48 protein-coding genes and 1 pseudogene (2 of these 49 only partly in view) are annotated in these 56,569 nt (G+C 72.9%); 28 read left to right on the forward strand and 21 right to left on the reverse strand.

Annotated elements, in window-relative coordinates:
• Both MCBMB27_RS04425 and MCBMB27_RS04430 read right to left on the reverse strand, forming a co-directional pair.
• On the reverse strand, window positions 1-2,839 hold the 5' portion of the coding sequence (locus MCBMB27_RS04425) for a hybrid sensor histidine kinase/response regulator (protein ID WP_075379937.1). 23 nt of this gene lie to the left of the window's left edge; 2,839 of the gene's 2,862 nt are visible here — the first part of the coding sequence; its start codon is at window positions 2,837-2,839; the stop codon falls past the left edge of the window.
• A 153-nt stretch (window positions 2,840-2,992) separates the two neighbouring features.
• Entirely contained in the window at window positions 2,993-3,211 is a 219-nt protein-coding gene (locus tag MCBMB27_RS04430) for a hypothetical protein (protein WP_043356299.1), read from the reverse strand.
• 222 nt (window positions 3,212-3,433) lie between these two features.
• On the opposite strand from MCBMB27_RS04430, the gene MCBMB27_RS04435 reads away from it, so the two are divergent.
• The 3 genes from MCBMB27_RS04435 to MCBMB27_RS04445 are packed head-to-tail and all read left to right on the forward strand — an operon-like array spanning window position 3,434 to window position 7,195.
• Window positions 3,434-4,678: an MFS transporter gene (locus MCBMB27_RS04435; protein ID WP_075381871.1), complete on the forward strand. Its 1,245-nt coding sequence runs from the start codon at window positions 3,434-3,436 to the stop codon at window positions 4,676-4,678.
• A complete protein-coding gene (gene fhuF / locus MCBMB27_RS04440) occupies window positions 4,675-5,433 on the forward strand; it encodes a siderophore-iron reductase FhuF (RefSeq protein WP_075379938.1) in 759 nt (252 codons plus the stop codon). Before MCBMB27_RS04435 ends, fhuF begins: the two co-directional genes overlap by 4 nt.
• 13 nt (window positions 5,434-5,446) lie before the next feature.
• Window positions 5,447-7,195 carry an ABC transporter ATP-binding protein gene (locus MCBMB27_RS04445; protein ID WP_075379939.1) on the forward strand — a complete coding sequence of 583 codons (1,749 nt, stop codon included), beginning with the start codon at window positions 5,447-5,449 and terminating at the stop codon, window positions 7,193-7,195.
• A 38-nt stretch (window positions 7,196-7,233) separates the two neighbouring features.
• On the opposite strand, the gene MCBMB27_RS04450 is transcribed toward MCBMB27_RS04445, so the two are convergent.
• The gene (locus tag MCBMB27_RS04450; RefSeq protein ID WP_236952898.1) at window positions 7,234-8,298 is read right to left on the reverse strand and encodes a LacI family DNA-binding transcriptional regulator; all 1,065 of its coding nucleotides are present in this window, start codon (window positions 8,296-8,298) and stop codon (window positions 7,234-7,236) included.
• 580 nt (window positions 8,299-8,878) lie between these two features.
• A complete protein-coding gene (locus MCBMB27_RS04455; RefSeq protein WP_043382414.1) occupies window positions 8,879-9,085 on the reverse strand; it encodes a hypothetical protein in 207 nt (68 codons plus the stop codon).
• A 238-nt stretch (window positions 9,086-9,323) separates the two neighbouring features.
• Between MCBMB27_RS04455 and MCBMB27_RS04460 the strand changes: the two genes are divergently transcribed.
• Window positions 9,324-9,545, forward strand: coding sequence for a DUF6894 family protein (locus MCBMB27_RS04460; protein WP_043382412.1), 222 nt, complete (start codon window positions 9,324-9,326; stop codon window positions 9,543-9,545).
• 292 nt (window positions 9,546-9,837) lie between these two features.
• Here MCBMB27_RS04460 and MCBMB27_RS04465 read toward each other — a convergent pair whose 3' ends face one another.
• Complete coding sequence (locus MCBMB27_RS04465; protein WP_075379940.1) at window positions 9,838-10,701, reverse strand: SMP-30/gluconolactonase/LRE family protein; 864 nt, start codon at window positions 10,699-10,701, stop codon at window positions 9,838-9,840.
• 29 nt (window positions 10,702-10,730) lie between these two features.
• Window positions 10,731-12,056 (reverse strand): sugar MFS transporter, encoded by a 1,326-nt coding sequence (locus MCBMB27_RS04470; protein ID WP_075379941.1) that lies wholly within the window; start codon window positions 12,054-12,056, stop codon window positions 10,731-10,733.
• 160 nt (window positions 12,057-12,216) lie between these two features.
• On the opposite strand from MCBMB27_RS04470, the gene MCBMB27_RS04475 reads away from it, so the two are divergent.
• Together MCBMB27_RS04475 and MCBMB27_RS04480 are read left to right on the forward strand one after the other, a co-directional pair.
• On the forward strand, window positions 12,217-13,380 hold the full coding sequence (locus MCBMB27_RS04475; protein ID WP_075379942.1) for an aldose epimerase family protein: 1,164 nt from the start codon (window positions 12,217-12,219) through the stop codon (window positions 13,378-13,380).
• Window positions 13,377-15,176 carry an IlvD/Edd family dehydratase gene (locus MCBMB27_RS04480; RefSeq protein ID WP_053610133.1) on the forward strand — a complete coding sequence of 600 codons (1,800 nt, stop codon included), beginning with the start codon at window positions 13,377-13,379 and terminating at the stop codon, window positions 15,174-15,176. Before MCBMB27_RS04475 ends, MCBMB27_RS04480 begins: the two co-directional genes overlap by 4 nt.
• Window positions 15,177-15,216: 40 nt before the next feature.
• Here the strand turns inward: MCBMB27_RS04480 and MCBMB27_RS04485 are convergent, their stop codons facing one another.
• Window positions 15,217-15,957 (reverse strand): FadR/GntR family transcriptional regulator, encoded by a 741-nt coding sequence (locus MCBMB27_RS04485; protein ID WP_051976059.1) that lies wholly within the window; start codon window positions 15,955-15,957, stop codon window positions 15,217-15,219.
• A gap of 150 nt (window positions 15,958-16,107) precedes the next feature.
• On the opposite strand from MCBMB27_RS04485, the gene MCBMB27_RS04490 reads away from it, so the two are divergent.
• The 14 genes from MCBMB27_RS04490 to MCBMB27_RS04555 all read left to right on the forward strand — a co-directional run bounded on the left by MCBMB27_RS04490 (window position 16,108) and on the right by MCBMB27_RS04555 (window position 30,907).
• Window positions 16,108-17,715 (forward strand): aldehyde dehydrogenase (NADP(+)), encoded by a 1,608-nt coding sequence (locus MCBMB27_RS04490; RefSeq protein WP_075379943.1) that lies wholly within the window; start codon window positions 16,108-16,110, stop codon window positions 17,713-17,715.
• A gap of 72 nt (window positions 17,716-17,787) precedes the next feature.
• Window positions 17,788-18,768: an AraD1 family protein gene (gene araD1, locus MCBMB27_RS04495; RefSeq protein WP_075379944.1), complete on the forward strand. Its 981-nt coding sequence runs from the start codon at window positions 17,788-17,790 to the stop codon at window positions 18,766-18,768.
• A gap of 1 nt (window position 18,769) precedes the next feature.
• Window positions 18,770-19,696: a Gfo/Idh/MocA family protein gene (locus tag MCBMB27_RS04500; protein ID WP_075379945.1), complete on the forward strand. Its 927-nt coding sequence runs from the start codon at window positions 18,770-18,772 to the stop codon at window positions 19,694-19,696.
• Window positions 19,697-19,795: 99 nt separating this feature from the next.
• Entirely contained in the window at window positions 19,796-21,325 is a 1,530-nt protein-coding gene (locus MCBMB27_RS04505) for a carbohydrate porin (RefSeq protein WP_083683388.1), read from the forward strand.
• Between the two features lie 260 nt (window positions 21,326-21,585).
• Window positions 21,586-23,094 (forward strand): ATPase domain-containing protein, encoded by a 1,509-nt coding sequence (locus MCBMB27_RS04510; protein WP_075379946.1) that lies wholly within the window; start codon window positions 21,586-21,588, stop codon window positions 23,092-23,094.
• Window positions 23,081-24,121, forward strand: coding sequence for a sensor histidine kinase (locus MCBMB27_RS04515; RefSeq protein ID WP_075379947.1), 1,041 nt, complete (start codon window positions 23,081-23,083; stop codon window positions 24,119-24,121). Before MCBMB27_RS04510 ends, MCBMB27_RS04515 begins: the two co-directional genes overlap by 14 nt.
• Window positions 24,122-24,266: 145 nt before the next feature.
• Window positions 24,267-24,629, forward strand: a complete 363-nt coding sequence (locus MCBMB27_RS04520; protein WP_043382391.1) for a hypothetical protein — start codon at window positions 24,267-24,269, stop codon at window positions 24,627-24,629.
• 446 nt (window positions 24,630-25,075) lie between these two features.
• Complete coding sequence (gene msuE, locus MCBMB27_RS04525) at window positions 25,076-25,651, forward strand: FMN reductase (protein ID WP_043355222.1); 576 nt, start codon at window positions 25,076-25,078, stop codon at window positions 25,649-25,651.
• An 8-nt stretch (window positions 25,652-25,659) separates the two neighbouring features.
• Window positions 25,660-26,619: an aliphatic sulfonate ABC transporter substrate-binding protein gene (locus MCBMB27_RS04530; RefSeq protein WP_053610129.1), complete on the forward strand. Its 960-nt coding sequence runs from the start codon at window positions 25,660-25,662 to the stop codon at window positions 26,617-26,619.
• An 18-nt stretch (window positions 26,620-26,637) separates the two neighbouring features.
• Window positions 26,638-27,660 (forward strand): sulfonate ABC transporter substrate-binding protein, encoded by a 1,023-nt coding sequence (locus MCBMB27_RS04535; RefSeq protein ID WP_075379948.1) that lies wholly within the window; start codon window positions 26,638-26,640, stop codon window positions 27,658-27,660.
• Window positions 27,660-28,442: an aliphatic sulfonate ABC transporter permease SsuC gene (ssuC, locus tag MCBMB27_RS04540; RefSeq protein WP_043357563.1), complete on the forward strand. Its 783-nt coding sequence runs from the start codon at window positions 27,660-27,662 to the stop codon at window positions 28,440-28,442. Before MCBMB27_RS04535 ends, ssuC begins: the two co-directional genes overlap by 1 nt.
• Window positions 28,442-29,293: an ABC transporter ATP-binding protein gene (locus MCBMB27_RS04545; protein WP_043382382.1), complete on the forward strand. Its 852-nt coding sequence runs from the start codon at window positions 28,442-28,444 to the stop codon at window positions 29,291-29,293. Before ssuC ends, MCBMB27_RS04545 begins: the two co-directional genes overlap by 1 nt.
• Before the next feature lie 19 nt (window positions 29,294-29,312).
• Window positions 29,313-30,488, forward strand: coding sequence for an FMNH2-dependent alkanesulfonate monooxygenase (ssuD, locus tag MCBMB27_RS04550; RefSeq protein WP_043382379.1), 1,176 nt, complete (start codon window positions 29,313-29,315; stop codon window positions 30,486-30,488).
• Between the two features lie 149 nt (window positions 30,489-30,637).
• Window positions 30,638-30,907, forward strand: coding sequence for a hypothetical protein (locus MCBMB27_RS04555; protein WP_043357569.1), 270 nt, complete (start codon window positions 30,638-30,640; stop codon window positions 30,905-30,907).
• Window positions 30,908-30,911: 4 nt separating this feature from the next.
• Here MCBMB27_RS04555 and MCBMB27_RS29055 read toward each other — a convergent pair whose 3' ends face one another.
• Complete coding sequence (locus MCBMB27_RS29055) at window positions 30,912-32,339, reverse strand: hypothetical protein (protein WP_075379949.1); 1,428 nt, start codon at window positions 32,337-32,339, stop codon at window positions 30,912-30,914.
• Window positions 32,340-32,634: 295 nt separating this feature from the next.
• Here MCBMB27_RS29055 and MCBMB27_RS04565 point away from each other — a divergent pair, with 295 nt between their 5' ends.
• Window positions 32,635-34,890 carry an SLC26A/SulP transporter family protein gene (locus tag MCBMB27_RS04565; protein WP_075381873.1) on the forward strand — a complete coding sequence of 752 codons (2,256 nt, stop codon included), beginning with the start codon at window positions 32,635-32,637 and terminating at the stop codon, window positions 34,888-34,890.
• Window positions 34,891-34,924: 34 nt separating this feature from the next.
• Here the strand turns inward: MCBMB27_RS04565 and MCBMB27_RS04570 are convergent, their stop codons facing one another.
• Window positions 34,925-35,320, reverse strand: coding sequence for a DUF3307 domain-containing protein (locus MCBMB27_RS04570; RefSeq protein WP_043357581.1), 396 nt, complete (start codon window positions 35,318-35,320; stop codon window positions 34,925-34,927).
• 429 nt (window positions 35,321-35,749) lie between these two features.
• On the opposite strand from MCBMB27_RS04570, the pseudogene MCBMB27_RS30500 reads away from it, so the two are divergent.
• Window positions 35,750-36,181 (forward strand): annotated as a pseudogene (locus MCBMB27_RS30500) (sigma-70 family RNA polymerase sigma factor); the annotation flags it as partial.
• A 24-nt stretch (window positions 36,182-36,205) separates the two neighbouring features.
• Here the strand turns inward: MCBMB27_RS30500 and MCBMB27_RS30505 are convergent.
• Genes MCBMB27_RS30505 through MCBMB27_RS04590 form a run of 3 tightly spaced genes read right to left on the reverse strand, consistent with a single transcriptional unit; the run spans window position 36,206 to window position 39,982 of the window.
• Window positions 36,206-37,618, reverse strand: a complete 1,413-nt coding sequence (locus tag MCBMB27_RS30505; protein ID WP_043756515.1) for an MATE family efflux transporter — start codon at window positions 37,616-37,618, stop codon at window positions 36,206-36,208.
• Window positions 37,615-38,946, reverse strand: a complete 1,332-nt coding sequence (locus MCBMB27_RS04585; RefSeq protein ID WP_043382372.1) for a lysine N(6)-hydroxylase/L-ornithine N(5)-oxygenase family protein — start codon at window positions 38,944-38,946, stop codon at window positions 37,615-37,617. Before MCBMB27_RS04585 ends, MCBMB27_RS30505 begins: the two co-directional genes overlap by 4 nt.
• A 31-nt stretch (window positions 38,947-38,977) precedes the next feature.
• Entirely contained in the window at window positions 38,978-39,982 is a 1,005-nt protein-coding gene (locus MCBMB27_RS04590) for a GNAT family N-acetyltransferase (RefSeq protein WP_236952900.1), read from the reverse strand.
• A 185-nt stretch (window positions 39,983-40,167) separates the two neighbouring features.
• On the opposite strand from MCBMB27_RS04590, the gene MCBMB27_RS04595 reads away from it, so the two are divergent.
• Window positions 40,168-43,116 carry an amino acid adenylation domain-containing protein gene (locus MCBMB27_RS04595; protein WP_075379950.1) on the forward strand — a complete coding sequence of 983 codons (2,949 nt, stop codon included), beginning with the start codon at window positions 40,168-40,170 and terminating at the stop codon, window positions 43,114-43,116.
• A complete protein-coding gene (locus tag MCBMB27_RS04600; protein WP_043382476.1) occupies window positions 43,113-43,892 on the forward strand; it encodes a GNAT family N-acetyltransferase in 780 nt (259 codons plus the stop codon). The genes MCBMB27_RS04595 and MCBMB27_RS04600 overlap by 4 nt, the downstream gene beginning before the upstream one ends.
• Before the next feature lie 11 nt (window positions 43,893-43,903).
• Here MCBMB27_RS04600 and MCBMB27_RS04605 read toward each other — a convergent pair whose 3' ends face one another.
• Together MCBMB27_RS04605 and MCBMB27_RS04610 are read right to left on the reverse strand one after the other, a co-directional pair.
• Window positions 43,904-44,221: a hypothetical protein gene (locus MCBMB27_RS04605; RefSeq protein ID WP_075379951.1), complete on the reverse strand. Its 318-nt coding sequence runs from the start codon at window positions 44,219-44,221 to the stop codon at window positions 43,904-43,906.
• Window positions 44,218-44,997: an SGNH/GDSL hydrolase family protein gene (locus MCBMB27_RS04610; RefSeq protein ID WP_075379952.1), complete on the reverse strand. Its 780-nt coding sequence runs from the start codon at window positions 44,995-44,997 to the stop codon at window positions 44,218-44,220. Before MCBMB27_RS04610 ends, MCBMB27_RS04605 begins: the two co-directional genes overlap by 4 nt.
• Window positions 44,998-45,392: 395 nt before the next feature.
• On the opposite strand from MCBMB27_RS04610, the gene MCBMB27_RS04615 reads away from it, so the two are divergent.
• The gene (locus tag MCBMB27_RS04615; protein ID WP_236952901.1) at window positions 45,393-46,157 is read left to right on the forward strand and encodes a 3-hydroxyacyl-CoA dehydrogenase; all 765 of its coding nucleotides are present in this window, start codon (window positions 45,393-45,395) and stop codon (window positions 46,155-46,157) included.
• A gap of 4 nt (window positions 46,158-46,161) precedes the next feature.
• Here the strand turns inward: MCBMB27_RS04615 and MCBMB27_RS04620 are convergent, their stop codons facing one another.
• The gene (locus MCBMB27_RS04620; protein WP_053610153.1) at window positions 46,162-46,410 is read right to left on the reverse strand and encodes a hypothetical protein; all 249 of its coding nucleotides are present in this window, start codon (window positions 46,408-46,410) and stop codon (window positions 46,162-46,164) included.
• A gap of 210 nt (window positions 46,411-46,620) precedes the next feature.
• On the opposite strand from MCBMB27_RS04620, the gene MCBMB27_RS04625 reads away from it, so the two are divergent.
• Both MCBMB27_RS04625 and MCBMB27_RS04630 read left to right on the forward strand, forming a co-directional pair.
• Complete coding sequence (locus MCBMB27_RS04625; protein WP_075379953.1) at window positions 46,621-47,190, forward strand: PepSY domain-containing protein; 570 nt, start codon at window positions 46,621-46,623, stop codon at window positions 47,188-47,190.
• Window positions 47,191-47,428: 238 nt separating this feature from the next.
• Entirely contained in the window at window positions 47,429-49,702 is a 2,274-nt protein-coding gene (locus MCBMB27_RS04630; RefSeq protein ID WP_075379954.1) for a xanthine dehydrogenase family protein molybdopterin-binding subunit, read from the forward strand.
• A 62-nt stretch (window positions 49,703-49,764) separates the two neighbouring features.
• Here the strand turns inward: MCBMB27_RS04630 and MCBMB27_RS04635 are convergent, their stop codons facing one another.
• The 6 genes from MCBMB27_RS04635 to MCBMB27_RS04660 all read right to left on the reverse strand — a co-directional run bounded on the left by MCBMB27_RS04635 (window position 49,765) and on the right by MCBMB27_RS04660 (window position 56,191).
• Complete coding sequence (locus MCBMB27_RS04635; protein WP_053609750.1) at window positions 49,765-50,874, reverse strand: aldo/keto reductase; 1,110 nt, start codon at window positions 50,872-50,874, stop codon at window positions 49,765-49,767.
• Between the two features lie 97 nt (window positions 50,875-50,971).
• Window positions 50,972-51,652, reverse strand: a complete 681-nt coding sequence (larB, locus tag MCBMB27_RS04640) for a nickel pincer cofactor biosynthesis protein LarB (protein WP_043355532.1) — start codon at window positions 51,650-51,652, stop codon at window positions 50,972-50,974.
• The gene (gene larE / locus MCBMB27_RS04645) at window positions 51,649-52,470 is read right to left on the reverse strand and encodes an ATP-dependent sacrificial sulfur transferase LarE (RefSeq protein WP_075379955.1); all 822 of its coding nucleotides are present in this window, start codon (window positions 52,468-52,470) and stop codon (window positions 51,649-51,651) included. The genes larB and larE overlap by 4 nt, the downstream gene beginning before the upstream one ends.
• A complete protein-coding gene (larC, locus tag MCBMB27_RS04650; protein ID WP_075379956.1) occupies window positions 52,467-53,780 on the reverse strand; it encodes a nickel pincer cofactor biosynthesis protein LarC in 1,314 nt (437 codons plus the stop codon). The genes larE and larC overlap by 4 nt, the downstream gene beginning before the upstream one ends.
• Before the next feature lie 111 nt (window positions 53,781-53,891).
• On the reverse strand, window positions 53,892-54,602 hold the full coding sequence (locus tag MCBMB27_RS04655) for a Crp/Fnr family transcriptional regulator (protein WP_043355518.1): 711 nt from the start codon (window positions 54,600-54,602) through the stop codon (window positions 53,892-53,894).
• A gap of 407 nt (window positions 54,603-55,009) precedes the next feature.
• Window positions 55,010-56,191, reverse strand: coding sequence for a YihY/virulence factor BrkB family protein (locus tag MCBMB27_RS04660; protein WP_075379957.1), 1,182 nt, complete (start codon window positions 56,189-56,191; stop codon window positions 55,010-55,012).
• A gap of 371 nt (window positions 56,192-56,562) precedes the next feature.
• Here MCBMB27_RS04660 and MCBMB27_RS04665 point away from each other — a divergent pair, with 371 nt between their 5' ends.
• On the forward strand, window positions 56,563-56,569 hold the start of the coding sequence (locus tag MCBMB27_RS04665; RefSeq protein WP_043382349.1) for a sigma-70 family RNA polymerase sigma factor. Its footprint extends 755 nt past the window's final position; only the first 7 of its 762 coding nucleotides appear in the window; it begins with the start codon at window positions 56,563-56,565; the stop codon falls past the right edge of the window.

The raw sequence follows: 56,569 nt of genomic DNA on the forward strand, positions 1-56,569 counted from the left end.
CCCGCACCCGGGCGGCCAGCACCTCCACGGAGAACGGCTTGGTGATCATCTGCATCCCCGGTTCAAGGTGACCGGTGCCGAAGGTCGCGTTCTCGGCATAGCCCGTGATGAACAGGACCTTCAGGTCCGGCCGGTGCGGGCGGGCCGCCTCCACCATCTGTCGGCCATCGAGGCCGCCGGGTAGGCCGACATCGCTGATCAGAAGGTCGATCCGGCCCGGTCCCCGCAGCAGGGCGAGCCCCGCCCGGGCGTCCGCGGCCCGGACCGCGGTGTAGCCGAGGTCGGCCAGCACCTCGACGATCAGGTCCCGCACCACCGGCTCATCCTCCACCACCAGCACGGTCTCGCCGCGCGCCGCCCGGTGCAGCACCGTGCGATCCGAGGCCACGGATTCGGGCTCCGCGACGCCGCGGTGGCGCGGCAGATAGAGCGTGACGGCGGTGCCGCGCCCCGGCTCCGACTCGATCCGGACATGCCCCTCGGACTGCCGGGCGAAGCCGTAGATCATCGACAGGCCGAGGCCGGTGCCCTGGCCCAGCGGCTTGGTCGTGAAGAACGGATCGAAGGCCCGGGCGGCGACCTCCGGGCTCATGCCGGTCCCGGTATCGCTGACGCGGATGCTCACGTAGGAGCCCGCCCTCGCGCCGGCCTCCAGCCTTGCGTCGGCGTCGCCCAGGCGGGCGTTTCCGGTCTCGATCACGAGGCGGCCGCCCTCCGGCATCGCGTCCCGGGCGTTGATGGCGAGGTTGAGGACCGCGTTCTCGAGCTGGTGCGGGTCGCACAGGGTCAGCCACAGGTCGGCCGCCGTGACCAGGGCGAGTTCCACCCGCTCGCCCAGGGTGCGGCGCAGGAGCTCCTCCATGCCGGCGATCAGCGGGTTGGCGGCGGTCGGCTGCGGCGCCAGGGGCTGGCGCCGGGCGAAGGCGAGCAGCCGGTGGGTCAGGGCCGCCGCCCGGTTGGCCGATGCCATGGCGGCGCCGGCATAGCGCTCGATCGCGTCGAACCGCCCCTGCCGGATGCGGGTCTGCATCAGCTCGAGGGAGCCGATGATGCCGGTGAGCAGGTTGTTGAAGTCGTGGGCGATGCCGCCGGTGAGCTGACCGATCGCCTCCATCTTCTGCGCCTGCAGGAGCTGTTCCTCGGCGCGGCGCTGCTCGGTCAGGTCCCGCCCGACGATGTAGAACAGCCCGGCCCCGGGCTCGGGCACCGCGGTCCACATCACGACCCGGCGGTCGCCCGCGCGGGTGAGGACGCGGTCGACGAAGCCCGCCACCCTCTCGCCGGCGGCGAGCCGCCCGACCACCGCGGCGGCCTCGGCATGGTCGTCCGGATCGATGAACGTCGCGAACGGGCGTCCGAGGAGCTCGGCCTCGGTCCAGCCGAGCATGCGCGCCCAGGCCGGGTTGACGCTCTTGAGGAAGCCGTCGAGCCCCGCCGTGCCCATCAGGTCGTTGGTGGTCTCCCACAGCCGGTCGCGCTCGCGGGTGCGCTGCGTGACCTCGGAGAGCAGCGCCGCCTCGACCTCCTTGCGGTCGGTGATGTCCTGGACGAACACATGGAAGCCGTCGACCGCCCCGCCGGCATCGCGCCGGGGCAGATAGCGGATCTCGGCATCCCGGTGGCGCCCGTCCGCGTGGGGCCACGCCGCCTCGAACAGGACGGCCTCGCCGGCGAGCGCGCGCTCGATGTAGGTGCGCCGCAACTCGGCATTCGCCGGAGTCAGGAGCGCACGCACGTCGCGGCCGACGATCTCGGAGGCCGGGCGGAAGAACCAGTCCTGATAGGCCGCATTGGCGAAACGGTAGATGTAGTCCCGGCCGATGAAGGCGATCAGCACCGGCAGCGCATCGGTGATGAGGCGCAGCTCGCGCTCGTTGGCCTCGGCGCGCCCCTCCGCGGCCTTGTGGTCGGTGATGTCGCGCACCGCGCCGACGAACCGGACCGCACGCCCCGCGCCGTCCCGCTCGAACGCGCCGCGCCAGGCGATCCAGCGCTCCGCGCCGGTATCGGCCCGCCGGATCCGGTAGGCGACGTCCCGCGCGGCGCGGCCGGCCGCGCGGTCGGCCCGCCGGGCGATCAGGCCGGCATCGTCCGGGCTGACGAGGCTGGCGATGACGTCGACGGGGAGCCGGTCCTGCTCCGGCAGCCCGTAAAGGCGAAAGAAGTTCGGCGTCCCGTGGACGGTGTCGCTGGCGATGTCGATGGTGAAGACGCCGACGCCGCCGGCCTCCTGGGCCCGGCGCAGGCGGCCCTCGGAGGCGCGCAGAGCCGCCTCGGCCCGGGCCTGCGCGCCGATCTCGGTATTGACCCCGAACCAGCGCGCCACCCGTCCGGTGGCGTCCCGCAGGGGCACGATCCGGGTGAGGAAGGGCCGGAACACGCCGTCGGCGCCCCGCAGGGGGAAGACCATCTCAAACGGTTCGCCGGTGGCGATCGCGGCGGCCCAGACCGCCTTGACCCGCGGCAGCTCGGCGGGGTCGTGGACAGCCTGCCAGCCCCAGCCCGCCATCGCCTCCTGGGTGGTGCCGCAATAGTCGAGCCAGCGGCGGTTGTACCAGAACAGGTAGCCGTCGCTGCGGGCGAGCCAGCACAGGATCGGCAGGTGGTCGGCGAGGTTGCGGAACTCGGCATCGTCGAGCCGTGCCGGGTCGGGATCGGGCAGGGTCGCGTCGATCCGCGCGGGCGCGCGCCAGAAGGCGCGGCCGAAGGCGGTCTCGTCCGCCGGTGCGACCGCGGCGTCTGTCTCCGCCCGGGCCGCGAGGGCGGCACGCAGGCCTTCGACCTCGTCCGCGAGCGCACGGTTGCGCTGCCGGAGATCCGCGACCTCGTCCACACTCATGAATCGCCGCCGGATCGGGCGGACGCGATCGACACGCGCGCGCAGGCGGATTCGAGAGCGGGATGCGGTGCCATACCGGCGTTTTTGCAGAACCGGCCGGCCCTTGCCAGTGCGCCGCGGGATCCGGGCGGCGGAAGCGTGGGCGGGATCGTCTCAGCGCCCGCGGGGGCGGCCGGCCTGCGGGCGCAGGTACAGGAAGCTGCGCTCGCCGGTAGCGGCTTCGGCCACGTGCTGGATCGTGTCGAGCAAGTCGGCCACGGCCTGCGGCGCGGCCGGACGGAACCCCGCCTTCGGCTCGACCCAGCGCTTCTGCGTGCGTCCCGCGGCGATCTGAGCTTCGCTCAGCGCGTCGAAATCCCGGCGTCGGGTCATGGTTCTGCCCTCCGCCTGGGATTCTGTCGGCGGTATGGTTGACGAAAGGTTAACGCAGGATCCGCTCTCCGCGACGGGACAGCGCGCCGCATCTGCCGACCGGCTTGATCCAAGACCCGGCCCCCTCTAAACAACAAAAACTGAGGTAAATCAATAGATTAGTGTGATTATAAACTGCAGCCTCCGGGACGGCGCGGGACTCAGACCAGCGTGTGGGCCGCGGTGACCGGATCCGCCGGCCCCGCCATCGGCACCCGGGTCGTCGACGCCCTGGCCGGGCTGCGGCCGCTGGCGCCGTTCTTCTGCCTGTACGTGACCTTCGGGGCCACGCTCGGCTTCCTGTCCGGCGGGGCGCCGCTGATCCTGCGGGCCCGGGGCGTGGAGCTGGCCGAGGTCGGCCTGCTGCAACTGATCAACCTGCCGGTCGGGCTGACCTTCCTGTGGGCGCCCGTCCTCGACCGGCTGCGCCTGCCGTTCCTCAGCCATCGGATCGGCTGGATCGTGGTCGCGCAGGCCGCTTCGGTGCTCCTGCTGGTCGCCCTGAGCTTCGGCGAGACCTGGCCGCTCCCGGCGCTGCTCGCCCTGGCGATCGCCGCCTGCGCCTGCGTGGCGACCATGGACATCGCCCTCGAGGCGCTGGTGGTCGAGACCGTCCCGGCGGACGAGCGGGCCTACGTGGCCTCGGCCAAGCTGTGCGGGGCCTCCCTGGGCGGGATCCTGGGGGTCGGCGTGCTGGTCGGCTCCTACGACAGCCTGGGCTGGCACGGGGCGGTCCTGGCCTGCGCGGCGCTCGACGCCCTCTGCCTGCTTCCGATCCTCGGCTACGGGGAGGCGCGCCTGCGCGGGGCCGGGCAAAGCCTGGAGCGCGGGTCGGGCGCGCTGGCGCGTCTGCGCCGCCTGGCCGGACGGGTGCTCGTCCTCGGGGCCTATTTCGCCGCCTCCTATCTCGTCGCCGGGCCCAACACCCTGGCGCTCCTCGATCTCGGCGTGTCGCTCGGGCAGGTCGGATCGCTCACCGGCACCGTCCTGCCGGCCGTGAACCTGGTGATGGCCCTGGCGGCGGGGGGCTTGGCCGCGCGGTTCGGCACGGTCCGGCTGATCGCCGCGGGCGCCCTCGGCGTCCTGGCCTCAGGGGGCCTGATGGCCGTCGCCTGCGCCGGCCGGATGGCGGATCTCGGAATCGCCGCCACGGTGCTCAGCTTCGTCGCGGGCGGCTTCCTGGGCGTGCCGGTCTTCAACATGATCTACCGGTGGGCCCAGGGGCCGAGGCCCGCCACCGACTACGCGCTGCTGTTCGGGGCCGCCTTCTTCGCCGCCATGCCCCTGCGGGTCGCCGCTCCGGCGCTCGCCGGCTGGGTCGGCTGGCCGGGCTACTTCGCCGCCAGCCTGCCGCTCTACGCCGCCGCGGTGGCGTGGCTCGCCGTCGCGGTGGGCCGGACCCTGCGGGCCGACGGGGTGGCGCGATGATCGCCGAGGTCGCCGCGCAGATACCCGACTCGCTCGCTGCCTATCGGGACGGCGTCGCGGACGGTCCCGGCGGCCCGGAGGCGGTGCCCCTCGGCGCCCTGCGCGACCCGGACGTGTTCGACGCGACGCTGGCGGCCTTCGGGGCCGGGTTCGGCGCGGAGTTCCAGACCGCGGATCCGCGGATCCGGGTCTCGTACTGGAGCCAGTTCTACCTCGCGGCCCTGGCGACGCCGGCGCTGACGGCCCTGGTCCGCCTCGGCCGGCCGTTGCCGCTCGCCTTCGATGCGATGCGCCTCGAACTCGACGCGGCGGGGCGGCCGTGCCGCTTCCGCCTGCCCGCGGACGGGTCCGGCTGCGCGGCCTGCCCGGCGCCCGGCCTCACCGGGCTGGTGGAGGCGCATCTGCGCCCGTTCGTGGAGCTGTGCCATGCCCGATGTGGCATCGCCCCCCGGATCCTCTGGGGCAACGCGGCGGTGATCCTCGACTACGTCGCCCGGGAACTCGGGACCCCGCTCGGGGGCGGGGACGGGGCGGGGGCCGGGGCGCCCCCCGCTTGCGCCGCCGCCTGTGACGACGTCGCGGCCTGCCTCGGATGGCGTCCGGGCCCGGGCTGCGCTAGGAGCCCCCTGGCGCAGGCGCTCTGTCCGGGGACGTCGGGGTGCCGGCGGCGGCGCGTCTGCTGCCTGCGCCAGCGCCTGCCGGGGGTGCCGTCCTGCGGCGCGCTCTGCCCCGTCGCGTGCGCCGCCCCACGCTGATCCGAGCCGCGCGATGTTGAAGGCCTTCCTCGCCTATTACCGGCCGTACCGGACGCTGTTCCTGGTCGATTTCGGCTGCGCGGTGCTGTCCGGCCTGCTCGAACTCGGCTTCCCCATCGCCGTGAAGGGCTTCATCGACAGCCTCCTGCCCCGGCAGGATTGGGGCCTGATCCTGCTCGCCGCCGCGGCGCTGGCGCTGGTCTACGTGGCCAATGCCGGCCTGATGGTGGTGGTCACCTACTGGGGCCACGTGCTCGGCATCAACATCGAGACCACCCTGCGGGAACGGGCCTTCGACCACCTGCAGAAGCTCTCCTTCCGCTTCTACGACGGCCAGAAGACCGGCCACCTCGTCGCCCGGGTGACCAAGGACCTGGAGGAGATCGGCGAGGTCGCCCATCACGGGCCCGAGGACCTGTTCATCGCCGTGATGACGCTGCTGGGCGCCTTCGCGCTGATGCTCACGGTGCACGCGCCGCTGGCGCTGATCACGGCGGCGATCCTGCCGCTGATCGCCTTCGTGTCGATCCGCTACGGCGGCCGCATGACCCGCAACTGGCAGGCCCAGTACGGCCGGGTCGGGGCCTTCAATGCGCGGATCGAGGAGAATGTCGGCGGGATGCGGGTCGTGCAGGCCTTCGCCAACGAGCCCCACGAGCGCGCCCTGTTCGCCCGCGACAATGCCCGCTACCGCGACACCAAGCTCGAGGCCTACCGGCTGATGGCGGCGGGCCTGTCGATCAACTACCTGGGCCTGCGCCTCGTGCAGATCGCCGTGCTGCTCGGCGGCGCGGCCTTCGTGGTCCGGGGCGACCTGACGCCCGGCGGCTTCGTGGGCTTCCTGCTCCTCGTCGGGGTGTTCTACCGGCCGCTGGAGAAGATCGGCGCCGTGGTCGAGACCTACCCGAAGGGTGTGGCGGGGTTCCGCCGCTATCAGGAGTTGCTCGCCACCGCGCCCGACATCACCGACCGGCCGGAGGCCCGCGCGGTGGAGTCCCTGCGGGGCGACATCGGCTTCGAGGGGATCGGCTTCGGCTACGGCCCCGGGCGCCCGGTCTTCGCCGGCCTCGACCTCGCGGTGACGGCAGGCGAGACGGTGGCGTTCGTGGGCCCCTCGGGGGTCGGCAAGACCACCCTCTGCGCCCTGCTGCCGCGCTTCTACGAGGTCGAGGCGGGCCGGATCACCGTCGACGGGATCGACATCCGCGACATCACCCTCGCGAGCCTGCGCCGGCAGATCGGCATCGTGCAGCAGGACGTGTTCCTGTTCGCCGGCACGATCCGGGAGAACATCGCCTATGGCCGCCTCGACGCCACGGAGGCGGAGATCGACGCCGCCGCCCGGCGCGCCCGGCTCGGCGGGCTGATCGACGGCCTGCCGGAGGGCCTCGACACGGTGGTGGGCGAGCGCGGCGTGCGCCTGTCGGGGGGGCAAAAGCAGCGCATCGCCATCGCGCGGGTCTTCCTCAAGAACCCGCCGCTCCTGATTCTCGACGAGGCGACCTCGGCGCTGGACACCGAGACCGAGCGGGAGATCCAGCGGGCGCTCGCCGAACTCGCCCGCGGGCGCACGACCCTGGTGATCGCCCACCGCCTCGCGACCATCCGGGACGCCGACCGCATCGTGGTCCTGGGGGAGGGCGGCGTGGTCGAGGAGGGCCGGCACGCGGCCTTGCTCGCCGCCGGCGGCCCCTACAGCCGCCTGCACGCGGCGCAGTTCGGACGGGGCGACCCCGAGACGGGCATCCTCGCGGCGGAGTGAGGCGCCCATACGGGCGGCGGAACGCCGGCCTCGGCCTCCTAGGCCTGCGGCCGCGCCGCGGTCGATTCGCGCACGACGAGGCGCGTGGGAAACAGACGCTGGGCGAGGTCGTCCGGCGCGCGCGTCCCCTCGATCAGCTCGACCAGGGTCGCGAAGGCGAACCGGACCATGTCGAGGGTCGGGACATCGACCGAGGTCAGGCTCGGGACCGAGTAGGCCCCCTGGGTGAGGTTGTCGAAGCCCACGACGCGGATCTCCGCGGGGACCCGCACGCCGCGCTCGTGCAGCGCCTTCAGCGCCCCGAACGCCACCCGATCGCTGGCGGCCACGATGGCATCCGGCCGGTCTCCTGACCCCGTGTCCGGCCGCTCCAGCAGCGCGCGCGTCGCCCGATAGCCGCCCTCGGACGTGCAGTCGCACGCCACCACGCGGTCGTCGCGCAGCGGCAGCCCCGCCTCCGCGAGCGCGTCCCGGTAGCCGCGGAACCGCTCGGCCCCGGCACGCCACCGCCGACCGTCGCCCGCGCCCGTGAAAAAGCAGATGGACCGGCTCCCGGCCTGGATCAGGTGGCGGACGGCGTCGCGGGCCGCGTCGCGCTCGGCCTGCATGGCGTAATGCGTGCCGGGAACGTCGAGGCCGAACACGACGAACGGGAACCGCTTGGCCTGCAGCAGGCCGATCAGCGGGTCGTCCTGGCGGTCGGCGAAGACGACGATGCCGTCGACCCGGGCCTCGCTGACCAGGCTGGCGATCCGGCTCAGGCCGTCCGGGTCGTCGCCGCGGCGACACCGGTGGACCAGGGTATAGCCCTGCTGGTCGGTCACGTACCCGAAGGTCTGCAGGACGAGGCCCTGATCGGCCTCCTCCCTCAGATGGAACGCGGCATCGGCGGGCTGCGCCCCGAGGGAGAACACGCAGGCGATGCTGCGACTGGGCTTCTTGCGCAGGGACCGGGCGGCGAGGCTCGGCACGAAGTCCAGGTCGCGCATGGCCGTCTCGATGGTCTCGCGCGTGGTCCGGGCGACCTTCTCCGGATGGTTCAGGACCAGCGAGACCGTCTGGAAGCTCACGCCGGCCCGTCGGGCGACGTCCTTGATCGTCATCTGGCCCATCGTCACCTCGGGAGCCGGTCTGCCCGGCAGGACGGCGCGCCCGCGCCGGGACGGGCCCGGTGCCGGCTCGTTGGGCCCGCGAATCTAGATCTGTATCGATTGGAGATAAAGTCGCTGGCACGGCAACGAAGACGGGTCGTGTCAGCACTAGACCGGTCGTTTCGGCGTGAAATCCGGTCAATCCCTCAGATTTTCGGCGGCTCCGCCGAGCCGTCCCCGGCCTGGACGGCGCGGTTCGCCAAGCAGGTTTTCCGGGCAGGATCTCCAGGCAGGCCCCCCAGGCGGGACCTCCAGGCGGGATCGGGCCGTGTCGCGTGGCCCGCCCCATCGGCAGGCGTCCCCCCCCCCCGCACTCCACCGCGCCGCAGCCGAGGGCAGGGGCGCAAGACGGCCGCCCGACGGCCGGCGTCCGACCGCTGTCGCGTCAGCCGGCCCGGGCGCGCAGCCGCTGCATCAGCCTGAGCAGCACGCTACGGATATGGGATCGGAGGCGGGTGGTCTCGGCCATGGGACGCGGTTCGAAGCGCCGGAGCGCGGCGCCTTGAGAAACACGTCCATCGGACGAGCGTTGCTACGCAAAAAGCGGGTTCGCTCCGGCGGCGATGCCCCGGAACCACCGTCCAAGGGTGTAGCGCGAGACCCGCATCGACGCGCGGCCGCGCCCCGTATGATGACTGCGGATCGTCGACAGAACGTTCTTGATATGCGCCCGCAGCGTGGCTTTGCGGAGCGCGGCTTTCTCGGCGCGCGCGTTGGGCGGATCGGCGGAGGTCGACATGTCAGGGGTCCCGACTCCAAGAGCGCCGCCTCAGCAAGCCATCGGACATCGGCGGCGGCGTACCTGGTACTTATAATCGATAATTCAATCGAGACTGGGCCGCCTTCGCACAGATACAGGCAAATCCGCGTTTTAAATGCATTAAGGTTTATCCGATCAAAGACCGGTCCCAGTCATATTCCGGACTACGTAGAGAGATCAGGACGACCGCCGGAGGGCGGCAGCAGGGGGGAGGTCGGTGTCCGAGCGCTTCTACTTCGACGTCGAGAGCGGCGAGGAAACGATCCGCGACGAGGAAGGCGTCGAGGTCGGCAGCCTGGACGAGGCCCTGGCCGAGGCACGCAGCGTGATCGCCGAGATGGCCGATGAGGTCTGCGCGGCCGATCCCGGCCGCTCCTGGAGCCTGGTGGTGCGCGACACCGCCGGGCGGCCCATCCGCCGGCTTCCGATTCGGCGGTAGCGCCGTGTCGGCGACATCCGACAAGGAGCCCGCCGCGGCAGGGCCGGGCGGGCTGAAGGTGATCTCGTCTCGGAGAAGTGGCGAGCGTAGAGACCGGCCGGGGACCGCGCATCCCCCATCCGGATGAGGCGGCCACACGATCCTGCGAGGATTGCGTCGAGGCCCGCGCGGACGCGGATCGGGCCGCCGCACGGATCGCGTCGGCCGCCCGGGACAACCCGGTCGCCATCAGGCCCCGCCGTCCGGGGACGCTACAGCCACAGGGAAAGGCCTTCCACGGCCGCCGGGCCGGTCAGCCCCCGAAGGCGCGGGGCGGCAGGCCGGTCACGCCGACATCGAGTTCGAACAGGCCCCCCGCCGCCGGCACGTGCTCGGCGCCCCGGGCGGCCGAGGTGACGAACAGGCGGTCGAGCCCTTCTCCCGCGAAGGCGCAGCTCGTGATGTTGGGGGCGGGCAGTGGGATCGCCCGCATCAGTCGCCCCTCGGGATCCACGCGGCTGAGCCGGCCGCCGCCCCAATGGGCGATCCAGAGGCAGCCCTCGGAATCCGTGGTCATCCCGTCGGGCCAGCCCCAGGCCTCCGGAAAGCGCAGGAAGGCGCGCTTGCCCGTCAGCGTGCCGTCCGCGGCGAGGTCGAAGGCGTAGACCGTCCGGGCGGCGCTGTCGCTGTGATAGAGGATCCGGCCATCGCGGCTGAAGGTCGGCCCGTTGGCGACGCCGTAGCTCGTGTCCATCCGCCGCCAAGTCAGGTCGGGATCGAGCCGGTGGAGGGATCCCGAAGCCGCGGTCTCGGCCTGGTGCATGCTTCCGGCCCAGATCCGGCCGGCGCCGTCGACCTTGGCGTCGTTCAGGCGGTTGTCGGGCTCGTCGGGCTCCGGATCGCCGATCGGCGTGATCCGGTCGGCCTCGAGGTCGTAGATCGCGAACCCGCTCTTCAGCCCGACGATGAAGTCGCGCCGGCCGGCGCGGGGGATGATCCAGCCCAGCGGCTCCGGGAACGGATGGGTGCCGGTCTCGCCGCGGGCGAGGTCGAGCCAGTTCAGGGCCGGGGCCTCGATGTCGACCCAGAACAGCAAGCCCCGCTCCGGAACCCAGATCGGGCCTTCGCCGAGCCGGTCGCGCCGGGGCCGGTCCAGGATGCGGATCCGCGGGTCCATGGCAGAGCGCTCCCCGATGCCGCCGACGCTCAGGCGCCCGCCGGCCGCGCCGCGGCGGCGGGGCGGCAGCCCCAGAGAGCGTAGAACAGGACGTAGAGTTCGCAGGCGGCGGTGATCAGGAAGGAATGCTGCAGCCCGAACCGGTCCGCCGCCCAACCCTGCACCACCACCAGGGATCCGCCCGCGATCGCCATGATCAGCAGCCCGGCGCCCTCCTCGGTGAGCGGCCCGAGGCCGCGGATCCCCAGGGTGAAGATCGTCGGGAACATGATCGCGTGGAACAGGCCCACCGAGATCAGGGCCCACATCGCCCAGTGGCCGGTCGCGAAGGTCGCCACCAGCATCACCGCGCAGGCGCCGATCGCCGCCCCGGCCAGCACGGTCTCGGCCGCCCGAGCCTGCATCAGGTAGCTGCCGGCGAAGCGGCCGACCATCATGCCGCCCCAGAGCAGGAACAGGTAGCGCGAGGCCTGGGCGTAGGTCAGGTCGCCGATCTCCGGCTGTGAGACGAAGTTGATGAACAGGTTCGACACCCCGATCTCGGCGATCAGGTAGATGAAGATCGCCGGCACGCCGAGCACGAGGTTGCGGTGGCGCCAGAGGGACAGGCCGGCGCGCTCGGCCTTGACGGCCCGGGCCGTGGCGCCGCCGGCGCCGCCCAGGGCGGGCAGCGGGAAGCGGGCGATGATCACGGCGAGACCGACGAGGATCGCCGCCACGATCAGGTAGGGCAGCTGCACCGATTGCGCGTCGGCCAAGCGCTCGGCCGGTGTCAGGATGGTGCCGGCGGCGGCGTTGCCCGCGGCGGAGCGCCCGAGGATCAGGTAGCCGCCGAACAGCGGCGCCAGGGTCGTCCCGAAGGAGTTGAACGCCTGCACGAGGTTGAGGCGCGCCGGAGCGCTCTCGGCCGGGCCGACCACCGCCACGTAGGGGTTCGCGGCGACCTGCAGCAGGGTGATGCCGCTGGCGATCACGAACAGGGCCGTGAGCGTGATCGCGTAGGAGACTTGGTGCGCGGCCAGGATCATCCCGAGCGTGCCCAGCGCCATGATGCCCAGCCCCGCCACCAGGGCGCGCTGGTAGCCGACCCGTTCGATCAGCTTGGCCGCCGGGATCGAGGCCACGAAATAGGCGATGAACCAGACGGACTCGATCAACGTCGTCTGCGTGTAATCGAGGTCGAACACGCTGCGCAGGTGCGGCAGCAGCGTGTTGTTGATGACCGTGATGAAGCCCCACATGAAGAAGAGGCTCGCCAGCAGCGACAGGGCCGGGCGGTAGGCGCCCCGGTCGCGCGCGGCCTCCGCCCCCGTCCGGGGCACCGTCGTCCCGACGGTCGCGATCGGTCCTGCCATCCGGCGTTGTCCTCTGCGTTCCGGGCCGCCTTGCCGGCGGTCCCATGTTGTCCATTTCATTTGTATGAGTATATATCGGATTCGCGGACGTCAACCGCGTCCCCGTCGTGTGCCGGCGCAGGATCGGCGGGACGGGCGGCTTCATCGAGGGGAGGATGCGATGCGTGGAGTGGGACCCCTGGCGCTGTGCGCCTGCGCGGCGATCCCGGGCCTGATCCCGGCTCCGGTCCGGGCGGCCGAACCGGTCCGGACGGTGTTCGGCACCCTGCCGGACGGCCGGTCGGTGGAGGAGGTGACGCTGACGAACGGCAAGGGGATCACGGCCCGGATCCTGTCGTGGGGCGCGCTCCTGCGGAGCCTCGACGTCCCGGACCGGTCCGGCAAGGCCGCGGATGTGGTGCTCGGCTACACCGACCTCGCCTCCTACCTGACCAAGGGCAGTTATTTCGGCGTGAGCGTCGGGCGCTACGCCAACCGCATCCGCGCCGGGCGCTTCACCCTCGACGGCCAGACCTACACGCTGGCCACCAACGACGGCCCGAACGCCCTGCACGGCGGCGCGGCCGGCTTCGACAAGCGGCTCTGGACGATCACCGCGGTCAAGGGCGGCGCGGCCCCGTCGGTCACCCTGCGCTACGTCAGCCCGGACGGGGAGGAGGGCTATCCCGGAACGCTCACGGCCACCGCCACCTACACGCTCGACGCGACCGACACGCTGACGGTCACCTACGAGGCCACGACCGACAAGCCGACGATCGTCAACCTAACCAACCACAGCTTCTTCAACCTCGCGGGTGAGGGCTCGGGCCGCTCGATCCTCGATCAGAGCCTGACCATCCCGGCGGAGCGCTTCACGCCGGTCGACGCCACCCTGATCCCCACCGGCGCGCACCTGCCGGTGGCCGGCACGCCCTTCGACTTCCGCAAGCCCACGGTGATCGGCGCGCGGATCCGCGACGGGCGGGACGAGCAGATCGTGCGGGCGCGCGGCTACGACCACAACTGGGTCGTCACCGACGCGCCCACGGCCGAGCCGCACCTCGTGGCGCGGGTCGAGGATCCGGAATCGGGCCGGATCCTCGAGGTGGCGAGCAACCAGCCGGGGGTGCAGTTCTATGCCGGCAACTTCCTCAACGCGACGGTGGTGGGTAAATCCGGCCTCGCCTACCGGCAGTCGGACGCCCTGGCGCTGGAGCCGGAACTCTTCCCCGACACGCCGAACCAGCCGGCCTTCGGCTCCGCCCGGCTCGACCCCGGCAAGACCTACCGGAACGTGATCGCCTACCGGTTCTCGACCAGCCCCGCTCACCGGACCCAGAAATGACCGACCGACCGATTGCACGGCCCCTGCGCTCCCGCGCCTGGTTCGACAACCCCGACAATATCGACATGACGGCGCTCTACCTGGAGCGCTACCTGAACTTCGGCCTCAGCCTGGAGGAGCTGCGCTCGGGCAGGCCGATCATCGGCATCGCCCAGACCGGCTCGGACCTGTCCCCGTGCAATCGCCACCATCTCGTCCTCGCGGAGCGGATCCGCGAGGGCATCCGCGAGGCGGGCGGGATCGTCCTGGAATTCCCGGTCCACCCGATCCAGGAGACCGGCAAGCGGCCGACCGCGGGCCTCGACCGCAACCTCGCCTATCTGGGCCTCGTGGAGCTGCTCTACGGCTACCCGCTGGACGGGGTCGTGCTGACCACGGGCTGCGACAAGACCACCCCGGCCTGCCTGATGGCCGCCGCCACCGTGAACATCCCGGCCATCGCCCTGTCGGTGGGGCCGATGCTCAACGGCTGGTTCAAGGGCCAGCGCACGGGCTCCGGCACGATCGTCTGGAAGGCCCGCGCGATGCTGGCGGCCGGCGAGATCGACCATGACGGCTTCATCAAGCTCGTCACCTCGTCGGCGCCCTCGACCGGCTTCTGCAACACGATGGGCACCGCCACCACGATGAACACGCTCGCCGAGGCCCTGGGCATGATGCTGCCCGGCTCGGCCGCGATCCCGGCGCCCTACCGCGACCGGCAGGAGGCCGCCTACCAGACCGGCAAGCGCATCGTCGCCATGGTGGCCGAGGACCTGAAGCCCTCCGACATCCTGACCCGCGACGCCTTCCTCAACGCCATCGCGGTCAATTCGGCGATCGGCGGCTCGACCAACGCGCCGATCCACCTCGCGGCGATCGCCCGCCACATGGGGGTCGACCTCGACATCACGGACTGGCAGACCCACGGGCTCGACGTGCCTCTGCTGGTCAACCTGCAGCCGGCGGGCACCTATCTCGGCGAGGATTACTACCGCGCCGGCAGCTTGCCCGCGGTGGTGGCGCAGCTCATGCGCCGCGACCTGATCCGGGAGGGCGCGCTGACGGTCAACGGGCGCACCCTCGGCGACAATTGCCGCGGCGCCGTGATCGAGGACGAGGACGTGATCCGGCCGATCGACCGGCCCCTCAAGGAGGCGGCGGGCTTCCTGGTCCTGCGCGGCAACCTGTTCGACGCCGCGGTCATGAAGACCAGCGTCATCGGCGACGAGTTCCGCGCCCGCTACCTGTCGAACCCGGAGGATCCGGACGCCTTCGAGGGTCCCGTCGTGGTCTTCGACGGACCGGAGGATTACCACGCCCGGATCGACGACCCGAGCCTCGGCATCACCGCGGAGACCATCCTGATCATGCGCGGGGCCGGGCCGATCGGCTATCCCGGAGCCGCCGAGGTGGTGAACATGCGCCCGCCCGCGCAGCTGATCCGGGCCGGCGTGCACGCGCTGCCCTGCCTGGGCGACGGGCGCCAGTCCGGCACCTCGGGCTCGCCGTCGATCCTCAACGCCTCGCCCGAGGCGGCGGCCGGCGGCGGCCTCGCGCTCCTGCGCACCGGCGACCGGGTGCGGATCGACCTGCGCCGCGGCACCGCCGACATGCTGGTCGACGCGGACGAGATCGCCCGCCGCCGCAGCGCCCTGGAGGCGGCGGGCGGCTACGCCTATCCGGCCTCGCAGACGCCGTGGCAGGCGATGCAGCGCGCCGCCGTGGGGCAGATGCACACCGGGGCCATCCTGGAGGGCGCCGAGGCGTTCCAGCGCATCGCCCAGACCCGGGGCGTGCCGCGCGACAACCACTGAGACGAGGGCCGGGCCGGCGGCGCGGACGCCGCCGGCGCCGTCAGGGGCGCATCGCCAGCTCGGTGTCGGCGAGGGCGAGGCGGACCAGCTCGGTCATGGTCTCCCGGGCGGCGGCCGGGTCACCCGCCACGATCGCGTCGTAGAGGGCGCGGTGGTCGGGCATCGGATCCCGGGGCAGGCCCTGCCGGCGATGCTTGAAGATCGTCGTCCACGTGACCGCGGCGGCGATGGAACTCGACAGGGCCATCAGCGCCCCGTTGCGGGCCGATTCCAGGATCGTGTTGTGGAAGGCCTGGTCGGCGGCCCGTCCGGCCTCGGTGGCGAGGCCGTGGCGGCCCATCTCCTCCAGGGCATGGCCCATCCGGGCGATGTCGAGGCCCGAGCGCCGCTCCGCCGCGAGCGCCGCCGCCGCCGGCTCGACGATCATCCGCAGCTCGAACAGGTCGCGGATGAAGGACTCGCTCGGCTCCGACTCGAAGGCCCAGGCCAGGATGTCGGGGTCGAGCAGGTTCCAGCGGCTGCGCTGGCTCACGCGGGTGCCGGTGCGCGGGCGGCTCTCGACGAGCCCCTTCGCGCTCAGGATGCGGATCGCCTCGCGATAGGCGGTGCGCGAGACGTTCAATTTCTCAGAGAATTCGATCTCCCCGGGCAGCACGTCCCCGGGGGCGTAGCGGCCGCCGAGGATCGCCACCCCCAGATCGCGGGCGACCGAGCCGTGGATGCGGCGCGAGCCCGAGGCGAGGGGCAGCGTGACGTTCTCCGGACCGCGATCCTGCCTCACTCGTCCACCTCCAGTCCGGGCCACCGGGTCGGTCGGGGCGGGATCGGCGCGATTCTATCCTGAAGTTGTAGGAGCGCAAAGAGGAACACCCCCTGCACCGGAATCGCGGCCGCGCTTGCGGCGGGAGGCGAACTGCCCTAGCCTAATTGTATGAGTAGTGAATCACCAGGATCCGTGACGATCCGCGGCAGTGTCCTGATCGGCGCCGCCGACGTGACCACAGCCGCGCTCTTCCGGGCCGTGGATCCCGCCACCGGAGCGCCCCTTGAGCCGGCCTTCTCGGCCGCAGGCCCTCGGGAGGTGGAGGCCGCCTGCGCGCTGGCGGAGGCGGCGTTCCCGCATTTCGCGGAGACGACACCAGAAACACGCGCTCGCTGTCTCGAAGCTGTGGCCGATGGCATCGCCGATCTCGGCGCGCCGCTCGTCGAGCGGGCGATGGCCGAGACCGGCCTGCCGCGGGCGCGGCTGGAGGGCGAGCGCGCCCGCACGGTCGGGCAGCTGCGGCTGTTCGCGGATCTCGTCCGCTCCGGCGCGTGGATCCGGGCGACGATCGATCCGGCGCAGCACAAGCGGCAGCCGCTGCCCCGGCCGGACCTGCGCCGGCGTCACGTCGCGATCGGCCCGGTGGCGGTGTTCGGCGCCTCGAACTTCCCGCTGGCCTTCTCGGTGGCGGGGGGCGACACCGCCGCCGCCCTGGCGGCGGGCTGCCCGGTGGTGGTGAAGGGCCATCCGGCCCATCCCGGGACCGGGGAGCTGGTCGCGCGGGCGGTGCGTGCGGCGGTGGCCACCGGCGGCCTGCCCGAGGGCACGTTCTCCTACCTGCCGGGACCGTCCACGGACCTCGGAAGCGCCCTGGTCGCCGACCCGCGGATCAAGGGCGTCGGCTTCACCGGGTCGCGTGCGGGCGGGCTCGCCCTGATGCGGGTGGCCGCCGGCCGGCCCGAGCCGATCCCGGTCTATGCCGAGATGAGCGCGGTCAACCCGGTCGTGCTCCTGCCCGGCGCCCTGCGGGCCCGGAGCGCGTCCCTGGCGGCGGGCTTCGTCCAGTCGCTGACGCTGGGGGCGGGGCAGTTCTGCACCAATCCCGGTCTGCTGATCGGGATCGCCGGCTCCGACCTCGACGCCTTCGCGGAGGCCGCCGCCGCGGCGATCCGGGAGAGTGTGCCGCACACCATGCTCACCCCGGACATCCGCGACCGGTTCGCGCACGCCGTCGCCGCGCTGGCGGCCCGACCGGGAGTGACGGTCGCGGCGCGCGGGGCGGCCGCCGGGCCGGGGGGCTCCCCCGCCTGCCTGCTGCGCACGGAGGCGCGCCACGTCCTCGCGGATCCGGCCCTCGCCGACGAGATGTTCGGTCCGGCCGCGCTGCTGGTCGCCGCCGCCGACATGGCGGAGGTCACCCGGCTCCTCGAGTCCCTCGGCGGGCAGCTCACCGCGACGTTGCACCTCGACCGCGCGGACGAGCATCTCGCCGCCGGGCTCGTGCCGCTGCTGGCCCGCAAGGCCGGACGGATCCTGGCGAACGGCTGGCCCACCGGCGTCGAGGTCGCCCCCGCGATGGTGCATGGCGGGCCGTTCCCGGCGACCTCGGACGGCCGGAGCAGCTCGGTGGGCACGCTGGCGATCGAACGGTTCCTGCGCCCGGTCTGCTACCAGGACCTGCCCGACGCGCTCCTGCCGCCGCCCCTGCGCCCGGACAATCCCTGGCATCTCGCGCGCCGGATCGACGGCGTTCTCGACCCGCAACCCGGCCGCTGACAGGCCGCCGCGCGACCCTCGACGGCCGCGCGTTCAGGACGCCCCGAAGCGGTCGTCCCCGGGAGGACACAGATGGGACGATCACTCCTACAATTTCGCGCCGCCGACGGGCAGCGGGGCGTCGCGCTGCTCGCCGACGGTCGGGCGCGGCGGGTGCTCGGCGTCGACAGCGTGCGCGCCCTGGCGCGCAGGGCTCTCGAGGCGGGGGACGATCTGGCCGCGACGGCGGAGCGGGCGGGACTCGGCGCGCCCGTCGATCTCGACACGGTCCGGCTCCTGCCGCCCATCGACCACGCCGATCCCGCCCACCTGATGCTGAGCGGCACCGGCCTGACGCATCTCGGCTCCGCGGAGGGCCGCGACGCGATGCACCGCGCGGCCGCGGCCGACCCGGCGCCGACCGACTCGATGCGCATGTTCCGGATGGGCGTCGAGGGCGGCAAGCCGGCGCCGGGCGAGGCCGGCGTGCAGCCGGAATGGTTCTACAAGGGCGACGGCTCCGGCCTGGTCGCCTCCGGCGAGCCGCTGGTCTCGCCGGCCTTCGCCCGCGACGGCGGCGAGGAGCCGGAGATCGCCGGGATCTACCTGGTCGACGCCGACGGCACCCCGGTGCGCCTCGGCTTCGCCCTGGCGAACGAGTTCTCCGACCACGTGACCGAGCGCGGCAACTACCTGTGGCTCGCCCATTCCAAGCTGCGCCCGGCCGCCCTCGGCCCGGAGCTGTGGCTCGGGGCGCTTCCGCCGGACGTGCGCGGGACCAGCCGCATCCTGCGCGACGGCGCCGTGCTCTGGGAGAAGCCGTTCCTCTCCGGGGAGGCGAACATGTCCCACAGCATCGCCAACCTGGAGCGGCACCACTTCAAATACGCACCCTTCCGGCGCCCCGGCGACGTGCATGTCCACTTCTTCGGGACCGCCACCCTGTCGTTCAGCGACGGCGTCGCGACCCGGCCCGGCGACGTGTTCGAGATCGAGGCCGCGCCGTTCGCGCTGCCCCTGCGCAACCCCCTGGCGGCCGCCCCGCCCACCGATCCGACTGTGCGGGTGCTCTGAGATGGCGAGCCCGATCCGCATCGGTCTGGTGGGTGTGGGCAAGATCGCCCGCGACCAGCATCTGCCGGTCATCGCCGCCTCCCCGGATTACAGCCTCGTGGCGGTGGCGAGCCGGCATGGCGGGCTCGACGGCGTGCCGAGCTACGGCAGCCTGGAGGCGATGCTGGCGGCGCACGGCGACCTCGACGCCGTCGCCCTGTGCCAGCCGCCGCAGGCGCGGTTCGCGGCGGCCCTGGCGGGGATCGCGGCGGGCCGCCACGTCTTCCTCGAGAAGCCCCCGGGGGCGACGCTGGCCGAGGTCGGGCTCCTGGTCGAGGCCGCCCGGACCCGGGGCGTGAGCCTGTTCGCGAGCTGGCACTCGCGCTTCGCGCCGGGGGTGGAGCCCGCGCGCCGCTGGCTGTCGGGCCGCCGGATCCGGTCGGTGGAGATCGCCTGGCTGGAGGATGTCCGGCACTGGCACCCGGGCCAGGACTGGATCTGGGACGCGGGCGGGATGGGCGTGTTCGATCCGGGGATCAACGCCCTGTCCATCGCCACGCATATCCTGCCGCCGTTCCACCTGACCGGCGCGACCCTGTCGGTGCCGGAGAACCGGCAGGCGCCGATCGCCGCCGACCTGCATTTCGCCGATGCCGCCGGCACCCCGATCCGGGCCCGGTTCGACTGGCGCCAGACCGGGCCGCAGACCTGGGACATCCGGGTCGAGACCGACGACGGTACCCTGGTGCTTTCGCAGGGCGGGGCCGTCCTGACGATCGACGGCCGCGACCAGCCGCTCCCGCCCGAGGCGGAGTACCGCGGCCTCTACGACCGTTTCGCCGCCCTGGTCCGCTCCGGCGCCAGCGACGTCGACCTGAATCCGCTGATCCACGCCGCCGACGCCTTCATGCGCGGCGAGCGCCGCACGGTGGAGGCCTTCACGGACTGACCGGACACGGACTGACCGGACACGGACTGACCGGGAGGCCCCCTGCGGGACACGAACGCGACAGAGCCAGGCAAGGCCGCGCGGTTAAGGGGGAGTCACATGGGTAAGCAATGGAGAAAGCATAGGCGATGGGCCGCGCTCGCATTCTGCGCCGCGACGGTCACGGCGGGCGCGTGTCCGGCGGGCGCACAGGTTGAAGCCACGGCTCCGGACGGGGGACCGTCGCTGGTGAATCCGGGGCCGAAGGCGAGTCCGGCGCAGAAGGCCCGGTACCGGGCGAACCGCGCCCGGCGGCGGGTCATCCGGGAGGCGCGAAGCTTCTCGGGCGCCAGCAGCGCCGCGGCCAGCCTCGACGTGCAGGGCAGCAGCGCGACGCCGCCCAGCCTGCCGCCGGGCACCCTCGATCTGGGCAACGGGATCAGCATGATCCTGAACTACACCGGCGAGTTCGCCGCCAACCCGTCCGGCGGCATCCGCCAGGGATCGGCCTATGCCGGCCAGATCGCCTTCGGCCTCGACGCCGATCTCGCGGGGATCGACGGCGGCTCGGTCCACACCGTCGTCACCCAGCGCCACGGACGGAGCCTGGCGCAGGATTCCATCGGCTTCGACGGCAGCGTGCAGGAGATCTACGGCGGCGGCCAGACCGCCCATCTAACCCTGCTGTCCTATGAGCAGAAGCTGTTCGACAACCGCCTCGACCTCGAGGTCGGCCGCCTGCTGGCCAACCCGAACTTCCTGGCCTCGCCGCTCTACTGCAACTTCCAGAACAACGCGACCTGCGGCGCGCCGAAGTCCATCTTCAAGCTGACGAACTTCACCTACTGGCCGATCGCCACCTGGGGCGGCCATGCCAAGGCCTGGGTCAACGACAAGGTATTCCTGCACGCCGGCATCTACGAGGTGAACCCGCGCGACCAGTTGCCGACGCAGAACGGGATCGACTGGTCGACCAACGGCGCCACCGGTGTCCTGGTGCCGGTGGAAGTCGGCTACTCGACCAATTTCGGCAATGACCCGCTGCCGCGCAACTACAGCGTCGGCGTCGTCTTCGACCGGTCGGACCACAAGGATCCCGTGCTCGACCAGCGGGGCGGCGCCCGGGTCTTCAGCGGCCTCGATCCGCTGACCCGGTTCGGTCGCTCGGCGGTCTACGCCCGCTTCGACCAGATGGTCTGGCGGCCGGACCCGAGCGGCATCCAGGGCCTGTCGGTCTTCGGCGTCGCGCTCGGCGGGACCGGCGGCCGGCAGACCCAGGATTACTTCCTGGAGGGCGGCGCCGTGCTGACCGGCACCTTCCCCGGCCGGCCCTACGACACCCTCGGCTTCGTCTTCGCCATGGAGAAGCTCTCGCCGCTGGGCACGGCCAACATCCGGGCGGCGCGCACGGCGCTCGGGCTCGGCACCCGGAACGTCGAATCCCTGCAGACCATCCTGGAGCTGAGCTACGGCATCCAGCTCACCCCGGCGGTGCGGCTGATGCCGAACCTGCAATACGTGATCGACCCGGACCAGACCCGCTTCCCGTTCCGTCCGAAGCCGATCCCGGATGCCTTCGTGATCGGCGCGAAGCTGTCGGTGGACCTGTTCACCCTGGCCGGCCTGGCGAAGGGTCCGGGCAGCCAGTGAGCGCGCGCCCCCCCGGCGCCCGCAGGATGCGGGCGCCGGTCCTCCATCGCGGCGCCAATCCCGGCTGCCGCACGGCGCGGCCGTCCGGCAGGACCGATGTCCCGGTCGCGCCGACGGTCGCGCAGACGGTCTCGGCCGGCGCAGGAGCGCGGCGGACGGGGTTTCGCCCTGCGCGCTCCTTCGTGTACGAGACCGGGCTCCGCGTTCCGTCACGCGGTCGGTGGGCTGCCCGCCCGTCGGGCGACGGCAGAGACCTGGACATGGCAGTGACCGATCAAGACGCGGCGCCGGTCTGTACCGGAGTGGCCGGCCTCGACCACATCCTGGACGGCGGCTACGCGTCCCGGCGCTCGCACCTCATCGAGGGCCGGCCCGGATCCGGCAAGACGACGCTGGCGATGCAGTTCCTGCTCGACGGCGTGCGGCGGGGCGAGCGCTGCCTGTACATCACGCTGTCCGAGAGCCGGCGCGAGCTTCTGAACGTCGCCGGGCGCCACGGCTGGTCCCTCGACGGCATCGAGATCTTCGAACTCATCGCGCCGGAACTCAGCCTCGACCCGAACCAGCAGCAGAGCCTCGTCCATTCGTCCGATCTCGAACTCGGCGAGACCATCCGCATGGCGATCGCCGAGATCGAGCGGACCAAGCCGCAGCGCGTCGTGTTCGACAGCCTGTCCGAGATCCGGCTGCTCTCGCAGGGTTCGCTGCGCTACCGCAGGCAGGTCCACGCCCTGCGCAGCTTCCTGCTCATCCAGAACACCACGGCGCTGCTCCTCGACGATCTGACCGCCGAGGCGGACGACCTGAATCTGCACAGTCTCAGCCATGCCGTGATCCGGCTGGAACAGCTCGCGCCGCTCTACGGCGGGGAGCGGCGGCGCCTGCGCGTGATCAAGATGCGCGGCACGCCGTTCCGGGGCGGGTTCCACGACTACGTCATCCGGCGCGGCGGTCTCACGGTGTTCCCGCGGCTCGTCGCGGCCGAGCATCTCGGCACCTTCGCCGACGACCAGTGCGGCACGGGCAGCCCCGAGCTCGACCTGCTGCTCGGCGGCGGCATCGATCGCGGGACCAGCACGATGCTGATCGGCCCGTCCGGCGTCGGCAAGTCGACGATGGCGCTCACCTGCGTCACCGCGGCGATCGCCCGCGGCGAGAAGGTGCTGATCCTCAGCTTCGACGAGACCACGAACGTGCTGCGCCGCCGGGCCCGCGGCCTCGGCATGCCGATCGACGCCGTGATCGCCTCCGGCGATCTCCGGGTCGAACAGATCGATCCGGCGGAGGTCTCGCCCGGCGAACTCGCCGACATCGTGCAGGAGGCGGTCGAGCACCAGGGCGTGACGACGGTCGTGATCGATTCCCTGACCGGCTATCACAACGCCATGCCGGAGGAGAACTACCTGCTCCTGCAGATGCACGAGTTGCTGACCTACCTGAACCAGCAGGGCGTCGTCACGCTCCTGGTCCTGGCCCAGCACGGCATGATCGGGGCGATGGGCGCCAATGTCGACCTGACCTATCTCAGCGACACGATCCTGCTGTTCCGCACCTTCGAGGCCGATGGCCGGCTGCGGCGCGCGATCTCGGTGGTGAAGAAGCGGACCGGCAGCCATGAGAACGCGATCCGCGAGTTGCGGATCGACTCCGACGGGATCCGCGTTGGCGAACCACTCAGCGCGTTCAGGGGTATCATGACCGGCGTTCCGACATTCGAAGGTGAACGGTCGTCCCTCTTGCCCACCCACAGGGCTGATGACCGACGCTGAACCGCCGGTTCTCCTCTTCACGCCGGGGGGCCGCGACGCCGTCGTCGCCGCGACCATCCTCGGCGAGGGACAGATCACGTCGCAGATCTGCGGCAGCCTCGCGGAGGTGGTTGCCCGGCTCCACACGGCCGCCTGCGCAGTCCTGACCGAGGAGGCGCTGCTCTCCTCGAACCGGCAGGCGCTGGCGGATTGGATCGCCGCCCAGCCGCCCTGGTCCGACTTCCCGTTCATCCTCCTGCGACTGCGCGGCGCCGAGCCCAACACGCAGTTGACCGACCTCTTGGGCAACGTGAGCGTGCTGGAGCGCCCGTTCCATCCGGCGACCCTGATCATGGCGGCCCGGGCCGCCCATCGCGCCAAGCGCCGGCAGCTCGAGGCGCGGGCCCATCTCGAGGAGCGCGAGCGGACGACGGAGCGGCAGGCGCTCCTGATCCGCGAGCTGCATCACCGGGTGAAGAACACGCTGGCGACGGTGCAGGCGCTGCTCGGGGCTTCGGCCCGGTCCGCCACCACCGTGGACGCGTTCTACGAGGCGTTCTCGGCGCGGGTGATCTCGCTGGCCAAGACCCACAATCTCCTGACCGAGGATTACTGGCAGCAGGCCCCCCTGCGCGAGATGCTGATGAACGAGCTGGGGCCCTACAACGACGTCGAGGGCTCCCGCATCCAGCTGGACGGGCCGCCGATCGACCTGATGGGCGACCTCGCGGTCCCGACCGGCATGGCCATCCACGAGCTGACGACCAACGCGGCCAAGCACGGCGCCTTGTCGGTTCCGGAGGGCTGCATCCGGATCCGCTGGGGTGTCGAGCAGACGCCGGCGGCACGCATGCTCCATCTCGACTGGACCGAACGGGGCGGCCCGTTCACGGAGACACCGACGCGGAAGGGCTTCGGCTCGACGTTGCTGCAACGCGTCCTGAAGCTCCAGTGCCAGGCGGAGATCGCCTTCGATTTCCAGCCGGCCGGCCTGCATTTCACCATGCGTGCGCCGCTGCCCGAGACGCGCGTCGTCCCGACCTACTGAGCGCACCGGTTCTCGAAACCCGGCGGCCCGGATCCGACCGTGGGATGTGCGCTTTCACACAGAAGTGTGGTGCATCCTCCGGCTCAGGTCGAACCGATCGCAGGTGCGAGATTTGGGATGTCGCAGCACAGCGACACGTTTCTCGATGACCAAGTTTGCCCCTCTCGTCGCCGCCATCCTCGCCTGGGCCGCCTTCGGCACCTGGGCCGAAGCTCGGCGATCCGCGCTCCAGAAGGATATTCCGGCCCTGCGTCCGGGCATCGAAGCCGATCTGGCCGCCCGGAACTGCCCGAATGTCCGCATCGACACGGAGCGCTTCCGCCAGTTCTCGCGAGAGAACCACCTCAACCACGCCGATTTCTTCACGAAGAAGCGCTCGGTCGCTCTGCAGCAGGACCTCGACGCGGAGGCGACGCAGTTCCGGGAGCGTCCGGAGCAGGCCTGCGCGCAGATGTGGGACAAGTACGGCGACGACGGTACCGTGCTGCATCTCCTCGCCCGCAAATAGATGAACCGCCGGCCGGGCGCGTGCTGGAACCGGCCCGCCGCCCGGCGGGCCGCCAGGGTTCGCGGCCAACGGGTGAGCGTCTGCCGGTTGCCGGCCCGCCGGGCTCCCGGCCGACGAGGCCCTTCCAAAGCCCCGCGGAATGCGAGAGCGCCCTTCTCCCGCCTGGGCCCTCTGGGAGACGAAAGCTTCGTTTCCCGCGCGACCACGCCGCCGCGGCACAAGATTTCGGCGCGAGTCCGCCCGGCATCCTGAGATAAAATCTCATCCGAGGCGAGATGTTTCGAGCAGAACGTTTTGCGTTCGCGAGACAATTGGGAACCGCGTTTCATTGACGGCGGAACGTGGGGCGATCAATTCTATCGACCTATTCGGATGTCCGGCCGCACCATCCTCGCTCTTCGAGATCGCGGCGGCTCGCCATCCTGTCCCGCAGCAAGGCACCCGGAATGACACGACCGAGACTCGTCGGCCTGAGCGCGAACGTGCAGCGGCCCTCCAAGACCCGGACGCTGGTGGATGCGGTGCTGCGCGAGGCCGGCGCCCGGGCGCCCCTCGATGTGCGCCTCCTCGACTTCGTCGATGCCGGAACCGGCCTCGGCGCCGCCTGGACCCGCGACCAGCTCCCGGCGTCTTCGCGCAGCGTGCTCGCGGCGATCGAGGAGGCGGACGGTCTCGTGGTCGGCTCGCCGGTCTACAAGGGCGCCTATACCGGCCTGTTCAAGCACCTGTTCGACCTCGTCGATCCGGGGGCGCTGGCCGGCAAGCCCGTGGCGATCGTGGCCACCGGCGGCGGCGCGCGCCACGCGCTCGTGGTCGAGCACGCCTTCCGGCCGCTCTTCGGCTTCTTCGGCGCCCTCCAGATCCCGACGGCCGTCTACGCCTCCGATCCCGATTTCAGCGACGGCGTGCTCACCGAGGCCGGCGTGCGCGCCCGCGCCGCCGAGGCCGGCGGGCAGCTCGCGGCCCTGCTGGTCCACCGGTCGGCCTCCGCCGCGCCCCTCGCCCTGGCCGCCGCCGAGTGAGCCGGGCGATGCTCGACCGCCGCAGCCTGCTGGCCGCCCTGGCGGCCCTGCCCCTCGCGCCGGCCCTGGTCCGGGGCGCCCGCGCGGCCGAGCCCGGCGTGGTGCGGATCGGCTACCAGAAGAACGGCATCCTGGTCGTCGCCAAGCAGCAGGGAATCATCGAGAAGCGCCTGGAGCCCCTCGGCCAGAGCGTGCGCTGGGTCGAGTTCTCCTTCGGGCCGCCGCTGCTGGAGGCCCTGTCGCTCGACGGGATCGACTTCGGACAGACCGGCGACGCGCCGCCGATCTTCGCGCAGGCCGCGCGCGCCAACCTCGTCTACGCGGCCGCCCAGGAGGCCGGCGGGTCGGGGGCGGGGATCCTGCTCCCGAAGGCTTCGGCGATCCAGAGCCTCGCCGAGCTCAAGGGCAAGCGGGTCGCCTTCGCCAAGGCGTCGAGCGCCCACAACCTGACCATCGCGGCCCTGGAGAAGGCCGGCCTCAGCTACGCCGACATCACGCCGGTGACCCTGGCGCCCGCGGACGCCGCGGCGGCCTTCGCCCGGGGCAGCATCGACGCCTGGACGATCTGGGACCCGTATTTCGCCATCGCCGAGCAGGGGGAGGGGGTGCGGGTGCTGGCCCGCGCCAGCGACATCACCCCGCAGAACAACTACTTCCTGGCGAGTCGCCCCTTCGCGGAGACCCGCGCCCCGGTGCTCCAGGCGGTGATCGACGCGCTCGGGGACGTGGCGGCTTGGTGCACGCAGAACCGCGGCGCCGTCGCCGACCTCCTGTCGCAGGGCACCGGCGTGCCCCTCGCCGCCACGCGCCGGGCGGTGGACCGGACCGACTACGTGATCGGCCCGATGAACGACCGGGTCGCCGCCGAGCAGCAGCGGATCGCCGACCGCTTCCACGCCCTGAAGTTGATCCCCAAGCCGATCCGGATCGCCGACGCGGTCTGGACCGCCCCCGCCCGCAACGGCTGACACCGACTGCCGAGAGCCATGACCGACCGCACGCCCAGCGCCCTGGCCCTGCCGCCGTCCGACGGCCCGGCGCCGAACCGCCGCCTGCTCCTGTCCGCCGGGCTCGGCCTCGCGGCGGCCGCGATGCTGCGCCCCGCCCGGGCCGCGGGCAGTATCCGGATCGGCTACCAGAAATACGGCTCCCTGGTGCTGCTGAAGGGCCGTGGCAGCCTGGAAACGGCGCTCCAGCCGCTGGGCGTCACGGTGGCGTGGTCGGAGTTCCCGTCCGGGCCGCCGCTCCTGGAGGCGCTGAATGCCGGGGCGATCGATTTCGGCTCCGCCGGGGAGGCCCCGCCGATCTTTGCCCAGGCCGCGAGCCCGGAGCTGCGCTACGTCGCCACCGAGCCGCCGGCGCCGCGGGGGGAGGCGATCCTCGTGCCCAAGGACAGCCCGGTGCGCAGCGTCGCCGACCTGCGCGGGAAGACCATCGCCCTCAACAAGGGCTCGAACGTCCACTTCCTGCTGGTGCGCGCCCTGGCGCAGGCGGGCGTGCCCTATGACGGGGTGAAGCTCGCCTTCCTGGCGCCGGCGGACGCCAACGCCGCCTTCGTGCGCGGCTCCGTCGACGCCTGGGCGATCTGGGATCCGTATCTCGCCGCCGCCGAGCGCGCCACGGGCGCCCGGGTCCTGGCCGACGGGCAGGGGCTCGCCCCCAACCGCCAGTTCTACCTGTCCCGGCGGGGCTTCACCGATTCCAGCCCGGAGATCGTGTCGGCCGTGCTCAAGGCGATCGGTGAGGTCGATGCCTGGGCGGAGGGCCACGCGGACGCCGTGGCGGCGGAACTCGCCCCCGCGGTGGGCATCCCCGCGCCGGTTCTCGGCGTCGCCCTGGGACGGCTGTCCTACGGCGTCGCGCCCCTCGACGCCGCGGCGGTCGCCGACCAGCAGAGGGTCGCCGACGCGTTCCACGGGCTGGGCCTCCTGCCGCGACCGATCCGGGTCGCCGACGCGGTCTGGACGCAGCCCGAGCGCCGGGCCGAGAATCGGGCGGAGACTCGCTGATGCGCAACGCCAAGCTCGATCGCCTCGGCGACACGGCCCTGCCTTGGCTCCTGCCGGCGGCGCTCCTTCTCGGCTGGCAGGCCGCGGTCTCGGCGGGCCTCGTCTCCAACCGCTTCATGCCGGCGCCCCTCGACGTGGTCCGGGCCGGCTGGGAGGCCGGGCGGACCGGGGAGCTCTGGACCAATCTCGGCGTCAGCACCCTGCGAGCGCTCGCGGGCTTCGTGATCGGCGGCGGCATCGGCTTCGCGCTCGGCCTCGCCAACGGCCTGTCGCGCCTGTCGGAGCGGCTCACCGACACCTCGGTGCAGATGGTGCGCAACGTGCCCCACCTGTCGCTGATCCCGCTGGTGATCCTGTGGTTCGGCATCGGCGAGGAGGCCAAGCTGTTCCTCGTGGCGCTCGGCGTGTTCTTCCCGATCTACGCCAACACCCTGCACGGCATCCGCTCGGTGGATCCGGGCCTCGTGGAGATGGGCCGGGTCTACGGCATGTCCCGCAGCGAGCTGTTCGCCCGGGTGGTGCTGCCCGGCGCCCTGCCGTCGATCTTCGTCGGCCTGCGTTACGGCCTGGGCATCATGTGGCTGACGCTGATCGTCGCCGAGACGATCTCGGCCTCGTCGGGGCTCGGCTACATGGCCATGCAGGCGCGCGAGTTCATGCTGGTCGACGTCGTGGTGCTGGCGATCCTGATCTACGCGGCCCTCGGCAAGCTCGCCGACGCCCTGACCCGCCAGCTCGAGCGCACCTGCCTCGCCTGGAATCCCGCCTACAGGAGCGCCTGATGCTGCTCGACGCCGTCCGCCGCGAGGCGCTTCCCGACGCCGGATCGGCACCCCGTCAGGCCGGGGGATCCGCATCGTCACGCCCGCCCGCGGAGCCCGCGGGCCGCGGCATCGCCGTCACCGTCCGCGACCTGCACAAGAGCTTCGACGGCACCGCCGTCATCGAGGGCCTGAACCTGTTCCTGCCGGCCGGCGGGTTCACCGCGGTGGTGGGCCGCTCCGGCTGCGGCAAGAGCACCCTGCTGCGCCTGATCCTCGGGCTGGAGACGCCCACTGGCGGCCGGATCGATCTGGAAGGGCCGGCGACGTCGCCCCGCCGGTCGGAGCCGCCGAAGCGGATCATGTTCCAGGAGCCGCGCCTCCTGCCCTGGGCGCGGGTCGTCGACAACGTCGCGGTCGGCCTGTCGGGCCTCGGCTCCCGGGCCGAGCGCCGGGAGCGGGCGCTCGCGGCGCTCGCCGAGGTCGGGCTCGGCGACAAGGCGGGACAATGGCCCGCGACCCTGTCGGGGGGCCAGCGGCAGCGGGTGGCGCTGGCCCGGGCGCTGGTGAGCCGGCCGGGCCTGCTCGCCCTCGACGAACCCCTTGGCGCCCTCGACGCCCTGACCCGCATCGGCATGCAGGACCTGATCGAGCGGATCTGGCAGGCGCAGGGCTTCACGGCGCTGCTCGTGACCCACGACGTCGCCGAGGCGGTGGCGCTGGCCGACCGCATCCTCGTGGTGGAAGCCGGGCGGATCGCCCTCGACCTGCGGGTCGACGTGCCGCGCCCGCGCCGACGCGGGGATCCGGATCTCGCACGCCTCGAAGGCCGTATTCTCGATCATCTTCTGGGCGCGCCGCAGGCCGCCTGACCCGCAACGGAGCTTCCCGATGACCGCATCGCACGACGGGCGCGCCGACGTCCTCTGGTTCCTGCCGACCCACGGCGACGGGCGCTATCTCGGTGCCCAGGAGGGCGCCCGGGACGTGTCGCTCGGCTACCTCCAGCAGATCGCGCAGGGCGCCGACGCCCTCGGCTATTACGGCGTGCTGCTGCCCACCGGGCGCTCCTGCGAGGATTCCTGGATCGTCGCCTCGGCCCTGGCGCCCCTGACCCGGCAGCTGCGCTTCCTCGTGGCGGTGCGGCCGGGCCTGATGGAGCCCTCGGCCGCCGCCCGCATGACCGCGACCCTCGACCGGATCTCCGGCGGGCGCCTGCTGATCAACGTCGTCACCGGCGGCGACCCGGTGGAGCTCGCCGGCGACGGCGTGTTCCTGTCCCACGACGAACGCTACGCCGTCACCGACGAGTTCCTGACGATCTGGCGCGGCCTGCTGGCGGGGGAGACCGTGACCTTCCAGGGGGCGCATCTGCGCGCCGAGAACGGCCGGCTGATCTACCCGCCGGTGCAGAAGCCCTATCCGCCGCTCTATTTCGGCGGCTCCTCGCCCGCCGGGATGGCGGTGGCGGCCGAGCATTGCGACGTCTACCTCACCTGGGGCGAGCCGCCGGCGCAGGTCGCGGAGAAGATCGCCGCCGCCCGGCAGGCCGCCGAGGCGAAGGGCAAGACCTTCTCGTACGGCATCCGCCTGCACGTCATCGCCCGGGAGACGGAGGGCGAGGCCTGGGACGCGGCCGAGCAACTGATCTCGAAGCTCGACGACGCCACCATCGCGAAGGCGCAGGAGACCCTGAAGCGGCAGGATTCCGTCGGCCAGAGCCGAATGATGGCCCTCCACGGCGGCAAGCGCGACAAGCTGGTGGTGTCGCCCAACCTCTGGGCCGGCGTCGGCCTCGTGCGCGGCGGTGCCGGGACGGCTTTGGTCGGCTCGGCCGATCAGGTCGCCGACCGGATGAAGGAGTACATCGATCTCGGGATCGACCGCTTCATCCTCTCGGGCTACCCGCACCTGGAGGAGGCCTACCGCTTCGCCGAGCTGGTCTTCCCGAAGCTGCCGCTGCGCGCCACCACGGGTCGCCCGGCCACCAATGCCCGCAACGACGGCCCGTTCGGGGAGATCGTCGCCAACGACATCGTGCCCAGCCGCCGCGTCGGCGCGCACTGACCGGAGGATCGGGCCGCCCTCCGGGACCGGGCATGGCTGATCTGCATTCGCGCTGCCCGGGTGTCATGGTGACGCCATCCTTGGCGTCCATCCGCCCCGCCCATCGCCGCGCGCCGTACGCGCGCGGCCGGGACGAGTGAAGGATGTCCATGACTTCGACCAAGACGGCCCTGCTGGCCATCGGTCTCTGCCTCGGCCCCGCCGCGGCCTTCGCGGAGCAATCCCCGGCCCGGGAAGCGCTCAAGCAGTACTGCACCGGCGACTACATGGATTTCTGCAGCGCCTACGCGCCGGGCGGCCCGGAAGTCGAAGCCTGCTTCAAGGCCAATCTCAAGAAGCTCTCGCCCAACTGCTCGGCGGCGATCACCGCCTACAAGAAGGAGCAGCGGGCGACCAAGCGCTTCAGCGAGGCGCGCTGAACCGTCACCGCACGGCGACGCCCAGAGGCGCGCCGCTGCAGTCGAGATGCGCCGGGTTGGTCGAGACCACCCCGGCATTGCACCCCGCCTGCGTCCCGACATAGAGGGGCGTCCCCCCGGATCCGGGCCGCGCGAGGTAGCCGATCGGCCGCGTGCCGGCGTCGAGATGGCGGGGATTGCTGGTGACGAGGCCTGCATCGAGCCCGGCCGCCGTGCCGACATAGACGGGCGGGTCGCCGGGGTTACCCGGTTGCGCCAGCGTGGCGCCGATCGGTGCCGTGGCGCAGCCCTTGTACCCCGGGTCGATCGTCACCTCGCCGGCGTTGCAGCCGCCCTGCGTGCCGACATAGAGCGCCGTACCGGGCGCCCGGGGGGCCGGGGGCGGCGCGACGGCCGCCTGCGGCGCGATAGCAGCCCGCGGCGCTTGGGCGGCCCGCGGCGCTTGGGCAGCCTGCGGCGCTTGAGCGGCCGGCCCGCCGCCGAGCGCCGTCCGCAGGGCCGCGATCCCCGCCTTGACGTCCTCCAGCGTGCCGACCACCACGTAGCAGGTGTAGCTGTGCGCCCCGGCCGGGACGTTGTTCTCGCGGAAGACGCAGTTCCACTTCACCGTCGCGTTGCCGGGGCCCGGCAGGGTCGCGAAGTTGAACCGGCCGTAGCCCGCGTTCGGCACGCTCGGCTGGGGGAGGGCGGGGCTGTACACGCCCATGGCCCGGGATCCGTCGGCATTGGCCAGGATCACCGGCACGCCCTGCTCGGCCGGCCCCGCGGAGAGCGGCGCGGAGCGGCCCGTCGCCGGATCGTAGCTCCAGAACTGCGCGAAGTCGGGGGGCATGTAGGCGGTGGCCGCCTCGAAGGTCGCGGAGGCATGCGGCTCGGCGGTGACGTAGGTGGCGCGGTACGCGATGGCGTTGGCCACGCCCTCGGCGCCGAGGGTGACGCGCTTGGCCAGGACGTCGTTGGAGCGCGGCCCGGCATGGGGGCCGGGGCCCTTCGGGCAATTGCCGGTCGTCGCACCGGGCCCGATCCAGTAGGCCATCTGGGACCGGGTCTCGAGCGTGTCGGCGCCGACCTGCAGGGCCGTGAGCAGGCTCGTGCTGCGCGGGCCGGTGCCGTCGGCATCGCTGCCGGCCTCCGTGGGGTTCAGGCACTCCCCGTAGCCGTCGAAGGCGGCGGCCGATTGCAGCTCCCGGCCGTGGTCGCGGGCGTTGATGAATTGCGTACCGCCCCAGGTCAGGCTGTCGATGGCGCCCGCGGTCCGGGACGAGACGCCGACGGCGAGGGGCGATCCCTTGAACGGCCGGCTGATCGTCGCCCGGCCGCCAGGCTCGGGCCATGCGATCGACGGCGCATCCGCGGCGCGGGCGGACCCGGCGAAGCCGGCGAGCAGCAGCGCCGCGCAGGCGGGACGGGTGGGTCGGATCGGTGCGGTCATCGGCGACTCCTGGGCGCCGTCGGCTTAGCAGGTGCGGGCGCGCCGTCCAGAATCGCATCCCGGATACCCGACCGGGACCCGCGCGCCGCAACCGGGCTTTGCGGTCCGCCGCCCGCGCCGATGCTGCCTTCGGGCAGCCTCACGCCTGCACGATAATTTAAGCCCGTGGCCGCCATCAGGTTAGGACACGCGCGGCCGAACTCCGAGTCCTGCGGCTCTGTGATGATCGGCCCGCGCGACTATCGGGAACCTGTCTCGGCAGTCCCGGAGACTGCACGATGTGGAGGCCGTGCCGATGACGACACCCGACCTGACGTCCGCCGGAACCGCTTCCCGGGCCGGCGGCCGCGAGGGGCTGCTGCGCGGTGCACGCATCGGCGCCGCCGCGGCGGTGACCGTGATGGTGCTGCTGCTCGATCTCATCAGCTACTCCCAGCTCATCTTCGCGGGGCCGCTGGCGGAGAGCCGCGCCGCCGGCCTGTCGGGCCTGCTCGCGGCCTACGTGCTGGGCAGCCTCGTCTTCATCGCGCTCCGCCGGACCGCGCGGATCTCGCTCTCCTTCATCGGCGCGGCCGCGATCGTGCAGGCGGCGATCGCCGCGGGCGTCGCCGGGCAGCTGGAAGCGGCGGGCGTGACCGATCCGGAGACGGTGGGCCAGCTCGTCCTCGTCGCCTGCGGCGTCTCGACCTTCGCCACCGGATTGGTCTTCGCGCTGCTCGGCACCCTGCGGGCCTCCCTGCTGGTGCAGCTCCTGCCCTATCCGGTGCTCGCCGGCTTCCTCGGCGGCGTCGGGCTGCTGTTCCTGCGCAGCGGCGTGCAGATCGGCGGCCATGTCGACGATCCGCTGGCGGCCCTGCTCCGCACCGTCGACCCGGCGGCCCTCGATCCGGGCCGGATCGATGCCGGAGCGCTGGCGCGCATCGCCCTGACCCTCGGCATCGGCTTCTGCGCCTTCTACCTGCCCCGGATCGTCCGGCACTGGGGGACCTATCCCACGGTCATCCTGTCGAGTCTCGCCGTGGTCCATCTCGGACTGGCCTGGACCGGCACCAGCGTCGCCGCCGGGCAGGCCGCGGGATGGCTGATCGAGCCGCTGCCGGCGGGGTCGCTGCTGCGGCCGCCCGCCATCGGCAGCCTCATGGCCTTCGACCCGCACCTGCTCCTGCCGATCTGGCCCAAGATCGCCACCCTGGTCGTCGTGGCGGTGATCATCCAGATCCTCTACGTGGTGAGCGTCGAGCTGGAGATCCGGCGCGACCTCGACATCGACCGGATGTTCGTGGCCTCCGGCGCCACCAACATGGTCGGAAGCCTGTTCGGCAGCTCCGCGATGGGCTTCGGCCGGACCTCGACGCTCCTGCTGCACAACATCGGCGGCGGCCACTGGCTCGGCTGGTGGCTGACGCTGGCCGTCATGGCGGCGCTGCTCATCGTCGGGGCGAGCCCCCTGGCGCTTCTGCCCCGCCCGCTGGCCGGCGGCGCCCTGATCGCCATCGGCATCGGGCTGCTGTTCAACCTGAACATCGCCTGCCGGACCCTTCCGGGCTGGGAGATCGCCATCGCGCTGGTCGTGTGCGCCGCCACGGCGTTCTTCGGAGCCACCACGGGCTTCCTGGTCGGCGTCCTGCTGGCGATCCTGATCTTCGGGGTCCAGTACGGGCAGATCGGCGCGATCCGCCGGTCGCTCTCCGGGGCGGAGCGGCGCAGCAGCGTCATCCGCGGTCCCGACGCCGCGGCGCGTCTGCAGGAAGCCGGCGGCCGCACCCGGATCTACACCCTGCAGGGCTACCTGTTCTTTCTCAACGCCCAGGCGATCTACCGGCGCGCCGGCGCGGAGGCCGGGGATCTGCGCGTCCTGATCCTGGATTTCCGCGAGACGGTCGGGCTCGACAGCTCGGCGCTCATCGCGTTCCGCAAGGTCGGCCAGCTCGCCGAGCAGCGGGGCTTCGACCTGCTGCTGGTCCATCTCGATCCGGCCGCACGCCTGCAGATCGCCCGCAACGGCCTCACCGCGGACCCGCATATCCGGATCCGCGACACCCTGGACGAGGCCCTGCGCGAAGCCGAGGCCACCCTCCTGGCGGAGGCCGGGGGAGCCGGCCCGGGGGAGGTCGCCGTCTTCGCCCGGCACATGGCCGATCGGCTGGGCAGCACGTTCGGGCCGGACGACTTCGCACCGTATCTGACGGTCCGCGACCTGACGGCCGGCGCGACGCTGATGCGCCAGGGGGAGGCGGCCGACGCCCTCTACTTCCTGGAGCAGGGCGTCGTCTCCATCGAGATGGAGGTTCCCGGCCGCGGAAACCTGCGCCTGCGCACCACCACCGCGGGCACGGTGATCGGCGAGATCGCGCTGGTCCAGGGCGGCCGGCGCACCGCCACCGCCATCGCCGAGAGCCCCTGCCGGGTGGTCGGCATCGACCGCGCCGGACTCGCCCGCATGGAGCGGGAGCGCCCCGATCTGGCGCTCACCTTCCAGCGCTTCCTGATGCTGGAACTCGCCGGCAAGGTTTCCGACACGAACCGGCTGCTCGAGGCGGAGATGCTGTGACGCACCCGGCGGCGCCCGCCCTCCGCACCGTGGATCAGGCCGCCGCCAGCATCACGGCGAACCCGAGATGGGTGACCTGATGCAGGAACTGGTCGATGCCGACCAGCCACCAGAACCGGGCATCCGTGGCGGGCAGGCGCGTCCGCTGGGCGACCAGCGCCTTGCCGCGGTCGATCGCCGTGTGGATCGCGAAGTCCGCCAGCGCCAGCCACCACAGGGCCGGCTTCACCGCGAGGGCGATCAGCAGCGTGCCGAGGCCGTGCAGGCCGGTATGGGCGCAGAGCGGGACGAGCCACGCGGACGGCCGTTGCTTGCCTTCAGCCATCCAGTTGGTCTGGAACAGGAAATCCGCCGCGAGGTGCTTCACGGCGAACGCGAGGACCAGCAGCGCGAAGGCACCCACCGGGACGAGCGTATCGACGGACGGCATCGCGGCCCCGGCTCTCCTGACGCGATCCTGCGGGGAAGGGTTCGGATGCGCATCCCGCGCTCCGAATCGACAGGCCGCCAGCATACACGCGCCGACCGGCCCTGGCGCGGACGGAAATCCGATCCCACGGCCGCTCCGGCACCGGACGCCAGACACCAGACGCCGGACCGCAGGATTCAAGACCCAGAAAGTCGTCACGACCTTCTTCGCACCCGGAAACCAGATCTTTTCGATAATCGCTGCGAAAACATCCCGAACAGCGAATATTTTAATCATTCTAATTCACGAAGATAGACATTGTTGTCCAAATCGACCGCATGATAGCTGTCCCGGCTGCGTGAGCTACGCAGGCGGGACAATGTGAGCGGGATCGTGGCGGCCCGGAATTACGACGCTGGCCTCTCCGGCCAGAGGATCACGGCGGCTCCCGTGCCTGGCTCCGGCCGGCAGCCGCCCGGCGGATCCTGGAACCTCGCGGCGTTCGAGCGTTATCGCGCCGCCTATCTGGCGAGCGCGCGCCGCATCCTCGGCTGCCCGGCCCAGGCCGAGGACGTTGTGCAGGACGTGCTGCTCCGGCTCATCGCGGATCCGCCTGAGGCCGCGGATGCGGTCCAGGCCGCCTATGTCGGGCGGATGGTGCGCAACCTCGCCCTCGACCGGGCTCGGCGGCAGGGCTTCGAGCGGCGCCTGTTCACCGGCCTCGATGCCGCCCCGGATCCGGCCGACCCGGGGATGGGAACCCCCGAGGCGGCCGCGGCGTCGCGCGAATCCCTGCGGCAGGTGGAGGCCGCGGTGGCCGAGCTGCCGGAGCCGGTGCGGACCGCCTTCCAGCTCCACCGGGTCGAGGGCGTTCCGCAGATCGAGATCGCGGCCCGGCTCGGGGTCTCACGTGCCCTGGTGTGCGGCCTCGTGCGCCGCGGCCACCTGCATTGCCTCGCGGCCCTCGACCGGCGCTGCGCCGCCTGTCCGGCGCGCACCGACGCACCACGCGAGCATCAGCGCCAAGCCGATCCCGTCGGCCAGGAACTCGGCCGCGACCCGGCTGGCGAGCACCCCCGTATAGCCGAGGAGCGGCGGCAGGATCAGGAGCGGCGGGATCAGCGCCAACCCCTGCGCCGCCAGCGACACGGCGGCGGCCCGGCGCGGCGCGCCGATCGCCTGGAACAGGGTCGCGGCCGTGAGCTGTAGGCCCACCGGCATGAAGGCCACGGCGAAGATCGCGGTGGCGCGCGCACCCTCCCGGGCGGTCCCCGGATCCTGCGCGAACAGGCCCGCGAGGGGCTCGGCCAGCACGATCATCAGGCCGCCCACGATGGCTCCATAGGCGAGGGCGGCGGTGAGCACGAAGGCGAGGGCGCGGTGCAGGCGATCCCGGCGGCCGCCACCGGCGGCGTGGCCGAGGACGGCCTGGGCGCCCGCCATCGTCCCGAGGAGCGGCAGCGCCGCCACCAGGGTCAGCCGCAGGGCGATGCCCTGCGCGGCGACGGCGGCGTCGCCATAGGGGGCGGCCGCCTCCACGAACAGCGCCATCGCGAAGGCCGCGAGGAGGCTGGAGCCGGTGGCCGGCACGGCGAGGGTCAGGGCCTCGGCGAGAGCCGCCCGCCCGACCCGGCTGCCGGGCCATCGGACGCTGATGCGGTCCGGCCCCCGCGCCCGGGCGAAATGCAGGCCGTAAGCGGCCGCCCCCGCGAGCTGCGCGCCGATCGCCGCCCAGCCGGCTCCCGCCGTGCCGAGACCGCAGACCCGGATCAGCACCCCGTCGAGCAGGATGTTGAGGCCGAAGCTGCCGACCATGACTGCGCCGCTGAGGCGCGCATGGCCCTGGGCGCGCACGATGAAGCCGCCGACGATCATCACCAGCATCAGCGCCGTGCCGACCGTGGCGAGCGCCGTGTAGGGCGCGGCCTCCGCGGCGAGGGCGGCATCGGCGCCGAGGAGGCGCAGCCAGAACGGCGTGTCGGCGACGATCGCGGCCGTGACGGCGAGCCCGGCCGGCAGGCTCAGCCAGAAGCCGAGGCCGGCAGAGGCCGCGGCGCGGTCGTCGTCCCCCGCCCCGAGGGCGCGGGAGACCTGCGAGGCCGCCGCGATCCCCGCCCCGTAGCCGAGCGCCGCGACCAGCAGCGTGACCGGATACGCGATGGCGATGGTGGCGATCGCGGCCGCGCCGAGATCGGCCACGAACCACGCATTGACCAGCATCTGCAGCGCGTGGGCCGAGATGCCGAGGATCGCCGGCCCCGACAACCGCAGGACGAGGGCGACGACCCGGTCCTGGTCGAGATCGACCGGCCGCCTCACGGGGCCGCCGCAGCCGACCGGATGGCCGCCCGGGCGGCGCGTTCCTCTTCGAGGATCGTCTGCGCGATGGCGCCGGCCCGCACGGGCAGGATCGACAGCAACGTCTCGGTCAGACCATGCGTCGGCTCGCTGAAGCCCTGGAGGTGCAGGCTCACCCGGGGCTCGGCGCGCTCCAGCGGCAGGCGGTAGTGCCGGTCCGCGGTCTCGCCGGCCATGAATGGGCGCACGGGATCGAGGATCGCCGGCACCGCGGCGCGCTGGTAGCCGGTGGCGCAGATCACCGCCGCGTAGCTCTGCCGTTCCTCGGTGCCGGCGACGTCGTCGCGCAGGGTCGCGCGCAAGCCCTCCGATGCCGGCTCCAGCGCCACCACCCGAGTGCTCCGCCGCAGCCGGTAGCGGGTCACGCCGCTCACCGTCTGCTCGTAGAGCGTGGCGTAGAAGTCCTGGATCAGGTCGGCGTCGACCACCGCGTAGTTGGTGGCGCGATGGGCGGCGATCAGCTCGGCCCGGACCGGCGCGGGGGCGCCGTGGATCCGGTCGACGGCCGCAGGGTCGAAGATCTCGTTGACGAAGGGACTGTCGTCGGCGGGCTTCAGGGCGGGCCCGCGGATCGCGAGGTCGACGAGCGCCCGCGGGTAGCGTGCGCCGAGATCGGTGACGATCTCCACGGCGCTCTGGCCGCCGCCCACCACCAGGATGCGGGGCTCCGGCCCGTCCAGGCGCGGCGCCCCGAGGGCCTGCGCGATCCCCGGCAGGTACCAGGAGGAGTGGATCAGCCGCCGGTCCTGCGCGTGGGCCGCGAAGGGGGCGGGGATCGCCGGGTCGCCGCCCGCGGCCACGACGAGGTGACGGCAGCGGCGCAGGCGGCGCGTCCCGGCGCCGTCCCGGGCCTCGACCACGAAGGCGGCGAGCCGGCCGTCGCGGATCTCCGGCCGCACGGCCTCCACGGTCTCGCCATACGCGACCACGTCCGAGAAATGGTCCGCCGCCCAGGCCAGGTAGTCGTTGTACTCGACCCGGGACGGGTTGAACGTCTTGAGGTTGAGGAAGGTGCTGAGCCGCCCCTTCACGTGCAGGTAGTTGAGGAAGCTGAACGGGCTCGTCGGATCGCGCAGGGACACGAGGTCCTTCACGAAGCTGATCTGCATGTCGGCGCCGGGCAGCATCATCGCCCGGTGCCAGCCGAACCGATCCTGCCGCTCGATGAACCGCAGGGACGTCCGCGGCGGCCCGTCGCCCATCGCGTCCCGCAGGGCGATGGCCAGGGACAGGTTGGCCGGGCCGAAGCCGATGCCGATGATGTCGTCGGTCGCGGGGTGATCCGTCATCGCTCGCATCTCTGTTCGCTCGGGGGGCGGTCTAGGCCGGCACGGCGGGGGGCCGCGGCGCGGCGTCGGCGGCGGCCGCGCCCGGCACCCAGAGCCGGTCGCGGACGAAATGCTCGCGCGACAGGGCGACCAGGGCCGCCCGCTTGTGGGGGAAGTCGACGGTGGCGATCGTCGCGAAGCCGGAGGCGTGAAGATTCCGGATCTGCTGGGCGTGATCGGCCCGGGGCTCGCCGACGATCCGCTGCGTGCGCGGCTCGTCGAGGAGCAGGTAATGCATCAGCGACGGCAGCCACGCCGAGAGAACGGGCCGCCCGCGGACGGCTTCGTCGCCGATCGCCACGTGCCAGCCGCGGTCGTAGGGCCCGGCTTCGTAGAGCGGCCCGAGGCGGCTCTCCCGCGCCCAGTACAGCTCGAAATAGCCGAACGGCTTCCCGTCGAGGCAGCCGAACAGCGGCAGGGTCGCGGGGTCGGACTGGAGCTTGGCGATGTAGGCGGCATGCGCCGCGAGGGTGCCGGTCTCCTGCCAGATCGCGGCGACCCGGGGATCGTTCATCCAGGCGGAGAACAGGGCGACGTCGCCGGGCTCCGTCATCGTGCGGAAGCTCACGGTGCGGCCGAGCCAGGGGATCGCCCGCGCGTAGACCGTGCCGGCGGGCGTCCCGGGCCGCAGCGGGTGGCGGCGCCCGTCCGTGGCGGTGAACAGCTCGGGGAACGGCGGCCGGACCGCGGGAAGCCAGCGGGCGGCGCATTGCCAGAGAAGCCCCGGCAGGATCTCGACCCCGTCGCCGCTGCGCCGGGCCGCGCCGAGGTCGAGCAGCCGCCCGGTCGTCGCCGGATCGGCCGTCACGGCGATGCGCAGGACCCGCGTGTCCTCGGCGGTCAGCGCCTCGGCGCGCGCCAGGATCGCATCCACGGCGGCCGCCGGCTCGACCGAACCGGCGAGGCGGATCACCGGCACCTCCCGGGTCCCCTCCAGGGCCAGCGGCACCCGCGCGTCGGCGTGCGCCGTGTCGTCGTGCATCCCGTCCCTGGACATGCTGGGCCTCGAAGCGTCCGTCATCCGTCCTCCGCGTGTCGCCGGCACCTCCCTGACGGATGGGGCCGCCCGGCGTTCAGACCTTTCGTGCGGGCGCGGCCCGGAGGCCCCGGGGCGCCGCCGTGAACGGCCCCCCGCCTCAACCGTCAGTTCATCGAGGCCCGGAGCGGCGCAGGAGCGAGCGGATGGACAGGCAGACCGGCCAGGCGGCGATGGCGGACGAGGCGGCGATCGCGGACACGGGCGCGGACACGACCGCGGACGCGGCCGGGGATTGGACCCTGGCACCGGTGGTGGTGGCCTTCGACCGGGCCGGGCACGGCGCCTTCTGGCCGGCCGGCCGGGCGCTGCCCGCCGGCTGGAGCCGGGCATACGGCCCCTGCGGGATCGCGGCGGCGCGGGACTGGATCGCCGATCCGGCGCACGCGCCCGAAGCCGTCCCCCTGTCGGAGCCAGCCCCCGACGCCGACCGCGAGAGCGTCCCGGCCCGGCTCGCCCGCCTCGCCGCGGCCGAGCCCGGGCGGCCGGCGGTGGTGTTCGGGAACCGGACGCTCACCCGGGGCGAGCTCGACACCCGGGCCTGCGCCCTCGCGGCCGGGCTCGCGGCCCGCGGGATCGGGCGCGGGGACCGCGTCGCGGTGGCGCTGGAGCGGTCGCCGGAGATGATCGTGGCGCTGCTCGGGGTTCTGCGGGCCGGCGCGGCCTTCCTGCCCCTCGATCCCGCATACCCCGCCGCCCGGGTGCAGCTGATGCTGGCGGATGCCGGCATCGCGCATTGCGTCACGACGCCGGCGATCGCCGCGCGCCTGGAGCTTCCGGCGGGCCTCGCCCGGCTCGATCCCGCCGCCCTGGAAGCCGACCGAGCCGCCGCCGCCCCGGTGATGCCGGAGCCGGGGGATGCCGCCTACCTGATCTACACGTCGGGCTCCACCGGCATGCCGAAGGGCGTGCTCGTGGAACACGGCCCGCTCGCCATGCACTGCCGGACCACGGCCGCGGCCTACGCGATGGACGCGGAGTCGCGCGAGCTCCATGTCCTGTCCTTCGCGTTCGACGGCGCCCACGAGCGCTGGATGACGCCCCTCGTGGCCGGCGGCTGCATCGTGCTGCGCGGCCCCGACCTCTGGACCGCCGCCGAGACCCTGGCGCAGATCCGCCGGCACCGGGTGACCCATGCGGGCTTCCCCACGAGCTTCATCGGCCAGCTCGCCGACTGGGCCGAGCGCCTGGGCGAGGCCCCTTCGGTCCAGGTCTACTCCTTCGGCGGGGAGGGGATGCCCCGGGAGACCTTCGCGCGGCTCGGACGCGCCCTGAAGCCCCGGCTGCTGATCAACGGCTACGGCCCGACCGAATGCGTGATCTCGCCGCTGATCTGGGCGGTGCCGCCGGACGCGACCTTCGACGAGCCCTACGCGCCGATCGGCGGCCCGGTGGGCGCGCGGGCGGCCTACGTGCTGGGGCCCGATCTCGAACCCGTGGGCGCGGGGGAAACCGGCGAGCTCTACATCGGCGGCGGCCTCGCCCGGGGCTATTGGGCGCGTCCGGCGCTCACCGCCGAGCGGTTCCTGCCGGACCCCTTCGCCGCGGGCGGCGGCCGGATGTACCGAACCGGCGACCGCGTGCGGCGCCGCCCCGACGGCAGCCTCGCCTTCGCCGGACGGGCGGACGATCAGGTCAAGATCCGCGGCCACCGGATCGAGATCGGCGAGGTCGAGGCGGCCCTGCGGGGGCTGCCGGGCGTCGCGGAGGCCGTGGTCCTGCGCCGGGAGGGCCCGGCCGGTGCCTATCTCGCGGGCTACGTCGTGCCGTCACGCGGGCGCCGCCCGGAGCCCGGCCGCCTGCGCGCCGGCCTCGCCCGCACCCTGCCGGAGCCCATGGTGCCGGCGAGCCTGACCCTCCTCGACCGGCTTCCGGTGACCGCCAACGGCAAGCTCGACCGCCACGCCCTGCCGGACCCCGCCGCCGACGACCGGCGCGGGCGGCCCCCCGGCTCCGCCACGGAGCGGCGGCTCGCCGGGATCTGGTCCGAGGTCCTGGGCTTTCCGGTCCGGGTGGCGGACCGGCGCTTCTTCGAACTCGGCGGCGATTCCCTGTCGGCCCTGCGGCTGGTGGCGCGCCTGCGCCTCATCGCGCCCCGGGGCGGGATCGGCGTGGCGGACCTCCTGCGCGATCCCACCATCGCGGAGCTGGCGGCGCGGATCGATGCCGGAGCGGAGGCGGCCGACGAGGGCCTCGCCCCCACGGTCCGGCTGTCCGCCGGGCAACCGGAGAGCGACCGGCCGGTGCTGGTGCTGTTCCCGGGACTCCTGGTGAGCACCCGGGAATACGAGCCCCTGGTGGCCCATCTCGGCCCCGGGCAGGAGGCGCACGGCTTCCTGTGCGCCTCCCTGGTGGAGGCGGTCCGGCCGCTGCCGGCGGTGGCCGACCTCGCCGACGCCTATGCCGAGCGGGTGCGCGGCCTGATGCGCGGCCGCGCCGGCACGTGCGTCTTCCTGGGCTGGTCCTGGGGCGGAGTGCTGGCCTACGAGACCGCCCGCCGGCTCGGCCCCGGCTTCCCCCTGGGGTGCGTCGGCATGCTCGATGCCTGCGGCCTGGAGGCCAATTTCGCCCCCGGCGCCGGCCGGCCGATCGCGCCCGAGGAGCGGGCGGCCCACGAATCGCTGGTCGGCGCCTGGCTCGAGCGCTCGCCGATGCGTGCGCATTGGGCGGCCCTGCGCGCCCGCATGGACCCGGAGGCCGACCTGCAGTTCCTGCGCTTCCTGGCCGCCGAGCCGCAGCCCCTGCCGACCGACGGACCCGAGGTCGGAAGCCGGGAGCGGATGCTCTGGACGCTGGTCGACCACGCCATTCAGTTCCGCAGCCTCCGGCTGGAACCCGCCGCGGTGCCGGTCCACAGCTTCGTGGCGGCGGAGTCCCTGACCCGCGGCCTGCCGGTGATCGACTGGTCCGCGCTCACCAGCCGGCTTCTCGCGGTGGAGACCGTACCGGAAACCGATCATCTCGACATCGTCCTGTCACCGTATCTCCACGACCGGATCGCCGCGCTGATGGCGCCCGGTGCCGGGACATGGGGCCGGGCCGCGCGGACCGTCGCCGGGACTGCCGCCGGAGCCGCCGCCGGGACCGCCGCATGACTCCGCGGGATCCCGATCTGACCTTCGAGGCCCTGCGCGACGCCCATGTGGCCGCGCTCACCGGCTCCCTGATCGACGGCGTCGAGCACGGCCCCGGGGGGGCGGGTTACGTCTGGTCGCGGAGCATTCCGGACCCGACCCTGAACTTCGCCTTCGGGGTGCATCGGCCCGACCAGTTCGCCTGGGCGGGGGCCGCGGCCCTCGGGCGTGCCCGGGCGCCGGCCTTCCTGGCCCGGGACGACGCGGAGGTGGCGCTGCTGCGCGATCTGTTCGAGCCGGCGGCGCTCTACCCGGCGAGCTGGATGGTGGCGTGGCCGCGGCCGTCGTCGTCCGCGGCGGGTGGCGCGATCACCGTGCAGGCGGCGCCCGCGCCGGGGCCGGATTTCGAGCGGGTCTTCGCTCACCTGTCCGACGACCCGGGCGTGCGGACGCATCTGCGCCGCTTCTATATCCCGGCCCTGCGCGCGGCCCGGAGCAGGACCGGACTCGCGCCGTTGCACCTCGTCCTGCGCGACGCCACCGGTCCGGCGGCCTGCGCGAGCCTTTACCTGCGCGGCGACAGGGCGGGGCTGTACAATGTCAGCACGCGGGCCGACCGGCAGCGTCGCGGCCTGGGCACCGCCGTGACCGTCGCGGCCCTGCGCGAGGCGCGGGCCCGCGGGGCCACCCAGGTCTTCCTGCAATGCCCGGCCGGCGGCGCGGTCGAGGCGCTCTACGTCCGGGCGGGCTTCCGGACGGTCTGCGCGCCCACCCTGCTGTGCACGAGCCCGCCTTGATCGGGATCCGTTCAGAACGGCTCCGCGCCATACCCGTCGGGCGTGAGGCTGAAGACGAACCCGATCTCCGCCGCCGCGTCGCCCAGGACCAGCGCGCTGACCGGCCCGGCGACGACCTTGCCCTCGCCCTCCGCCCAGGCGTCGTACCGTCCGCGGGACTCGAGGGCCGCCAGCGCCGCGAGGGTGCGCCGCGCCGCCCGGGGCTGCCGGACGCCGTTCTCGTCGCGCCAAGCCGCCGCGTCGGCGGGCCAGACCCGGCGCGGCAGGGACGGCCTGTCGCCGCGCGAGGGCGGGCGCATGGCCGCGACCCGGAACGTGCGGATCCTCACGGCCGGCCGACCCAGGCCGCGCGCAGGACCCGCAGGGGCGCCGTCGCGGCAGGCGCCGTCGCGGCGGGCGCCGGGCGGCGGGGCCCGGGACAGGGCACATCCGGGCGGAGCGGCCGCCCGGCCGGAGGGACCATGCCCGCCACCGCGCGGGAGAGCGCCGCGGCCAGGGGCGCGTAATCGGCCAGATGCACGCCGTCCCGGTGGAGACCGGGGCCGGCGAGCCCCCCGGTGCCGGCGCGCCACGCCGCGAACGGGTCGAAGAAGGTGTGGCCCCCCTCGGCACACAGCCTCGCCAAGCGGTCCGAAAAGACCGCGACGGCGGCGGGATCCCGGCCGGTCGCCCCGATTCCGACCGGCGGTACGGCGGCGACGAACACCTGTGCCGACCACGCCTCCAGACTGCGCAGGATGCGCCGGACATCGGCCTCGAACCGGTCGACCACGCGGGCCCGCTCGGGATGCCGCCAGCGCTGGAGGTCGTTGGTGCCGATGATCAGCACCGCGGCCGCGCAGCGGGTCGGCACGCGCAGCTCCGCGAGATGGCGGCCGCAATCGGCCGCGGTGCTGCCGCCGACGGCGATGTTGATGCAGGCCCGGCCGCCGAGATCCGGCGTTCCGACGAACTCCGCGTGGGAGTTGCCGGCCAGCAGCACGCTGTCCGGCGCGGCCGCCCGCAGGGCCGCGCGGATGCCGGGACGCCGGTCGGCGAACCGGCGCCCGACGATCCGCCCATGCCGCCAGTGCCGGGCGGCGGTCTCGATCCAGGGGACGTCCATGACTGTCCTGATCAGGCGTGAGGGCTCGGCCGCTCCCGGATGGCCGGGACCGGAGAATGACGGGTGCGGTCCGCGACAGAACCGTCACGACCGCACGACTCGGCCGCACCACGACTCGGCCGCACCATGACTTGGCCGTTCCCTGACATGGACACGGCATGACTTGGCGACCGGGCACCGAAGCGCGGGAAACACGGGGACATCCGATCCGCGACCGCAGATCGTCTTCGCATCTTCTATGTGGGAAAATTTCACACGTCAATCGCCCAGCGGAACGGATCGGTCCCGGATCCGAACGGGGACGACTTCCGGCCGCTGCGGCGCCGCGCTAGGTCGGTGGCCGCGGGGCGCCGTCGGTCGCCCGGAACCGTCGGGGGGCCAGGATGGCCAGCGAGATGATCAGGGATCGGGTCTTCATCGTCACGGGCGCGGGCTCCGGCCTCGGGGAGGCGACGGCGCGGGGCCTCGCGGCGGCGGGGGCCCGGGTGGTCGTGGCCGACATCGCCCGGGAGGCCGGCGCCCGGGTGGCGGCGGATCTCGGGACGCAGGCGCGCTTCGTCGAGACGGATGTCACCCGCGAGGCGGATGGCGCGGCGGCGGTCCGGACGGCGCTGGACGCCTTCGGGCACCTCCACGGGCTCGTGAACTGCGCCGGCATCGCGCCGGGGGAGAAGGTGGTCGGCCGCGACGGGCCGCACCGGCTCGAGACCTTCGCGCGGGCGGTCTCGGTCAACCTCGTCGGCACCTTCAACATGATCCGGCTGGCGGCCGACGCCATCGCCCGGGAGGCGCCGGACGCGGCGGGCGCCCGGGGCGTGATCGTCAACACCGCCTCGATCGCGGCCTTCGACGGCCAGATCGGGCAGGCCGCCTACGCGGCCTCGAAGGGCGGCGTGGTCGCCATGACGCTGCCCCTCGCCCGGGAACTCGCCCGGCACGGCATCCGGGTGGTGACCATCGCGCCGGGCATCTTCGAGACCCCGATGATGGCGGGGCTGCCCCAGGACGTGCAGGACACCCTCGGCCAGAGCGTGCCCTTCCCGCCGCGCCTCGGCCGCCCGTCGGAATACGCGGACCTCGTCCGCCACATCTGCGAGAACCCGATGCTGAACGGCGAGACGATCCGCCTCGACGGGGCGCTGCGGATGCCGCCGCGCTGACGGCTCAGCCGATCGACACGCTGGTCAAAACCGCGGCGGCCCGGCAGACCTCGGCGGCGATCATCTCCTCGCTCGGACCGTCGATCGGCATATCCGACAGGATCGCCGCCACGTCGCGCTTCACGTCCTCGCGGATCTCCGGGTTCTCCTCGGAGAGCCGCCCGATCAGGACGCCGAGCACGATCTCCAGGGCGGACAGCTTGGCGTGCAGGCGCGTGAAATCGTCCAGCGGCTCGGGCTCGTGCGCGGTCATGGCCTGCTCCATCCGTGAGGGCTCCGCCGTCGCCGAGGGGCACGCCGGATCGTCAGCGTCTCATACAGGGGCCCCGGCCGCCCGTCTCGCGGGGCGCCCGGCCGCGCTCCGGGGCGACGGCGGCAGAATTTTTTCCGGGCGCGGGCAACCGGATTTCCGGACCCGACGTTTCACGCTCCCGTGAACGAGCCCGCAAAGGGACTACCCGCCATGATCACCCGCCTCACCGCCGCCGCCGGCCTGCTCGCCCTCTCCGCCAGCTTCGCCGTGGCCCAGACCCCCACCGCGACCCCCGCCGAACCCGCCACCAAGGCCGACAGCAACCTGAAGGAGTGGCAGGTCGCCAAGGTCGCCAAGGTCGGCCTCGCCCAGGCGCTCGCCACCGCCGAGGCGCAGGGCGACGAGAAGGGCGGCCGCGCCATCGACGCCGACTTCGAGAAGGCCGACAGCAAGGATCCGGCCCACTACGCGATCAAGGTCGTCTACCCGAGCGGCAAGCTGGTCGAATACGGCATCAACGCCGATACCGGCGCCCTCTACAAGACCGAGAACCAGCCGATCGAGCGCTACTTCACCCGGCTGAAGGCCTCCGACTTCCAGAACGCCAAGACCTCGCTGAAGGACGCGCTGGCCATCGCCGAGCAGAAGGCCGGCGGCGGCAAGGCCTACGAGGCCGAGGTCGAGAAGGACGGTTCCGCGGTCCAGTACGAGATCAAGGTCGCCGGCGCCGACAAGGAGCAGGAGATCAAGGTCGGGCCGGACGGCAAGGTCCTGAACTGAGGCGCCGGGCTGCGGCGCAGGCCGCCGCAGCCCGCCCCGTCCTCGCGCGGGGCGCGCGGCAATCCGGGGGACGCCCGGCCGATCCAGGCCGCGCTGCCCCGAAGCGCTTCATGCGCGGGACGGCTCGGCCGGAGCGGCCGCTGCAACCTGTCGCCCCGCGGCAAGCGGACCCGAACCACCGTCTCGTCCATTCCCTTCGTAAGCGGCGGCTGGAGCGGCCGCGGACGGGAAGGGCAGGATGGACGCACGCGCGCTGGACGAGGGTCATCTCGGACGGGCCCATACCCGGGTCGAGGGTCCCGACAAGGTCACGGGCCGGGCCCTCTACAGCTCCGACCGTGTCGGCCCGGAGACCGCCACGGCCCACGCCGCCCTGGTGACCAGCACCATCGCCCGGGGCCGCATCACCGGCTTCGACCTCGAAGCCGCCGGGCGAGTGCCGGGTCTCCTGGGGATCTTCACCCACCGGGATTTCGCGGGCGCGGTGGCGCCGGTGAAGCACCTGATGGCCGGCGGCTTCGCCAACAGCTCGCACCGCCCCCTCGACTCCGAGGCGATCGCCTATGCCGGCCAGATCGTGGCGCTGGTCGTGGCGGAGACGCAGGAAGCGGCCGCGGCGGCGGCGGGCGCGGTCCGGGTCGCCTACGCGGCCGAGCCCGCCGCCGGCGGCTTCGATGCGCCCGGCGCCGAGACCTTGCGGCTGGCCGATCTGAAGCCCCATCACGAGGACATCGCCCGCGGCGATGCCGAGGCGGGCTTGGCGGACGCGGCCGCCCGGATCGAGGCGCGCTACGAGACCCCGGTCCAGCACCACAACCCGATCGAGCTGTTCACCACCCGGGCCGCCTGGGACGGCGACAGACTCACGGTGCACGAGCCGACCCGCTACGTCGGCGCGGTCCAGCACGGACTCGCCGCGCAACTCGGCCTCGATCCCGCGCAGGTGCGGGTGGTGGCGGGCCTGATCGGCGGCCATTTCGGCTCGAAATTCGCGCTGTCGCAGCACACGGCGCTCGTCGCCCTGGCAGCCAAGCGCCTCGGCCGGCCGGTTTCCCTGGTCCCGAGCCGGCGGCAATGCTTCACCATCGCCAATTACCGGCCGGAATCCCGCCACCGCATCCGGCTCGGCGCCGACCGGACGGGCCGCTTCACCGCCCTGGCCCACGAAGCCGACACCGTGACCTCGCGCTTCGATCCCTTCGTCATGGAGGGCGCGGAGGTGACCGCGAGCCTCTACGCCTGCCCGAACATCCGGACCGAGGAGCGGGCCGTGCGGGTCGACCGCAACACGCCGGGGCCGATGCGGGCGCCCCCGGAGGTCCCGTTCCTGTTCGCCCTGGAGAGCGCCGTCGACGAGATGGCGGCCGCGCTCGGCATGGACCCGATCGAGTTGCGCCGGCTCAACGACACGGCGGTGGATCCGGTCTCCGGCAAACCGTTCTCGACCCGGCCGCTGATGGCCTGCTTCGATGCGGGCGCCAAGGCCTTCGGCTGGTCGCGCCGGGCGCCGCGTCCGGGTTCGATGCGCGACGGTCCCTGGCGGGTGGGTCTCGGCTGCGCCACCTCGGTGCGGCCGGTGAAGATCGCCGCCGCGACGATGCGGGTCCGGCTCGGCCCGGACGGGTCCGCGGAGGTGGCCTGCGCGCATCACGAGATCGGCAACGGCATCACCACGCTGCTCGCCATGGGTGCCGCGGACGGGCTCGGGGTGCCGGTTGAGCGGGTGACGGTCCGGCTCGGCGACACGGACCTGCCGGCGGCGGGTATCTCGGGCGGATCGAGCACGACCACCAGCCTGATGAACGCCCTGGCATTGGGCTGCGGGCAGATCCGCGAGACCCTCGCGCAGGCCGCGACCGGGCAGGGCGGCCGCCTCGCCGGCCATGATCCGGGGACGCTGCGCCTCGTGGGCGGGCGGCTCGTGGCCCCGGACGGGGCCGGGATCGCGCTGACCGAGGCGGTCGGACCGGCGGGCGTGGAGACCGTCGCGGCGTTCGTGCCCGAAGGCGGCGACCGCGAGACGGCGCTCCAGGGCCTGCGGCAGGGCCATATCGGGCTCAGCCTCGGCGGGGGCGGGAAGGCCGTCTCCTGGGGCTTCGGCGCGCAGTTCGCGGAGATCCACGTCCATGCCGAGACTGGGGAGATCCGGGTGGCCCGGCTCACCGGCGCGTTCGCGGCGGGGCGCATCCTCAACCCGCTGACCGCGCGGAGCCAGCTCACGGGCGGGATGATCTGGGGCCTCGGCTCGGCGCTGCTCGAAGAGACAGTGCTCGACGGTGCCGCCTACCGCAACCCGGATCTCGCCGAATACCTCGTCCCCACGGCGGCCGACGCGCCGGAGGTCGAGGCGCTGCTGGTACCCGATCCCGACGACCGGGTGGACGCGCTCGGCCTGAAGGGTCTGGGCGAACTCGGCATCATCGGGGTGAACGCCGCCATCGCCAACGCCGTCCACCACGCCACCGGCCGCCGCATCCGCAGCCTGCCGATCCGGCTGGAGGACGTGGCGTAACGCCGGCCGCTTCTCCCTCCCCCTCTGCGGGGGAGGGAGGGCGCGCCATTCTGCGACCCGCTCTACTCCATCGTCGGCGCGAGCTTCTTCACGCTTGCCACGTCCTCGCCCAGCCATGCCGCGTTCTTGGCGGTGCCGTCGAAGGTCGCGCTCGTCTTGAACAGCTCGTACTTGCCCTCCAGCGCGTAGGGCTTCGACCGCGACAGCAGCTCGGCCACCGCCGCCTTGTCCATCGGCTTGAAGGTCTTCACCGCCTCGAAGGCCTGGTCGAGGTCGCGCTGGTTCTGGATGCCGGTGATCACCACAGAGACCGGCAGGTTCAACGAGAAGTGCAGGTACTCGATCGGCTTGATCGGCGCGTCCGCCTTCAGGATCACCCCGTCGCCAAAAGTCTTCATGGCGAGCGGCGCGATGCCGTTCTGCACGAGGTACGGCAGGACGAGGTGGCTGAACGAGCGGAAATGCGCGTCCATCACGTTGACGGGCATCTGCACGGAATCGAAGTGGAAGCCGCGCTCGGCGGCGACCTCCAGCATCTGCAGGTGGATGCGCGGGTCCTTGTGGCCGGTGAAGCCGATGTAGCGCAGCTTGCCGGCCTTCTTGGCCTCCAGGAAGCCTTCCATCGCCCCGCCCTCGGCGAAGACCCGGTCCGGGTCGTCGAAGCGCAGGATCTCGTGGTGCTGGACGAGGTCGATCCGGTCGGTGCGCAGGCGCAGGAGCGACTGGTCGATCTGCTTGATCGCCTCCTCCTTGGTCCGCCCGTCCATCTTGGACATCAGGAAGACCTTGTCGCGATAGCCGCCCTGGGCGAGGGCCGCGCCCATGCGCAGCTCCGAGCGCCCGTCGTTGTAGTCCCAGCAATTGTCCATGAAGGTGATGCCGCGGTCGATCCCGGCATGGATCAGCCGCGTCGCCTCGTCGTCGGTCACGGCCTTCTTGCCGAGGTGGAACCCACCCATGCCGATCGCCGAGATCTTTTCCGACGTCTTCCCGAAGGTCCGGTAGAGCATCTCGCCCCGGCGCTCGCCGGGATCGGTGACGAAGGGCAGGTCCGCCGGGTCCTGCGGGCGGTTGCCCGGGAGCACGGGGGCGTTCACGGCCGCACCTGCGCTGCCGGCGCCAGCCAAGCCCGCGCCGAGCACGGCGCCCTGTAGGAAGCTGCGGCGTTCCATCGGCTGTCTCCGTTCGAGGATGTGGGGATCGGGGCCGGCCGGCCCCGTGTCGGGGCTGCTGCCTGCCGTGTGGCGTGGGATAACGGCTCGCGCCGGCTCATCGTTCGGTCTCCGCGGCGAGGCGTCCTGCCGCGTGGAGCAGGCGCAGGGCGGCGCAGGCGGCGCCGTAGCCGTTGTCGATGTTGACCACCGTGATGCCGGGGGCGCAGCTCGCCAGCACGGCGTCGAGGGCGGCGCGGCCGCCCGCGGCGACGCCGTAGCCCACGGAGGTCGGGACCGCGATCACCGCGCCGGCCACGAGGCCGCCGACGACGCTCGGCAGCGCCGCATCCATGCCGGCGGCGACGATCACCACCGGATGCGCGCGGATCTCCTCGATCCGCGTGGTCAGCCGCCACAGGCCGGCGACGCCGACATCGGCGAAGAGCGCGGCGGCCCGGCCGGCATAGGCCAGCACCCGCAGGGCCTCGCGGGCGACGGGCACGTCCGAGGTGCCGGCCGCCACCACGGCGACCCGGGCCGGGCCCGTGATCCGGGGCGCCTCGCCGAACACCGCCGTCCGGGAGACCGGGCAATAGTCGAGGCGGGCCGCCGCATCGAGCCGGTCGCGCTTCTCCGGATCGAGGCGGGTGAGGAGGAGCGAGGCGCCCCGGGCGCGGGCGGACTCCAGGATCGCGTCGATCTGCTCAGGGCTCTTGCCGGCGCAGAAGATCGCCTCCTCCAGCCCGATCCGCTCCGACCGGGCGAAGTCGAGGGTGAATTCTTCAGCGACGCTCACGAACGGGCCTCCCCCTGCTGCACCAGGAAGGCGCTGCCGACCCGGTAGGGCGCGAACCGGACCGGGCCGGCGAGACGCGCCGGTGCGATCTCCCGGATCCCGGCCCCGAGTTCGGCGCGGCTGTCCGCGTCGAGGGCCGCCAAGCTCCCGGGATCGAGTTCCACCACCACGCCCTCTGCGCGCACCCGGCAGCGGACCGCCCGCTTGGCGCCGGTCCCCGCAGCGAGGGCGCCCCCCACCAGCCGCTCGACGGCGTGGATGAAGCCCAGCGTCTCCGGCTCGATCGGGATGCCGGTCTCGACCCGGCTCGACAAGCACGGGGCCGCCGGCAGCTCCGCCACGGCGCCGAGGCCGAGGTCGCGGGCGAGCGCCCGCACGGAAGCCTTGTCGAACCCCGCCTCCACGTAGGGGTGGCGCACGCCGTGCTCCCGGGCGGCGTCGAGGCCGGGGCGGTACTCGCCGAGGTCGTCGCGGTTGGCGCCCGAGAGGATCTGCCGGTCGGTGACGGCCCGGACCGCCCCGTACAGGTTGGTCTTGCAGAAGAAGCAGCGGTTGACCGGGTTGGCCCGGTAGGCCGGGTCGGCGAACTCGCCGGCCTCGATCACCCGCAGGGTCCAGCCCTCGCGGGCGCCCTCGGCGCGGACCCGCGCGGTCGCCTCATCCGGCACGGCCGGCGAGACCGCGTGCACCACCAGGGCCGTGCCCGGCGCCAGCCGGTGGGCGAGGGTGGCGAGGGTCAGGCTGTCGACCCCGCCGCTCACCGCCACCGCGACGGGGCCGAGTCCCGCCAGGACGGCTTCGAGTTTCTGGCGCGTCACCGCTCCTCCTCCGGCACAGTCAGGGCGAGGCGCTCGGCCTCGCGGCGCAAGCGCGCCCGTGCGGCGTGACCCGCATGGTCGCGGGCATCGTCGGCCTCGGCCTTGGCGGTGCGCCCGCCGGGGCGGTCCACGACCTTCACCCGGACGGGTCGGCCCGCATGATCCACCGTGCGGGCCTCGCGGTCGAGCACCGCCCCCTCGACCCGATGGTAGCGCAGGCCGATCGTGGTGGTCTCCCGGAAGCAGGCCGCGATCGCCGCCTCCAGGCTCTCCGGGCGGACCAGAATCTGGATCCGGGCCATCATCCGGCCCTTCTTGCCGAGGACCGGCGCCTGCACGACGTCCAGGATTCCGGGCTCACCCCGCAGCCGGTCGAGGCCCATGGCGAGATCCTCGCCGGACTGGTCGTCGATCTCGAAGGCGATCACCGCGAGGTCCCGCCGGCCGGGACGGGCGGCCGCCTCATCCAGCACCAGGACGCGCAGGCAGTTGCTCAGGCCCGGCAGGACCTTGGTGCCGAACCCGATGCCGGTGCGCCCGAGAATGCCCCGCGGACGGCCCCGCCCGGGGTCTTCGCCGCAGAGATGGCGCAGGATCGCCGCGCCGGTGGGGGTGACGCGCTCGCCGGGCACGCCGTCGTCGAGGGTCGAGAAGCCCTCGAGGAGCAGCGTCGTGGCGGGGGCCGGGACGGGGAGGGGACCGTGCTGGGTCCGCACCCGGCCGGAGCCCAGCGGCAGGGCCGAGACGCTCCAGCTCCGCACCCCCAGCGCGGCGATCAGGTGGGCGGCGGCGACGATGTCGGCGATGGAATCGAAGGCGCCGACCTCGTGGAACGCCACCGCCTCGACCGCGATGCCGTGGACCCGGGCCTCGGCCGCGGCGAGGTGGCCGAAGATGGCGAGGGCCTGCGCCCGGACCGCCGGCGCGAGATCCGCCGCCTCCAGCGCGGCGCGGATCTCCGACCAGGGCCGGTGTCCGTGACCGTGACCCTGATCGTGGCCATCGCCGTGACCGTGGCCGTCATCATGGGCGTGATCGTGGGCGTGATCGTGGGGATGCGGATGGTCGTGGCGTGCCGGGTGGTCATGTCGGTGCGGCGCGGGTCCGGGCTCCACCCCGGGGGCCGAAACGGCGAAGCGCGCGCCGCTGAGGATCCCGTCATTGTGCGCCCGGACCGCGCAGGCGATGCGCCCGTCGACCGCCCGGATGCTGGCGGAGACGCCGGCCTGATGCTCAGGGAAGGCGTCCAGCAGGGCGGCGGCGAACATGTCGCCGGCCACGCCGCCGAGCGCGTCGAGGTGGATGTGCATCGTGTGTCGCGCGGGCCCGTGCCGGGAGGGAGGTCCGCCTCAGATCGGCCGCGGCGGTTCCGCGGCAAGGTTCGGCCGGCCTGCGGGGCCGCGGCGTATCGCCCGCGCCGGTCAGGAGAGCTGCAGATAGGCCGGATCGAACAGCCCCCGCTCCATCAACCCGTCGAGGTCGCGGATCGTCAGGCGCCGGCTGCGCAGGGCGACGAGGCCGCTGATGCGCAGCTCCTTCAGGGTGCGGTTGATGTGTACGCTCGTCTGGCCGAGGGCATCGGCGAGATCGGGCTGGGTCACCGGCATCGGCAGCGTCATCCCGTCCGCGAGGCCGACGCGTGTCAGCCGCAGGTGCAGCTCGCAGAACAGGTGCGCCAGCCGCTCGATCGCCGAGCGCCGGCCGACGCTGGCGATCCACTCCCGGTGGAGGGCCGTGGTGGCGAGCATCTCCCGCCACAGGCATTCCTCCACGGCCGGCCGGCCGCGGATCGCGTCGCCGAGCTGGTCCGGCGCGATCCGGGCGACGGTGACGGAGGTCAGCGCACCGATGGCGTGGTCCATGTGCGCCCGGCGGAAGACGAACGGATCGCACAGGTCGCCCGGCAGGAGCAGCGCGACGATCGCCCGCCGCCCGTCCGGAAACTGCTTGTACCGGCAGGCCCAGCCGTCGAGGATGAGGTGCGTGTGGGACGGGTCGCTCTGCTGCCCTTCGATATCCTGACGGGCCGCGACATGGCGGACGTGTTGGCGCCCCAGCCCGTCGAGGACCGCGCGGTCCTCGGGTGCGAGCCGGACGTGCCGCTCCATCTTCCGCACGAACGGGTTCTCCACGTCCCCCTCCGGTCAGATCACCGCGACACCGGCGTGTCGGCGACCCTCGGGAGGGAGACGGGCCCGACCGGAGATTCGGCCGCATCGCGGCCAAGTGCACGGGACCGGGGGACGTCGCGCGCGTCCGAAGCGTCCCGCACGACGGTGCCGCCGGGGGTATCGGTGAAATAATGGGACAAGGATATTTCTATCGGCAGGGACCAAACCGTCATCCGAACATCGAAGTCCGGATCATCTTGATCGGCTTGTGCCTGCAGCAGAAAAACGTGCGCCAACCTGTGTTAAGTCGTCGTTCCCGGGCTTGAGGACGGGGGACGCGTCGATCCGGTGCGCCTGCGCAGGTTGTTCGCGCAGATCGTACGCGCGGGTCGCTCGGAAAGGCCGTTCGCGCCGGACCGGGTGCGGCGCTAGTCCGCGGCGGCGCCCACCGTATCGGCCATGCGTGCCCGGCGCGTGCCCAGGGGCTGGGGCGCGCCGACGGTGGTGTCCTCGGCGGTCTGGTGCTCCATCTCGGCGTTCACCTGGGCGCCGGCCAGCATGATCATGGTCGAGAGCCAGATCCATGTCATGAACCCGACCGCCGCACCGAGGGAGCCGTAGGTCTTGTTGTAGCTGCCGAAATGGGCGACGTACCAGGAGAACAGCACCGATGCGCCGAGCCACAGCACAGCCGCCAGGGCGCCCCCGGGCGTGACCCAGCGCCAGCGCGGCGCGTCCCGGCTCGGCCCGTAGCGGTAGAGCAGGGCGAGCCCGAGCAGGACTGCCAGGAGCAGAACCGGCCACCGCAGCAGCGACAGCCACCACGCATCCGCGCCGAGCCCGACAGACGCGAGAATCACTGGCACCGCCACCACCGCGGCCAGCGCCAGGACGAGGAACAGCAGCGCGCCCGCCGTGAAGGCGAGGGAGACCAAGTTGAGCACGAAGAAGTTGCGCTTCTCGCGCTCGTTGTAGACGAGGTTGAGGGCGTCGAAGACGTGCTTCACCCCGCCATTGGCGCTCCACACCGACAGGACGACGCCGAACACCAGGCTGAGCCCGAGGGTGCTGTTGCCCTCCGCGTTCAGCCGCTTCACCTGGTCGCCGACGATCTCCAGGGCGCCCTGGGGCAGGATACCCTGGAGGCTGGCGAGCTGGTCGTTGATGGTCGCCGCATCCGCCACGAGGCCGTAGCAGGAGACCAGGGCCGCCACCGCGGGAAAGATCGCCAGGAGCGTGAAGAAGGTGACGCCGGCCGCGATCAGCGACAGGCGGTTCTCGCCGATGTCGTGATAGGCCCGCAGCGCGATGTCCTTCCAACCCTTGGCGGGGATCTCGGCCGGCGTCGAGGCCCCTCGCCCGCGATCGGCCTGGGTCCGGGCGACGGCCTGCGCCTCCTGGCCCGCGTGCGAGGGCGATGTCCGGCGCGCCCCGTCCCGCCCGGCGGAGCGGTCTCCGGAGCGGTCGGCGGGGCGTGGGGCCGGCGGCCCCGTCCGGCGCGGAAGGGCGACGAGGCCGATCAGCGCGGTGGCGAGGGCGAGCGTCCAGACCGTCGAGGCGCTCCCCTCCGGAGCGGACCCCGCGGTGCGGGCTGGATCGGGGGCTGGCATCGGTGACCTCGGCGGGGTTCGGGCGGACGTGTCGGCGCAGGCCGGTCGGCCGCGCATGACGGCGCACCCGACCGGCTGCAGCTGCGAAGGCAAACACCGCGGCGCGGGCAAGGGTTCGCCGTCCAGTTGCAATACGACGGCAACGCGGGACGCAGGGCCTGATCGGCGCGCCTGAGCGGCGGGTCGGCGGTCGTGACCGGCACCTCGGGCGGCATCGGCCGGCCCGTCCCGACGGCGCTGCGCGCCGGCGCGGCCCCGCGGCCGAGCCCCCTTCGGGAAAAGCGCTAACCCATGTTGCGGCATGGGCGGCCCGGGCACGCCACAAACAGTCCCATGGGCGCAACCGGCCCACTCGCCGACGACCGGACCGTATGCCCG

The sequence above is a fragment of the Methylobacterium phyllosphaerae genome (genome assembly GCF_001936175.1).
GTDB lineage: Bacteria > Pseudomonadota > Alphaproteobacteria > Rhizobiales > Beijerinckiaceae > Methylobacterium > Methylobacterium fujisawaense.

Coding starts and splice junctions, on each gene's coding strand:
- MCBMB27_RS04445 (WP_075379939.1), top strand. CDS start 5,447: ATGTTGAAGGCCTTCCTCGCCTATTACCGGCCGTACCGGACGCTGTTC.
- MCBMB27_RS04615 (WP_236952901.1), top strand. CDS start 45,393: ATGATCAGGGATCGGGTCTTCATCGTCACGGGCGCGGGCTCCGGCCTC.
- MCBMB27_RS04565 (WP_075381873.1), top strand. CDS start 32,635: ATGACGACACCCGACCTGACGTCCGCCGGAACCGCTTCCCGGGCCGGC.
- MCBMB27_RS04455 (WP_043382414.1), bottom strand. CDS start 9,085: ATGTCGACCTCCGCCGATCCGCCCAACGCGCGCGCCGAGAAAGCCGCG.
- MCBMB27_RS04610 (WP_075379952.1), bottom strand. CDS start 44,997: ATGGACGTCCCCTGGATCGAGACCGCCGCCCGGCACTGGCGGCATGGG.
- ssuC (WP_043357563.1), top strand. CDS start 27,660: ATGCGCAACGCCAAGCTCGATCGCCTCGGCGACACGGCCCTGCCTTGG.
- MCBMB27_RS04450 (WP_236952898.1), bottom strand. CDS start 8,298: ATGACGATCAAGGACGTCGCCCGACGGGCCGGCGTGAGCTTCCAGACG.
- msuE (WP_043355222.1), top strand. CDS start 25,076: ATGACACGACCGAGACTCGTCGGCCTGAGCGCGAACGTGCAGCGGCCC.
- araD1 (WP_075379944.1), top strand. CDS start 17,788: ATGGGACGATCACTCCTACAATTTCGCGCCGCCGACGGGCAGCGGGGC.
- MCBMB27_RS04600 (WP_043382476.1), top strand. CDS start 43,113: ATGACTCCGCGGGATCCCGATCTGACCTTCGAGGCCCTGCGCGACGCC.
- MCBMB27_RS04630 (WP_075379954.1), top strand. CDS start 47,429: ATGGACGCACGCGCGCTGGACGAGGGTCATCTCGGACGGGCCCATACC.
- MCBMB27_RS04595 (WP_075379950.1), top strand. CDS start 40,168: ATGGACAGGCAGACCGGCCAGGCGGCGATGGCGGACGAGGCGGCGATC.
- MCBMB27_RS04570 (WP_043357581.1), bottom strand. CDS start 35,320: ATGCCGTCCGTCGATACGCTCGTCCCGGTGGGTGCCTTCGCGCTGCTG.
- MCBMB27_RS04430 (WP_043356299.1), bottom strand. CDS start 3,211: ATGACCCGACGCCGGGATTTCGACGCGCTGAGCGAAGCTCAGATCGCC.
- fhuF (WP_075379938.1), top strand. CDS start 4,675: ATGATCGCCGAGGTCGCCGCGCAGATACCCGACTCGCTCGCTGCCTAT.
- MCBMB27_RS04660 (WP_075379957.1), bottom strand. CDS start 56,191: ATGCCAGCCCCCGATCCAGCCCGCACCGCGGGGTCCGCTCCGGAGGGG.
- MCBMB27_RS04475 (WP_075379942.1), top strand. CDS start 12,217: ATGCGTGGAGTGGGACCCCTGGCGCTGTGCGCCTGCGCGGCGATCCCG.
- MCBMB27_RS04510 (WP_075379946.1), top strand. CDS start 21,586: ATGGCAGTGACCGATCAAGACGCGGCGCCGGTCTGTACCGGAGTGGCC.
- ssuD (WP_043382379.1), top strand. CDS start 29,313: ATGACCGCATCGCACGACGGGCGCGCCGACGTCCTCTGGTTCCTGCCG.
- MCBMB27_RS04470 (WP_075379941.1), bottom strand. CDS start 12,056: ATGGCAGGACCGATCGCGACCGTCGGGACGACGGTGCCCCGGACGGGG.
- larC (WP_075379956.1), bottom strand. CDS start 53,780: ATGCACATCCACCTCGACGCGCTCGGCGGCGTGGCCGGCGACATGTTC.
- MCBMB27_RS04590 (WP_236952900.1), bottom strand. CDS start 39,982: ATGTCCAGGGACGGGATGCACGACGACACGGCGCACGCCGACGCGCGG.
- MCBMB27_RS04625 (WP_075379953.1), top strand. CDS start 46,621: ATGATCACCCGCCTCACCGCCGCCGCCGGCCTGCTCGCCCTCTCCGCC.
- MCBMB27_RS29055 (WP_075379949.1), bottom strand. CDS start 32,339: ATGACCGCACCGATCCGACCCACCCGTCCCGCCTGCGCGGCGCTGCTG.
- MCBMB27_RS04530 (WP_053610129.1), top strand. CDS start 25,660: ATGCTCGACCGCCGCAGCCTGCTGGCCGCCCTGGCGGCCCTGCCCCTC.
- MCBMB27_RS04635 (WP_053609750.1), bottom strand. CDS start 50,874: ATGGAACGCCGCAGCTTCCTACAGGGCGCCGTGCTCGGCGCGGGCTTG.
- MCBMB27_RS04480 (WP_053610133.1), top strand. CDS start 13,377: ATGACCGACCGACCGATTGCACGGCCCCTGCGCTCCCGCGCCTGGTTC.
- MCBMB27_RS04500 (WP_075379945.1), top strand. CDS start 18,770: ATGGCGAGCCCGATCCGCATCGGTCTGGTGGGTGTGGGCAAGATCGCC.
- MCBMB27_RS04490 (WP_075379943.1), top strand. CDS start 16,108: ATGAGTAGTGAATCACCAGGATCCGTGACGATCCGCGGCAGTGTCCTG.
- MCBMB27_RS04555 (WP_043357569.1), top strand. CDS start 30,638: ATGACTTCGACCAAGACGGCCCTGCTGGCCATCGGTCTCTGCCTCGGC.
- MCBMB27_RS04620 (WP_053610153.1), bottom strand. CDS start 46,410: ATGACCGCGCACGAGCCCGAGCCGCTGGACGATTTCACGCGCCTGCAC.
- MCBMB27_RS04545 (WP_043382382.1), top strand. CDS start 28,442: ATGCTGCTCGACGCCGTCCGCCGCGAGGCGCTTCCCGACGCCGGATCG.
- MCBMB27_RS04535 (WP_075379948.1), top strand. CDS start 26,638: ATGACCGACCGCACGCCCAGCGCCCTGGCCCTGCCGCCGTCCGACGGC.
- MCBMB27_RS04505 (WP_083683388.1), top strand. CDS start 19,796: ATGGGTAAGCAATGGAGAAAGCATAGGCGATGGGCCGCGCTCGCATTC.
- MCBMB27_RS04465 (WP_075379940.1), bottom strand. CDS start 10,701: ATGGACCCGCGGATCCGCATCCTGGACCGGCCCCGGCGCGACCGGCTC.
- MCBMB27_RS04520 (WP_043382391.1), top strand. CDS start 24,267: ATGACCAAGTTTGCCCCTCTCGTCGCCGCCATCCTCGCCTGGGCCGCC.
- MCBMB27_RS04515 (WP_075379947.1), top strand. CDS start 23,081: ATGACCGACGCTGAACCGCCGGTTCTCCTCTTCACGCCGGGGGGCCGC.
- MCBMB27_RS04585 (WP_043382372.1), bottom strand. CDS start 38,946: ATGACGGATCACCCCGCGACCGACGACATCATCGGCATCGGCTTCGGC.